Here is a 49,625-nt window from a genome sequence, read left to right on the forward strand (position 1 = left end):
GGCGAGGCCGGGTGGCGTGACCTCGGCAACCACCGGCGGGCTGCCGTTGTCGTCCTGCAGGCCCGGGGCGATGGCGAGGCCGGGTGGCGTGACCTCAGCGACTACCGGCGGGCTGCCGTCGTCCTGCTGGCCCGGGGCGGTGGCGAGGCCGGGCGGCGTGACCTCGGCAACCACCGGCGGAGTGCTGTTGTCGTCCTGCTGGCCCGGCGCGATGGCGAGGCCGGGTGGCGTGACCTCGGCGACCGCCGGCGGGCTGCTGTTGTCGTCCTGCGGGCCCGGCGCGGTGGCGAGGCCGGGCGGCGTGACCTCGGCGACCACCGGCGGGCTGCCGCTGTCGTCCTGCCGGCCTGGCGCAACGATGGGGCCGGACGCACCCGCCGCGGGCTCCGGCGGGCGGTTGTCGTCCTGCGCAGCCGGCCTGGAGCCGGGGCTTGGCGGCGCGGGGTTGGCGACCGGGGGCGCGATCTCCGCCTGGTCCTGAGGCGCCGCACCTCGATCCGCGACCTGCGTCGCACGCGGCGCCTCCGCGCGGCCTGCGTCACCCTCGCCAGCCGAGCTCTTCGGCGCCGTCTCGGTGGCGGGCGAACTCAAGCTCACCTGCCGTTCGGCAGCCTCGACGCGGGCCGGGGCCGGCGCAGCCTCGGCGGAGGCGGGCGCCGACTCGACAAGCCGGGCGGTCTGCTGCGCAGCCGCTGCGGCGTTTTCCCCCGTCGCGGGCGCCGCCGCCAGCAACTCGGAGAATCCGCCAACGGTGGCCATGGCGTTGGGCAGCGTCGCGGCAGGCTTGCTGGCGCCGGCAGGCTCGGTCACCGCGGCGACGGCGAACGGGTGCGGCGCCTTGGCGGCCTCGCCAGCAGGTGGCGTCGCGAGGGGCTGCGCATCCGCCAGCCCGGCGCTGCCCGGCGTGTAGCGAAAGGGGCCGATCACCGTGGCGCCGGTGCCTGCAGCGAAATCGGGTGCGGCCTCCGCGGGCCCCTCCGGGCTCCAGCGCCAGCCCCTGGCGGAAAGGCTGAACTCCGAGGAGAAATCGCCCACGAAGCCGGCGACCCCCGCCTGCCCGGTCTCGGCCGGGCTCCCGTCGCCCTTGCCTCCCCCTTCGCCGAATCGGGCGGCGCGTTCCGCGGCGCCGAGCCCCAGCAGCCCCGCCGCCAGCGCCCCGATCCCGGCAAGCTCGCCCGCCCTCGGCGCCAGCGGATCGGCCTGGCGGCGGGCCTGGTGCCAGCGGGCCAGGCTCTCGGCCTCCTCCGCGGGGGTGAGGGCGGGGCGGTCGGGCCTCGGCGGGGGGGCAGCCTCGAAGAAAGGTGCATCTTCCGCCGCGCCCTTGCGGCGCCGCCCATGCCGCGGCCAGATTCGCCCGATGCCCGCCATGCCAGCCTCCACCCCTCGCTGCTGCTGTCACACGCGCAACGCCGGGCGGAGCGGAACGGGCATGCGACCTCGCGGGTCGTTCCGCAGGATGCGGTGACGCCTGCGTGAACTAGACGGCGATGCGGCCGAAGATCGCCGTCAGCAGCGCGAACAGGCCGCCGCCGACCAGGAAACCCACCAGCGTGCCGTTGATGCGCACATATTGCAGGTCCTTGCCGACCCGCAGCTCGATCTTCTCCGTCACGGTGGCGGTATCCCAGCCACGCACGACGCCGGCGATGAAGTCGGAGATCTGCGCGCGGGCATTCGGCAGCAGCGCGATCAGCACCCGCTCCGCTGCCCGGTTCAGGCGCTCGCGCGCCGCCGGGTCATGCGCAAGCACGTCGCCGAGATTGCCGAGCATCCCGGCGATCACCTGCACCGTGCGGCCGGAGGGGTTGGCGGCATCGGCCTCCATCGCCGTCCGCAGCCGCGCCCAGATGTCGCCGAGCCAGGCGGCGACCGCCGGATGGGCCAGCGCCTCCCGCACGGCGCGGCCGATGGCGGCGGCGCGTTCGGGGTCCTCCTCCATCCGGGCGATCTCGGCGCGCACCCATTCCTCGAAGGCGTGGCGCAGGTCGGAATCGCCGGGCTCCACCCGGTCCAGCTCATGGTTCAGCGCGCCGAGCACGCGGCGCGCGATCGCAGCGCCGGCGATCCAGCCGACCAGCGAGCCGCCTTCCGCGCGCACCCGCGCCTCGATGGCGGTCCTGAGCTGGTCCTCCTTGGCGGTGAGCACGACCTTGAGTTGGCCGACGGCCAGCCCGAACACCTCCTGATGGCGGCCACCCTCGATCAGCGCGGTCAGCGCTTTGGCGATCACCTTCGCCGCGCCGGGGCCGCCGGCCAGGCGCGGGACGATGCGGGTCAGCAGCCGCCGGGCGCGGCCATCTTCCAGGCTGGCCAGCACCTTCGGCATGGCGCCGGCCAGCGCCACCGCGGCCGGGCGCACCGCATCGGGGTCGGCCAGAAAGTCGCGCAGGATGCGCGCCAGATCGAGCCGGCCGATGACGCGCCGCACCTCGTCTTCCGTGAAGACGTGGTTCGCCACGAAGCGGCCGAGGCCGGCGCCCAGGCGCTCCTTCTGGCGGGGGATGATGGCGGTGTGCGGGATCGGCAGGCCGAGCGGATGGCGGAACAGTGCCGTCACCGCGAACCAGTCGGCGATGCCGCCGACCACGCCCGCCTTGGCCGAGGCCTGCAGCAGCTCGGTCCAGTAGCCCGGCGGCAGCCAGTAGGAGCCCACCAGCAGCCCGCCCATGCCGGCCAGCAGCGCGGTGGCGAGGGCGCGTTGGCGGGTGAGCGCCCGTCGCAGCTCCGCCTCCGGGTCGAGAGGGGCGGGGAGGGGGAGGGGATCGGGTCTGCCCTGCATGCCGCACGCAGGTAGGCCGCGCGATGCCCTTTGCCCAGCGGGGCCGTCAACGCTATAGGGAATGCTACGTTATAAGGTAGCCATGCGAGACCTGCTTCCCTCCGATCCGCTCGCGCTGTCCGCCGGCGCCGCGCTGCGGCTGCTGCTGGCGGCCGGCGTGCTGGCGCTGCTCTGGGCGGCGGTGGCCTGGGCGCGGTTCGTCTGACCATGCGCGGCCCCGAACTCCGTATCGAGCACCTGACGGCGACGTACCGCCGGCATCCGGCGGTGCACCACCTTTCCGCGCGCTTCGCTCCGGGCAGCCTGACGGCCATCGTCGGGCCGAACGGGGCGGGCAAGACCACCCTGCTGCGTGCGGTGGCGGGGCTGCACAAGGTGGACGAAGGCCATATCGCCGTCGCCCATGCGGATGGCCGCAAGCCGCGGGTGGCGCTGCTGCCGCAGCAGTCGGGCATGGACCGCGGCTTCCCGATCCTCTGCCGCGACGTGGTGCTGCAGGGGCTGTGGTCCCGCCTCGGTGCCCTACGCGGTGCATCGCGGAAGGATCTGGAGCGCGCCGCCGCGGCGCTGGAGGCGGTGGGCCTGGGCGGCTTCGGGCCGCGGCCGGTCGGCGAGATGTCGGCCGGGCAGTTCCAGCGCCTGCTCTTCGCCCGGCTGCTGGTGCAGGACGCCGACCTGATCCTGCTGGACGAGCCGTTCAACGCCGTGGATGCACGCACCGCCGCCGACCTGCTCGCGGTGCTGAAGCGCTGGCATGGCGAGGGGCGGACGGTGGTGGCGGTGCTGCACGACCTGGAACTGGTCCGCGCCGAGTTCCCGGATTGCCTGCTGCTGGCGCGCGAGAAGATCGCCTTCGGCCCGACTGCGGAGGTGCTGACCGCCGCCAACCGCCTGAAGGCGCGGATGATGGCGGAAGCCTGGGACGAGGCGGCGCCGGTCTGCGACAGCCGGGCGGCGTAGATGCTTGCCCTCAGACGCCGGGCGCACGCCTGGCTTCCGCGCCGACGCGCTGATGCGCCCGGTTGCGGCCGAACGCTGCGCGCGGGCCGCCTTCGCGACCCCGAGGCGCGCCACCTCCTACCGCATGGCTGAGTTCCTCTTCGGCCCCTTCCTCGAATTCGGCTTCATGCGCCGCGCCCTGGTCGGCTGTCTGGCGCTGGCCTTGGCCGCGCCGCCGCTCGGCGTGTTTCTCATGCTGCGCCGCACCAGCCTGACCGCCGAGGTGCTGGCGCATGGCGTCACGCCGGGCATCGCCGCGGGCTTCCTGATCGCGGGCCTCTCCGTACCCGCCATGTCGCTAGGCGGGCTGGTGGCGGGGCTGGTGGTGGCGCTCGGCGCGGGCGCGCTCTCCCGTGCGACCGGCGGGCGGGAGGATGCGGCGCTGACCGCGCTCTACCTCATCGCGCTGGCCCTCGGGGTCGCCATGGTCTCGCTGCGCGGCGACGCGGCGGACCTGACGCATCTGCTGTTCGGCCAGGTGCTGGGCGTGGACGATCCGGCGCTGTTCCTGATGGCCGGCGTGGCGACGCTCACCCTGCCGGCGCTTGCCCTGGCCTGGCGGCCGCTGGCGCTGGAATGCTTCGACCCCGCCTTCGCCCGTGCCGAGGGCGCGCAGGGCGGGCTGTGGCACATGCTGCTGCTGGTGCTGGTGGTGCTGAACGTGCTGGCCGCCTTCCAGGCGATGGGCACGCTGATGGCGGTGGGGCTGATGATGCTGCCGGCCGTCGCCTCCCGCCACTGGTCGCGGGAGCTCTCGGGGCTGGCCTATGCGGCGGTGGGGATGGCGGTGCTGGCGGCCTATGGCGGGCTGCTCGCCTCCTATCATCTGGACGTGCCCTCCGGCCCGGCCATCGTGCTGGCGGCGGGGCTGCTCTGGGCCGTCTCTGTGCTGGCGGGGCCGGTGGACGGGCTGCTGCCGCGGCTGGTCCGGCGCCCGCACCTGGCGGGGTGAGCCTGCCGGCTACAGCTTGCCATGCTCGGTATGGGCGGTGAGCCGGTCCAGCGTGCCGAGCACCAAGGCGCCGACCAGGAAGGTGCCATGGATCGCCAGGGCCCACATCACCTTGCGGTCATCGTAGGTCGAGGTTTCCATGAAGATCTGCAGCAGGTGGATCGAGGAGATCGCGACCAGCGAGGTGGACAGCTTGATCTTCAGGTTCCCCGGATCGACCGTCGCCACCCAGGAGGGCTTGCCCTGCTTGTCCTCCTCCGACAGGCGCGAGACCAGGCTGTCATAGGAGGCGATCACCACCGTCATCACCAGCGAGGCCACCAGCGCGGCATCCAGCAGGTGCAGCAGCCCGATGAGCATCGCGGTCTCTTCCGCGCTGAGCGCGGTGGTGGTGAAGATCCACAGATTGTAGCCGAAGCGGACTGCGTAGGCCGCGAGCGCCACGCCAAGTCCGATGAAGAACACCGCCAGAATCCAGCGGCTTGCGAGGACGGCCTTGTCCAGTTTCACGTACATGTCAGTCTCCCGGCAGGACAGTGTTAGATGTGTCGCCTGACACGGAGGGAAGCATGACGATTCGTCGCATCGCCGAGGAGGAACGCCTGTCGGGCGCGGTGGTCGGGGGCGGGCTGATCTGGCTCGCCGGCCAGGTCGCCGACGATGCGAGCCTCGATGCCGAGGGCCAGACCGCCGACATCCTGCGCCAGATCGATGCCCTGCTCGCCGAGGCCGGCACCGACAAGCGCGCACTGCTCTCGATCACCGTCGTGTTGGCGGATATCCGCGACGCGCCGGCGATGAACCGTGCCTGGGATGCCTGGCTCGACCGCGGCCACAAGCCGGCGCGGATGACCATCGAGGCGCCGCTGGTGGACCCAAGCTGGAAGGTGGAGATCACCGGCGTGGCCCAGGCCCCGCAATGACACCGCCACGATGACCGCGCCCCGCCGGCACGGCCACGGTCGCCCCGGGTTGGCGGCGTGGCTGCAGCCGACCGCCCTCTCGCTGTCGCTGGCTGTGATGGTCGCCTGGGGTGTCGGCGATGCCGGATGGATGCTGCCGGCGACGGTGGTCGGCTCCGCCGGCGTCGGCCTCGGCGTCCTCTACTGGCTGTTCCCGCACGGGATGCATTTCGCCATCGGCACCTCGGCCGGGCAGGCGCTCTATGCCACGCTTTTCGTCGTGCTGGGCCGCGCGCAGTTCCCCGATGCGCCGGACTGGTCGCGGTCGCTGGCCTATCTGCTGCCGGTGGTCGCCTTCATCGGCATGGCCGCCTGGCGCCGGCGGGAAGTGGCCTCGATCGTCTCCCACCATGGCGAGCAGGACCTCGAGCAACTCCCATGGACGGGGCGATGGCTGTTCCTCGCCGCGCTGGTGGGCGTGGTCTGCTTCGTGCTGCCGGTGAACCGGCAGGAGCCGATGGTCCAGGGCGCGGCGCTGCTGGCGGCGATGGCGGTGATCGCCGGCATCGTGGCGCTGGCCGAGCGCAACGTGGTGCGGCTGCTGGTGGATGTCTCGCAGATCATGGACGAGATCTCCTCCCGATTGCGCCACCTGGTGGTGCCGGCCACCGCCTTCCTGCTGCTGTATGCGCTGGCCGTGGTGTTCTTCGCCGCGGCCTACCGGATCTCCGACGGGCTTTCGCACGTGCCGCTGTTCAACGGGCCGGGCGGGCCGATCCGCATCACCTATTCGGATGCGCTGCACTTCTCGCTCGCCACCCTCTCCACGGTCGGCTACGGCGACATCCATCCGCACGACAACGGCATCCGCGTGCTGGCCAGCCTGCAGGTGGTGGCGGGGCAGCTGTTGCTGCTGTTCGGCTTCGCCGAGATCATGCGGGCGCGGGAGAACCGGGTCGCCGCCCGGCATCTCGACCACAAGTCGCAGGACGGGCATTCTCCGCCCGGTGGCTGACGCGCCCGGGCGTCAGCCGGCCTTTCCGGCGGTGTCGCGGGCCACCATCGCGCCGGCCCGGCGACGTGGTTCCGCCGCAATCGCCGGGCATCTGTGGCGCTGCGCTGGATATTCGCGATGCACATCCTCCTGACCGGCGGCCTGGGCTTCATCGGCTCGGCCGTCATCCGCCACCTGATCCGCACCACCGACCACGTCGTGGTCAATGTGGACAAGGAGACCTACGCGGCCAGCCATGAAGCGCTGGAGGAGGCGCGCGGCCATCGCCGCCACGTGCAGCTCAAGGCCGACATCTGCGATGCCGAGGCGATGCGCGCGGCCTTCGCCGAATGGCGCCCGCAGGTGGTGATGCACCTGGCGGCCGAGAGCCATGTGGACCGCTCGATCGACGGGCCGGCCGAGTTCATTCGCACCAACGTGGTCGGCACGCAGGTGCTGCTGGAAGCCGCGCGCGGCCACTGGAACGGGCTGGAGGGCGCGGCGAAGGAGGAGTTCCGCTTCCACCATGTCTCCACCGACGAGGTGTTCGGCGCGCTCGACCACGGCGACCCGCCCTTCTGCGAGACCACGCCCTATGACCCGCGCAGCCCCTATTCGGCGTCGAAGGCGGCGTCGGACCACCTGGTGCGCGCCTGGCAGCACACCTACGGCCTGCCGGCCTTCGTCTCCAACACCACGAACAACTACGGGCCCTGGCAATTCCCGGAGAAGCTGATCCCGCTGGTGGCGCTGAACGCGCTCGAGGGGCGGAAGCTGCCGGTCTATGGCGATGGCTCCAACGTGCGCGACTGGATCCATGTGGAGGACCATGCCGAGGCGCTCTGCGCCGCCGCGCTGGGGGCCGGGAGGCCGGGCGAGACCTATTGCATCGGGCCACGGCAGGAACGCACCAACCTGCAGGTGGTGAAGGCGATCTGCACGGTGCTGGACCGGCTGCGGCCCGATCCGGCCGGCCCGCGCGAGAGGCTGATCACCTTCGTGAAGGATCGCCCCGGCCACGATTTCCGCTACGCGATGGACCCCGGCCGCGCCGAGGCGGCGCTGGGCTGGAAGGCCCGCTACGACTTCGAGGCCGGGCTGGAGCAGACCTTGCGCTGGTACCTCGCCAACGAGGCCTGGTGGGGCCCGATCCGCGCGCGGCGCTATGCGGGGCAGCGGCTGGGCCAGGCGGCGCCAGCCGCCGGCGGTTGAGGACGGATACGCAATGGCGTTCGACGGCTGGCGCGGCAAGCGCATTCTGGTGACCGGCGGGGCCGGCTTCCTCGGCAGTGGCCTGTGCCATGCGCTCGCCGCCGAGGGCGCGCGGGTGGTGGCGCTGGATGCGATGGTGCCGGATGGCGGCGCCAGCCCGCTGAACCTCGAAGGCAGCAACGTGATGCTGGTGCGCGGCGACATCCGCGATGCGGAGCTGCATTCGCTCTGCCAGGGCATCGACGTGATGTTCAACATGGCCGCGCAGACCAGCCACATGGGCGGCCAGCGCGACCCCGTCGCCGACATCGCGATCAACGCGGTGGCCCAGGTGCGGCTGATCGGCGCGATGCGGGAGGCGGCGCCGAAGGCGGTGGTGGTGCATGCCTCGACGCGGCAATTCTACGGCCGCCCGCAATACCTGCCGGTGGACGAGAAGCACACCGTCAACCCGCCGGATGCCAACGGCGTGTCGAAATGGGCGGGCGAGCAGTACTGGCTGCTGGAGAACCGCGTGCATGGGCGACCGGTGGTCTCCCTCCGGCTGACAAATTGCTACGGGCCTCGCCTGCGCATCAAGGATGCGCGGCAGACCTTCCTCGGCATCTGGATCCGCCGCGTGCTGGAAGGCGAGGCTTTCGAGGTGTGGGGCGGCGAGCAGCTGCGCGACCTCACCTATCTCGACGACGTGGTGGACGCCTTCCTGCGTGCGGCGCAGCACGCGCATGAGGCGCAGCTCGGCGGCAAGGTGTTCAACATCGGCGGCGCGCCGCCACTCTCGCTGAAGGACCTGGCGGAGAAGCTGATCGCGGCGAATGGCGGCGCCGGCCGCTACGAGATCAAGGAGTTTCCGGCCGACCGTGCGCCGATCGACATCGGCAGCTTCGCCGCCGACGACCGCGCCTTCCGCGCCGCCACCGGCTGGTGGCCGCGGGTGGACGTGGATGAGGGGCTGCGCCGCTCGCTGGGATGGTATCGCCCGCGCCTTGCCGAATACACGGCCTGAGGAGAGGCCAGATCGATGAACGCCACCACCATCACCGTCCCGCAGGCCGATCCCGGCGCGGGCTACCGCGCGCAGAAGGTGGAGATCGACGCCGCCGTCGCGCGCGCGCTCGGCTCAGGCTGGTACATCCTCGGCAAGGAGGGGGAGGCCTTCGAGGCGGAATACGCGGCCTGGCAGGGAGCAAGGCGCGCCATCGGCTGCGCCAACGGCACCGATGCGCTGACGCTGGCACTGCGCGGCCTCGGCATCGGGCCGGGGGCGACGGTGGTCACCGTCTCCCACACCGCGGTCGCGACCGTCGCGGCCATCGAGATGGTCGGCGCGACGCCGCTGCTGCTTGACATCGACCCCGACACCTACACGATGGACGCCGAGGAGCTGGTGGCGGTGCTGGACGACCCGCCGCCCGGCCTGCCGCCGATCAAGGCGGTGATCCCGGTGCATCTGTACGGCCAGGCCTGCGACCTCGCGCCGATGCTCGCGGCGGCGAAGCGCCACGGCGTGGCGGTGATCGAGGATTGCAGCCAGGCGCATGGCGCGACGCTCGGCGGGAAGAAGGTCGGCAACCATGGTGACGTGGCCTGCTACTCGCTGTACCCGACCAAGAACCTCGGCGCGCTCGGCGACGGCGGGGTGCTGACGACCGACGACGCGGCGCTGGCCGACCGCATCGGCGCGATCCGGCAATATGGCTGGAAAGAGCGCTACATCAGCGCGACGGTCGGCGTGAACTCCCGCCTCGACGAGTTGCAGGCGGCGATCCTCAGGGTGAAGCTGACGGCGCTCGATGCCGGCAATGCGCGGCGCCAGGCGATCGCCGCGGCCTATGACGCCGCGTTGGCCGGCGGCCCTATCGCGCCGCCGCTGCGCCGCGCCGATGCCGGGCATGTCTTCCACCAATACGTGCTGCGGGTCGCGGACCGCGCGGCGACGATGGCGAAGCTGCGCGCCGAGGGCATCGCCACCGCGATCCACTATCCGCAGCCGGTGCATCTGCAGCCGGCCTATCAGGGCCGCACGCCGATGGGTCCGGCCGGCTGCGCTGAGACGGCGCGCGCCGCGGGCGAGGTGATGAGCCTGCCGATGTTTCCCGAACTCACCGACGCGCAGGTAGAGCGCGTCTGCACGGCGCTGCGCGGGCTGTAGAGCGGGACCCGGCGCGCCGGCGCAACACTCCGTCATCCCCGCGCCTCTTGTCGCCCGGCCGGGCAATCCCGACGTCCGGGGCATGATCGACGCGAAGGCTCTCCTCGAACGGTTCCTTGGCGCACCGGGAACCGCTGGACAGAACCCGAACGCCGCCGGACCGCCGGCCGCGAGCCCATGGGGCGCGCAGCCACCCGCCGCGACGCGCGGCGGCGGTGCCCCGCTCGACCTCGGTGGCACCGCGCAACAGGTGCTCGGCCGCATGGGCGGCGCCGGCGGCGTGGCGGCGGCGGGCGGGCTGCTCGCGGTGCTGCTCTCCGGCAAGGCGCGCAAGCGCGGCGGCGGGCTGCTCAGCCATGGCGGCGCGGCGGTGCTCGGCGCATTGGCGCATCGCGCCTGGCAGAACTGGCAGGCCGGCCAGGCGCCGGCCAGCGCGCCGGTGGCCGGTCCGCAGGACGCGGTTGCGGTGGATGCGCGCTTCCTGCCCGGCGCCACGCCGGCCGCCGGCGCCGAGCCCTTCGAGCTCGCGCTGATCCGCGCGATGGTCGGCGCCGCGCGGGCGGATGGCCACATCGACGCGACGGAACGCGCGCGGATCTTCGAGCAGGTCGAGAAGGCCGGGCTGGATGCCGAGGCGAAGGGCTTCGTCTTCGACACCATCGATGCGCCGATCGGCGTGCGCGAGGTGGCGGCCGCGGCGCGCACGCAGGAACAGGCGGCGGAGCTCTACCTGGCCTCGCGCCTGGCGATGGATCCGGACGAGCCGGCGGAGCGCGCTTATCTCCAGGCACTGGCGCATCGGCTGCAGCTGCCGGCCGACCTCGTCGCCCATCTCGACCGACAGGCCGACGCCGCCGCGTAGCTTCCGCCTTCGCATGGACACCCCGGCGCGCTCATGATTTCGTGAGCCCGACAGAGGGGGCCATTCCATGCGTGTGTTGCTGATCGTCGCTGCCATTCTTTCCGCCGTGTTCCTGCCTGGCGGGGCGGCGGCGCAGCCGCGCGGCACGGGGAACGTGATTTTCTTCCACCCGGATGGCATGGGCGTGAACCACTGGGGCGCGGTGCGCCTGCACACGGTCGGCCCCGATGGCAGGCTCAACTGGGACCGGCTGCCGGCGATGGCGGTCTATCTCGGTCATATGCAGGATGCCGCGACATCCACCAGCGAGGGCGGCGCGAGTACCCATGCCTATGGCGTGCGCACAAACTCCAACGCCTATGGCATGCATGAGGGCGAGCGCATCCGCCCGCTCGGCGGCGGCGAGGGTTCCATCGCCCACCAGGCGATGGCGCGCGGCCGCTGGGTCGGGCTGGTCAATTCCGGCGATGCGATCGAGCCGGGCACCGGCGCCTTCATCGCCAGCGTGCAGCGCCGGAGCAACCGCGAGGAGATCGTAGCGCAGCTGGTGGAAAGCGGCGTGCGCGTGCACCTCGCCGGCGGCGAGCAATGGTACCTGCCGCGCGGCATCATGGGCCGCTTCGGCGAGGGTCGCCGCACCGATGGCCGCAACTTGGTCGAGGAGCTGCGCGCCAAGGGCTATGCGGTGGTGTTCACCGCCGACGAGCTGAAGGCGTTGCCGGCGGATGCCACCCGCGTCTGGGGCATCTTCGCGCGCGACCACAGCTTCAACGCGCGGAAGGAAGCGGATCTGGCGCCGGAGAACCTGCCGCTCTATCAGCCGGGCTCGCCGACCGTGGCCGAGATGGCCGAAGCCGCGCTGCGCGTGCTCGCGCGCGCGCCGGACGGCTTCTTCCTGGTGGTGGAGGAGGAGGGAACGGACAATTTCGCCAACTCCAACAACGCCGCCGGCCAGCTGGAGGCCGGGCGGCGCGCCGACGAGGCGATCGGCCTCTTCACCCGCTATGTCGCGGCCAATCCGCGCACGCTGATGCTCACCACCTCGGATTCCGATGCGGGCGGCATGCAGGTGGTCGGCCCCGGCGTGCTCGACCGCCGCCGCATCCGCGAGGGCCAGCCGATGGCCGAGCGCGACGGCAACGGCGCCCCCTGGGACGGTCCGACCGGCACGGCGGGCGTGCCCTTCATGAGCGCACCCGACCGCAACGGCCGCCGGCACCGCTTCGCCATCACCTGGGCGACCGACGACGACGTGGCCGGCGGCATCCTGGTGCGCGGGATCGGGCTGAATAGCAACCTGATCAGCGGGACGATGGAGAACACCGACATCTACCGGGTGATCCACCGCACGCTGTTCGGGCAGGCGCCGGATTGAGCGGTCAGAAGCCTACGCAGCCCGCGCGCGTCGTCACCATGACGCTCTCCTGTCCGAAGCGGGCGCGGTAGGCGGCGATCACCGGCGCCAGCCGCGCCGTCGCCTCCGCCGGCGTTCCGCCGGGCAGCGCCACCAGCAGCAGCTTGGTCCGCTCCCGCGCAACCTGCCCCGCGCGCCCGCGCCATTGGCCGGCGCCATCCAGCACCGTCAGGCCGTCGGGGAAGGCGGGGGTGACCACCTCGTCGAGGAAACGCGCCCAGTCGGCGTCCGAGACCACCTCGCGCCCGCCGGCATTGCGGCCGAAGAAGGTCTCCGCCACCGTCGCCGGCGAGAGGCCGGCCGGGCAGGCGGCCAGCGCTTCCCCCTCATGCGCTCCCTGGGCCGCGCAGCCGGCGAGCAGCAGCGGCAGCAGCAGCGCCGCGCACCTCGCGCGGTCCCGCCGGAGGCGGGCGATCATGCCGTCGCGGCGAGCAGCACGACCCCGGCGCAGATCAGCCCGATCGCCGCCAGTTTCTGCGCGCCCAGCGGCTCGCCGAAGGCGCCCCAGCCGATCAGTGCGATCACCACATAGCTCGCCGCCGTGCACGGCAGCGCCACGCTCATCGGGATCTTCCGCAGCGCGATGATGTAGAGCAGCGCCGCCCCGCCATAGGCGCCGAGCCCGATGATGGTCTGCCAGCGGAACAGTTGGTCGAGGAACCCCGCCTCCGCCGCGACGGAACCCGATGCCCCGGCCTTCAGCAGCACCTGGCCGATCAGCGAGGTGGTGATCGCCGCCGCCAGGGTGATCCAGGCCGCCGTCATCGCGCCGCTCACGAGACCGCGCGCATGCGTGGCGCCTCGGCGCCCGGCTGCGTGCCGACCGCCGGGCCTGCGGTCACCACCTCCCGCACCACCCCCTGCGGCTTGCCATTGGCCGAGAGGAAGGCGCGACCGACATACTCGCCGAGCACGCCGAGGATCAGGAACTGCACGCCGGCGATCAGCAGCGTGATCGTCATCATCGAGGCCCAGCCGGAGGGCGTCTCCCCCATCAGCGCCTCCGCCGTCACCAGGAGGGCGCCGAGCAGTCCGGCGATGCCCATCGCCACGCCGGCCAGGATCGCCAGCCGCAGCGGCAGCACGGAGAAGTTGGTCGCCAAGTTCAGCCACAGCAGCACCAGGCGCTTCAGCGTATAGTTGCTGCGCCCCTCGGCGCGCGGCAGATGCTTCACTTCGATGCTGTCGAGCCGCTGCGTCACCTGCATCAGCAGGCCGTCCACATAGGGGTAGGGCCCGCGGTACTTCGTCACCTCCTGCACCGCGAGCGCGCTCATGCAGCGGAAGGAGGAGAGGTAGAGCCCCTTCGGTTTGTCCAGCAGCATGTCCGCCACCTTGTTGGCGAAGCGGCTGCCGAGGTTGCGCCAGCCCTCATGCTCCTTCACTGCGTAGCGGGTGTAGACCACGTCCCAGCCGCCGAGCCGCGCATGGTCGTAGAGGCGCAGCACCTCCTCCGGCGGGTTCTGCAGGTCGTCGTCCATGGTGATGACGTAGCTGCCGCGCACATGCCGCAGCCCGGTCATCACCGCGTTGTGCTCGCCGAAGTTGCGCGCGTGCTCGATGTAGGTCAGCGGCACCTTGGCGGCCTTCTGGAGCGCACGGCAGACCTCGCCGGAATTGTCCGGGCTGCCGTCGTTGACCAGGATGATCTCCAGCCCCCCGGCCGGCCGCAGCTGCGACAGCGCCTCCACCAGCGCACCGACCGTGGCGGCGCCGCGATACACCGGCACGACGATGGAAAGGCCGATGGCGGCGTCGGGGGAGGCGGCGGGGCGCGCGGCCTGGCGTTCGGGGTCGGTCACGTCCGTCGTCTCCATCACGGCCGGGTGGCCAGGATCAGGATCGAGCCGCCGCCGGGCATCGGCACGCCGCGCAGCCCGAGCCAGCGCTCGACCTCCGAGACGGCATGCAGGCTGGCGTCGATCCAGGGCGGGAAGTCGGTCACGTCGCTCGGCGCGTCCGGGCGGCGCTGCAGCACCTTGCGCTGCAGCACCATCAGCGGCAGCAGCAGGCCGTTCCAGTAGCGGCCCTCGACCTCGGCGAAGCCGGCCGCCTGCAGCAGCCGCGTGGCGCCGCTGCGGGTGAAGCGGCGGGCATTGTGCACGCGGATATCATGCGCGCTGGTCAGCCATTCATAGGCCGGCAGGTTGAGCACCAGCGTCCCGCCGGGCCGCAGCACGCGGTGAAGCTCGGCCAGGGCGCGGGCCGGCTCCACCCCGGCATGGGAGATGACGTCGATGCTGACCGCGGCGCCGAAGCTGGCATCGGGGAAGGGCAGGCGGTTGGCATCGCCGGCGGCGACCGGGCGGCCCGATTTCGTCGCGGCGCGCCGCGCCGCCTCCGGCACGTATTCCAGCCCGACCGGCGCACTGTCCGGCAGTTCGGCGCCGAAGCGGCGCAGCATCCCGCCGGTGCCGCAGCCGGCATCGAGCAGCGGTCCGCGTGCCCCGGGGCGCCGGCGCAGCGCGTCGAGCACGCGCGCATGGGCGGCGCGGTACCACCACATGCCGTCCTCGGCAGTGTCCATCAGGGCGTATTCGGCTGGCTCCACGAGAACCTTGTGACGCCCGCCGGAGGCGAGGGCAAGGCATGCGCGCGGCGACGGCGAGGCAGCCTCGCCATGATTTCGCGCCCTTTGGGCGCCGCAATGCGGTTGCACCCTGGGCGCTGCGCCCGCAAGGATGGCCAGCGCCAGTCCCACCGCATGAGCCCGCCCCCACCCCCCTCCGCCAGACCGGCCGAGGCCACCGCAACGCAGGCGCTCGCCGCGCCGGCGATGCGCGCGCGCCTGCTCCGTGCCCTGGCGCTGGCCCCCGCGGCGGCCTTCCTGCTGATGGTGCTGGCGCCGCCCCTGAACCACGACGTCGCCGCCATCCTGAACTTCGCCGAGCGCTGGGTGGCCGGCGAGCGGCTCTATCGCGACCTGATCGACGTCAACCCGCCATTGATCTTCGTGCTGACGGCGATCCCGGCGGCGATCGCGGCCTGGACGCCGCTCGATCCGGTGCAGGCGCTGCTGCTTTCGGCACTGGCCTGCTGCCTGGCCGCCTGGCGCATGACGGTGCGGCTGCGCGCAGGCCGGGCGGAAGGCACGATGGAGCGCGCGGTGCTGGATGCGCTGGTGCCGTTGGCGGTGGTGCTGCCTGCCTATGACGTGGCGCAACGCGAGCACCTGATGGCGCTGTTCGCCATCCCCTACGCCTTCCTTGCCGCCCGCCGGATCGAGGGGCTGGCCACGCCGCGCGGGCTGGCCTGGGCGGTGACGCTGGCGGCGGCGCTTGGCTTCGCGCTGAAGCCGCATTTCCTCGCCGTGCCGGCGCTGGTGGAGGCGCTGGTGCTGCTGCGCCGCGGGCCGTCGTCGGCGCTGCGCGATCCGCTGCCCTGGGGCATGGCGGGCGTCTGGATGGCCTACCTGGCCTCGATCCCGCTGGTCTTCCCACTCTACCTCGATTTCGTCGTGCCGCTGGTGATGGGCTTCTACCTCGGCAATGGCGGCATCGGGCTTTTCGACGTGCTGCTGACCGACCAGCTCGGCCCGGCGCTGCTGCTGCTGGCGGCGCTCGGCGTGCTGGCGGCGCGGCGCAGCGCGGGGCCGGTGGCGCAGACGCTGCTGGCGGTGGGGATCGGCGGGGCGCTCTCCGCCTGGGTGCAGCACAAGGGCTGGAGCTACCACGTGGTGCCGATCGCCACCGTGAGCGCGCTGCTGGCCGGCATCCTGCTTGCGCGCTGGCTGGACCGCACGCTGCCCGCCGGCCGCGCCGCGGCGGCCGCACCCGGCATCGCGCTGGCGGTGACGCTGGCGCTCGCCCTGGTGCACATTCGCGGCGAGAGCCCCTGGCGGCAGATCTGGTATTTCCAGCTGCGCGACGGCCAGATCACCACCGCACTGCGGCGCGAGGTGGCAGGCGAGCGGCTGCTGGTGCTCTCGCCCGACATCTACCCGGTCTATCCGGCGCTCAACTACGCCCGGGCGCGCTCCACCCTGCGGACCATGAACCTCTGGCTGCTGGTCGGCGCCTATCCCGACTGCCCCGAGGGTGCGCCGCGCTATCGCGAGACCTGGGAGATGAGCCGGCCGGAATTCCTCGTCTATCGGACGGTGGCGGAGGATTTCTCCCGCGCGCCGCCGGCCGGCGTGCTGGTGGCCAAGCGGTCCGGGATTCCGCGCTGCGGGGCGGAGGATTTCGATCCGATCGCGTATTTCTCACGTCATCCCGCCTTCGCGGAGACCTGGAGGCGCTATACCCGGGTGGTGCACATGGACAGCTACCTGCTCTACCTGAGAGGGGATTGATGTCGTACCAGGAATACGTCGGCCACACCGAGACCCGCGAGGATCGCCTCGATGCGCGCCTGCTGCGCGGCATGGCCGCGACGCTCGGGGTTGCGAAGCCCGAGGTGCTGCCGCCGCTGTGGCACTGGATGCTGTTCCAGGACTGGGTGATGCCCGATCAGGTCGGCCCCGACGGCCACCCCAAGCGCGGCGGCTTCCTGCCGCCGGTCCACGACCTGCCGCGCCGCATGTGGGCGGGCGGTCGCGTGACCTTCCGCGAGGCCCCGCTCACCGAGGGCGAGGCGGTGCGGCGGACCAGCACCATCCTCTCGGTGAACGAGAAGTCGGGCGGCTCCGGCCGGCTGGTCTTCGTGACGGTGCGCCACGTGGTGGACGGCCCGGCGGGCACCGCGATCGAGGAGGAGCAGGACATCGTCTATCGCGGCGCGGAGGGCGCGGCGGTGAAGCCCGGAGAGGCGGCGCCGGACTGGCCCGATGCGCTGAAGACGGTCGTCGTCCCTGACCCAGTGATGCTGTTCCGCTACTCCGCGCTGACCGGCAACGGCCACCGCATCCATTACGACCACCCCTACGTCACCGGCGTGGAGGGCTATCCCGGCCTGGTGGTGCACGGCCCGCCCCCGGCGACGCTGATGGCGCATGTGGCGGACAGGGCGGCGCCCGGCCGCAAGCTCGCCCGCTTCGCCTTCCGCGGCCGCCGCCCCTGTTTCGACGGCCGCAAGCTGACCGTGCTGGCGCGGCGCGACGGCGATGCGCTCGCGCTCGAGACGCGTGACGAAGGCGGCGCCACCTGCATGCAGGCCGAGGCCGTGCTGGACAGACAGGGTGCCTGACACATCGGGCCGGATGCTTCCGCTCCGGCAGGATGCGCTGCTCGGCATCGCCACCATCGTCGTCGGCTATGCGACGATCTCGGCGGCCGATGCTGCGGTGAAATGGGCGCTGCCCGAGGTCGGCGTGGCCGTCGCCATGATCTGGCGCGGCGTCTTCGGCATGCTGGCGATCGCGCTGCTGGTGCGCGGGACGGGGCTGCGGCCGCGGCGCGTCTGGCTGCTCGGCGTGCGCTCGGTGCTGCACTGCGCGGTGACGGTGACCTTCTACGTCGCCTGGTTCAACCACTTCCCGCTGGCCGACAGCTACGCGGTGAACGCGGTGGCACCGCTGATCATGACGCTGCTGGCGATCCCGCTGCTTGGCGAGCGCGTCGGCTGGCGGCGCATGACCAGCACGACGGTCGGCTTCGTCGGCGTGCTGATCATGCTGCAGCCGGGCGGGGATTTGTGGCGGTGGGAGGCGGGGCTGCTGCTGGCCGGCGTCTGCGCACTCGCACTCAGCCGTATCTGGACGCGCGTGCTGGCTTCGAGCGACACGCCGCAGGCGATCGCCTTCTGGCTGCTGTTCGCGCATGTGCCGATGGGGCTGCTGCTGCTGCCGGCCTTCCCGCCAGCCGGGCCGCTGTTGCCTTCCTGGGACGTCGCCTTCGCGCTGGCCTTCCTCGGGCTGGCCAATGGCTGCGCGCATTTCCTCTTCGCGCGGGCCTTCGCCATCGCGCCGGTCTCGGTGCTGGCGCCCTATGAATACACCACCCTGCTCTGGGGTGGGCTGCTCGGCTTCTTGATCTGGGCGGAGGTGCCGTCCTGGATGACGCTGGCGGGCGCTGCGCTGGTGATCGCGGCCGGGCTCTACAACATCCACCGCGCACGCCTGCAGCGTGCGGCCGAGCGCGGCGCGGCGGGCGTGCCTTCGGTGGCGCCTGCGGGAGGCGCCTGATGGCGCTGCGCCACGAGATGCGGCGCGGCGTGCTGTTCATGCTCGGCGCCTGCGCGCTGTTCACGCTGATGAGCGTGCTGGTGAAGGCGCTCGGCGACCGCATCCCGGTGGTCGAGATCATGTTCTTCCGCGGGGCGCTGGCAGTGCCGGTGGTGCTGCTGGTGGTGGCGCGGGCGCGGCGCGGCAGGCCCGTCGTGGAATCGCTGCGCACCAAGCGCTTCCCGGGCCATCTGCTGCGCGCCTGCACCGGCACTGCGGCGCAGGCCTGCGCCTTTTACGCGCTGGTGCTGCTGCCGCTGGCCGAGCACACCGCGCTGACCAACACCACGCCGCTGTTCATCACGCTGCTCTCGATCCCCTTCCTCGGCGAGAAGGTGGGCATCCATCGCGGCGGCGCGGTGCTGCTGGGCTTCGCCGGCATCATGGTGATCGCGCTCGGCCAGGGCGCCTTCTCCGGCGCGCTGGACCAGGCGGCGCGGATCGGGATCATGGTCGCAGTGGCGCATGGCGTGTTCTCGGCCGGCACCACGCTGCTGGTGCGGCTTCTCTCGGCCACCGAGGCCTCCACCACCATCACGCTCTGGCAGTCGCTGCTGATGACAAGCTTCGCGGGCGTGGCGCTGCCCTTCTTCTGGGTCACGCCATCGTGGCACGACCTGGCGCTGCTGATCATGATCGGCCTGCTCGGCGGGGTGGCACAGGTGATGCTGACGGAATCGTGGGCCAGCGCGCAGGTCTCGGCGCTAGCGCCGTATTCCTATTCCTCGCTGCTCTGGGCGATCCTGTTCGGCTGGATCTTCTTCGCCGACGTGCCGGGCCTGCTGACACTGGCGGGCGCAGCATTGATCGTGGTGGCGAGCCTCTACATCCTGCACCGCGAACTGGTGCGACGGGGACGACGCGCATGAGCATTCCCTTCCGGCGCGAAGACGCGCTGCCGCATGGTGCGGTGGAGGACACCACGCCGCTGGTGCGGCGGATCGTCTGCAACAATCCAGGACCCTTCACCTTCCGCGGCACCAATACCTACCTGATCGGCCGCGGCCAGGTGGCGGTGCTGGACCCGGGCCCGGCCGACGAGGCACATCTCGCCGCGATCCTGCGGGCGACGTCGGGCGAGCGGATCACCCGCATCCTCGTCAGCCACACCCATCGCGACCACTCGCTGGGCACGGCCGCGCTGGTGGCGGCGACCGGCGCGGCGACCTTCGGCTTCGGCCCGCACCTGACGCCGCCGGACGCCGGCGGCGAGGGCGGCGACCACGCGTTCCGGCCGGACGAGACGCTGGCGGATGGCGCCGTGCTGGAGGGCGACGACTGGCGGCTGACCGCGCTGCACACGCCGGGCCATTGCGCCAACCATCTTTGCTTCGGGATGGAGAGCGAAGGCGCGGGCGGCGTGCTGTTCAGCGCCGACCACGTGATGAGCTGGTCCACCAGCGTCGTCAGCCCGCCGGATGGCGACATGGCGGCCTACATGGCCTCGCTGGCGAAGGTCGCCGCGCGCGACGACCGGCTGTACCTGCCAGGCCACGGCCCGCCGCTGCCCGACCCCGCACCCTTCGTCACCGCGCTGGCGGCGCATCGGCGGGAGCGCGAGGCGAAGGTGCTGGATGCACTGCGCTCTGCCCGGCGCGCCACCGCGGCGGAGCTGGTGCCGCCGGTCTATGGGCCGGAACTCGACCCTCGGCTGGTGCCCGCCGCCGCCCGCAGTCTGCTGGCGCATCTGATCAAGCTGGCGGCGGAAGGCGAGGCGGCGCGCGACGGCGACGTGTTCGAGGCGAGGTAGTCCGAGCCGTTATTCGTCGCTCATGCGGTTGTCGTTGCCGCGGAAGACGATCTTCGGCCGCCGGTGCCGTTCGGAAGGCGCCAGCGCGACATACTGCTCGAACTCCTCGAGGATGCGGCGGGTGATGTCGGCCAGCAGCGCCTCGCGCGCCGCCGACAGCGAATACCAGCCGAGCTTCTCCAGCTCGCCCGAGCCATGGATCTCGCCGCGCACCGCCTCGGCCGGGGCGACCAGGAAACGCGCGTTGAACCGCATGGCACGCATCGGCGGGGTGACGGCGCGGCAGAGGTAGTCGAGGGAGGAGAGGTCGGCCAGCAGCCGGTCGCCCTGCTTCTCGCCGAGCAGCAGGCCGGTCTCCTCGATCAGTTCGCGGATCGCCGCGACGCCGAGCGCACGCGCGAGCGAAGGCGGTGCACGATGCGCCAGCAGGGCAAGCGTTTCCGGCCGCAGCTCGGAGAGCGCCTTCACGCCATGGTCGGCGCGGTCCACACGGCCGCCGGGGAAGACCAACACGCTCGGCATGAATTTGTGCTTGGCGTGGCGCACGCCCATCAGGATCTCGGGCTCGCCGGAGCCCTTCCGCCAGACGATCAGGCTGGCGGCGTGGCGCGGCCTGACGGCACGCGTGCCGGGCGCGCGGGCCGTCGAACGCCGCAGGTCGGCGCCGCCTGGATTGTCGGCGCCGCCGTCAGGCTTCACAGCATCAGTCAAGATTGATCCCCTTCGAGGCCAGCCAGGCTCGCAGGTTCGGGCGCTCCGGCACGGAAAGCTGGCGCGCGCTGTTCTCGCTCCAGGTGCAGCCTTCCGGCGTCGGCCCGTGCACCTCGGGATAGCGCGGCTTGCCCGGCGGGCGCAGCGCGTCGTAGCCCGGCAGGGACGCGGCGAGCCCGCTGTCATCATACGTCTCGCGATGCACCACCACGGAAGGCGGCAGGCGCGGCGAGACCTCGTTGCGCGCCGCCGGAAAGCCGAGCGTCAGCCCGGCGACGGGGAACACGCCCTCCGGCAGGCCGAACAGGCGCGAGACCAGGTCGAGATGGTTGCGGACATACGAAATCGGGCAGGTGCCGAGGCCCGCGGCATCCGCCGCCATGATGCCGAAGCCCATCGCCAGCGCCGCGTCCACGCTGGCGTTGAGGAAGGTATCCACGCTGTCGTTGGCATGGGCGCGTCCGTGGATGGCGCAGACCTGCCGCCCGCGGCGGATGTCGCCGCAGAACACCAGCAGCACGGGCGCTTCCTTGATCCACGGCATGGTGCCGATCGCGTCGGCGATGGCCGCGATCTTCGCCGGGTCGCGCGTGACCAGGATGGAATACTGCTGCAGGTCGGACTTCGCCGGCGCCGACTGCGCGCCGGCCAGCACCGTGTCGAGCAGCGCATCCGGCACCGCATCCGGTCGGTAGCGGCGCGTGACGCGGCGATCGAGCAGGGCGGCGAGCGCAGGCGGTATCTCCACCGGTGCGAAGGGCAGCGCGCCGTAGCGCGCCCGGATCAGGGCTTCGGCATCCATCGTTTCAGCCTCGCATGTCAGGTCGGCACTATCCAGGCGTCCGCGACCGTGACGCCCTGCCCTTCGGCATGGATAATGAGCGGATTGATCTCCGCCTCCTTCACGGCGTCCAACGTGGCCAGGCGCGAGACGGCGACGACCGCCTTCGCCAGCGCATCGAGGTCGCCACGCGGCAGGTTGCGCCAGCCGCTGAGCGATGTCAGTGCGCGGACCTCGCCGATCATGGCACGCGCCTCCGCCTCGTCCACGGGCGCCAGTCGCAAGGCGATGTCGCGGTGCAGCTCGGAGAGCACGCCGCCGGCGCCGAGCAGCACCACCGCGCCTGCCTCGGGGTCACGGCGGAAGCCGAGGATCGCCTCGGCCAGGCCCTTCGCCATCGGCTGCACCAGGATGCCGGTGATGCGTGCATCCGGTGCCGCCGCGGCGACGCGTGCGCGCATCGCGGCCGCGGCCTCGCGCAGCGCAGCGGAGTCCAAGATGTTCAGCATCACGCCGCCGACCTCGGTCTTGTGCGCGATGTCGGGCGACAGGATCTTCGCCGCGACCGGATAGCGCAGGCCCTCGGGCGGATCCTGCTGCATGACGGCGGCATCGGAGGAGAGGCCGAGGGCTGCAAACAAGGCGCGCGCATCCGCCTCGTCGGGCGCATCCGGCAGCGTGACGGCCGGCGGGGGCAGCGCCGGCACCTCGCGCGGGGCGCGCCAGGTGCAGAAGGCGGCGATGGCGTCGGCGGCGGTTTCCGGCGTGCGGAAGGCAGCGATCCCGGCCTCGGCCAGCAGGCGCAGCGAGGCCTCGGCCTGCGGGGCGAGGAAGGCCGCGATCGGCTTGCCCGGTTGCTTTGCCGCTTCGACGATGCCGGCCACGGAATCCTGTGGCCGGAACTGCGCGGAACTGCCGATCACGGCGAGCGCGAGATCGGTGTCCTCCGCCGCGCGCAGCGCATCCAGCGCCGCCATCACGCGCTCCGGCTTGGTGCCGGCCAGCGTCATGTCGAGTAGGCGCGCATGGGTGGGCATGCCGGCAGCCGCCAGCTTCGCTGCCGCCGCGGCATCGGGCTTCTTCGCCTCGATCCCGCGCACGCCGAGCGCATCGATCGCCAGCGCGCCGCCGCCGCCGGTGGTGGTCATCACGCCGACGCCACGATGCGTGCGCGCCGGGGCGCGACGGCCGGCGACCAGCGGCGGCAGTTCCAACAGCGCCTCCAGCATGGTGACGCGAAGAGTGCCATGCGCACGGAAGAAGGCATCGGCCGCCGCATCGGTGCCGGCGAGCGCGCCGGTATGGCTCGCGGCGAGCTCCGCGCCGAAGGGGCTGCGGCCGAGCTTCAGCGCGACGATCGGCTTGCCCAGCGCATGCGCCTTGCGCGCAGCCGCGGCGAGCTGTTCCGGTGCGCGGATCGCCTCCAGGAACAGGCAGACCACGTCGACCTCGGGGCGGTCCAGCAGCAAGGAGGCGATCTCACCCGCCGTCAGGTCGGCTTCGTTGCCGGTGCCGACCAGATGCGAGAAGCCGATGCCGCGGGCCGCGCCGCGCGAGAGCAGCGCGCCCATCATTGAGCCGGATTGCGAGACCAGCGCGACGCGGCCGGAGGGCAGCGCGTCCGCTTCGAAGGCCGCGTTGGTGGTCAGCGCGGTGCGCGTGTGGGTGTTGATCACGCCCATCGAGTTGGGGCCGAGCAGGCGGATGCCGGCGGACTTCGCCGTGGCCAGGACACGCGCTTGCAGTTCGGCGCCTTCGTGGCCGGCTTCCGCGAAACCGTCGGCCAGCACGCAGGCTACGGGGATGCCGCGCGCGGCGCAGGAAGCGACCTGCGCCTCCACCTGCCCGGTGCCGAGCAGGATGTAGGCGAAATCGATCTCGCCCGGGATGTCGGTGAGCGAGGCATAGGAACGCTCGCCCAGGATCTCCGGCGCGCGCGGGTTCACCGGGAAGAGCTCGCCGGCGAAGCCGTGGCGGCGCAGGTAGCGCTGCGGGCGGGCGGTGAGCCGCCCCGCATCGCCCGAGGCGCCGACCAGCGCAATGCGTCGCGGCGCCAGCAGCGCGTCCGAGAGGCTGGTCATGCCTTCGGCGCGCGCTGCGGTAAGCTGCGCCCGAACACGCCTTCCGCGATGCGGTTCTTCATCATCTCGAGCGAGCCGCCCGCGATCATCCAGCCGCGCGTCTTGCGCACGCAGTACTCGATCAGTAGATCCTGGCTGTAGCCGGTGCCACCCATGATCTGCATGGATTCATTCGCCGCCATCCAGCCGGCCTGGTTGCAGGCATACTTCGCGATGGCGATCTGCTGCGCATCCGGCAGCCCGTCGCCGGCGCCGATCGCGGCGCGGTAGAGCAGCAGCTGCGCGGCATCCAGCGCGACCCGCATCTCCGCGAACTTCCATTGCAGGCCCTGGAACTCGGACAGGGTGCGGCCGAACTGCTTGCGCTGTTCGGCATGTGCCTTCGCCTGGCGGAAGCAGTATTCGCCGAGCGCGAGCGCGCGCGTGGTATTGCCCGCGCGCTCCACGTTGAAGCCGGCGATCTGCTTGCGGAATCCGCCCTCGCCCAGCAGCACGTTCTCAGGTGGGATGAAGACGTTGTCGAAGTAGAGCGCGCACCAGGTCTCGCCATTCATGTAGCGGCTGGGCTGACCGAGGCGGAAGCCGTCCATGCTGCGCTCGACGATGACGCTGCCGATGCCGTTCACGCCCGGCCCGAAGCGGCAATAGACGACGAAGACGCCGGCATCCTCGGTGTTGGAGGTGAACACCTTGCCGCCGTTCAGGCGATAGCCGTTGCCGTCCTTCGTCGCCGTGGTCTTGAGGTCGGTCAGCGCACTGCCCGCATCCGGCTCCGTCATGCCGACGGCCGCGATGGTCTCGCCGCGCAGCAGGGGGGCGAAGTACTTCTCCTTCTGCGCCGGCGTTGCGTATTCGGCGAAGGTGCGGAAGGCGCCGAAATTGCCGGCCTGCAGCACATCGGCGCTACGCGGGCAGACATAGGCGATCTGCTCCATCGCCAGCACCGCGTCGAACAGCGAGCCGCCCTGTCCGCCATCCTGCTCGGGCAGCATGATGCCGAACAGGCCGTTCTCGGCCATCAGCCTGGCGATGTCCCAGGGGAAGCGCTCGTCATGCGCACGTTCCAGCGCACCCTTGGCGAGATGCGTCTCGGCGAAGCGGCGCACGCTGTCTTGGAAGGCGACCTGTTCCTCGGTGAGGCGAAAATCCATCAGACGGGATCCCAGGAGAAGACGTCGCCGCTGCGGTCGAGCGGCAGGAAGGCGCTGCGCAGCGCGGGGATGGCGGTCTCGGCGATCGTCTCCGGCGTCCAGCCCTCGCCGCGATGCGTGCTGCGCACGGGCCGTGGCTGGCTGAATACGAACAGCTCGTTGTGGCGCGCCGCGAAGATCTGGCCCGTCACGTCCTTCGCCGCATCGGAGGCAAGATAGACCGCCAGCGGCGCGTTCTTGTCGGGTGTCATCTGCTGCAGCCGGGCGACGCGCGCCTTTTCCGCCTCTGTCTCCGCCGGGATCGAACTGGTCATCCGCGACCAGGCGAAGGGTGCGATGCAGTTGGAGCGAACGCCGAAACGCTGCATGTCGAGCGCGATGGACTTCGACAGCGCCGCGATGCCGAGCTTCGCCGCCGAATAGTTCGCCTGCCCGAAATTGCCGATCAGGCCGGAGGTGGAGGTCATGTGCACAAAGCTGCCGGAGCCCGACTTGCGAAAGTGCTCGGCGGCGGCGCGGGAGACGTAGAAGCTGCCGTTGAGGTGCACGTCGATCACCGCGCGCCAATCCTCCACGCTCATCTTATGGAAGATCTGGTCCCGCAGGATGCCGGCGTTGTTGACCACGATGTCGATGCGGCCGAAGCTGTCGAGGGCCGCCTGCACGATCCGCTGCGCGCTGTCCCAGGCAGCGACGCTCTCGGTGTTCACCACCGCCTGGCCACCCCGTTGGGCGATGATGGCGACCGTCTGCTCGCCGGGCGTGGTGCTGGTCGGTCCCTGGCCGGTCAGGCTCGCGCCGATATCGTTGACCACCACCTTCGCGCCGGCCAGCGCCATCGCCAGCGCGATCTCGCGCCCGATGCCGCCCCCCGCGCCAGTGACCACCGCCACCTTGCCTGCGAGCATCATGCCAACTGCCCCTTCCTTGCGCAGATCGCTTCTAGTCCCGTGGCGCAGAAGCGTGAAGCCGGGTTGCCGGGGCGGAAAGGCGCACGTAAATGTCCGGACAGGGAGCGGGAGAGAGCAGGATGGGATTCGTCGCCCTGGAGGGGGTGGGCAAGGTGTTCCACGGCCGCACCGGCGCGTGGGAGGCGGTGCGCGACTTCAACCTCTCGCTCGACGAAGGCGAGTTCTTCTGCCTGCTCGGCACCTCGGGCTGCGGTAAGACCACGGTACTCAACATGCTGGCCGGCTTCGAGGCGCCGACCAGCGGCCGCATCCTGCTCGACGGCAGGCCGGTGGAGCGGCCGGGCGCCGATCGCGGCGTGGTGTTCCAGGGCCATGACAGCCTCTACGACTGGCTGACCGCGCTGGACAATATCGGCTTCGGCCTGCGGCTGCGCGGGATCCGCCGCGGCGAGCGACGCGCGGCGGCGGAGCGCTTCCTGAACATGGTCGGGCTGCAGGGCCAGGGCGCCAAGCATCCTTCGGAGCTTTCGGGCGGCATGAAGCAGCGCATCCAGATCGCCCGCGCGCTGGCCAACGACCCGCGCATCCTGCTGATGGACGAGCCCTTCGGTGCGCTCGACGCGATGACGCGCGCAGTGCTGCAGGGCGAGCTCAGCCGCATATGGTCCGACACGCGCAAGACCGTGCTGTTCATCACCCACGACATCGAGGAGGCCTGCGCATTGGCCACCCGCGTCGGCGTGATGAAGCGCGGGCCGGGCGGCACGCTCAAGGCCGTGGTGCCGGTAGACCTTCCGTTCCCGCGGGAGCGCACCTCGGATGGCTTCATGCGGGCCTTCCGCGAGGTGCACGCGCTGATCCATGAGGAGATCCACGGTGCTCACTAGCCGCGCGGCCACCGTCGCCGGCTACGTCGCCGGCTTCGCCCTGCTGTTCCTGATCTGGCACCTGGCGGCCTTGTTCCTGGTGCGCTCCGCGCTGTTCCCCTCGCCCTTCCCGGTGTTCGAGCGCGCCTGGGTGCTGATCGAGGATCGGATCCTGCAGGAGCAGGTGGTGGCCAGCATGCGCCGCATCCTCCAGGGCTTCCTGCTCGGCAGCGCGATCGGCGTGCCGCTCGGCCTGGCGATCGGCAGCTTCCGCCCGGTGCGCATGCTGCTGGAGCCCTGGACGGAGTTCTTCCGCTTCATCCCGGCTGTGGCGATGATCACCGTTTCTGTGATCTGGTTCGGCATCGGGGAGGAGAGCAAGATCTTCCTGATCGCCTATGCCACCGTCTTCGTGGTGATCATCTCGACCGCCGCCGGCGTCGGCGCGGTGGGCAAGGACAAGATCCGCGCCGCGCAATGCCTGGGCGCGTCGAAGCTGCAGGTCTTCGCGCTCGTCGCCCTGCCGGCGACGCTCCCCTACATCCTCACCGGCATGCGCGTGGCGATGGCGAACGCCTTTGTTACCATCGTCGCCGCCGAGCTCGTCGCCTCCAATGACGGGCTGGGCAAGATGCTGTGGGATGCGCGACTGTTCATGCAGATCGAGGACATCTTCGTTGCGCTGATCGCCCTCGGCTTGCTCGGCTTCACCACCGACCGCGTCTTCCGGCTCGCCATCCGCGCCTTCGCGGGCCGTTTCAACCCGACCATGTGAACGACAGGGAGAACACGACCATGCTTCGCCGCCATCTTCTCGCCGGTTCCGCAGCCCTTGGGGCCGCCGCCGCGCTGCCGCTGCCCGCCTTCGCGCAGGGCTCGCCGATCAAGATGACCATCGCCACCGGCGTGGATCCCTCCTTCGCGCAGTTCTACGTGGCGCGCGAAAGCGGCATCTTCGAGCGCAACGGCCTCGACATCACGGTGAACACGGGCCCTTCGGGCTCCGCGATGATCGCCTTCCTGATTGGCAGCCAGATCAACGCCGCCTATGGGGCCGAACAGGCCGGCGTCTCGGCCAATCTTGTGGATTCCAACGTGGTCGTGGTGGCGGAAGGCGTGGCGCTGCTCCGCTGGCTTGGCATCGTCGCGCGCAACATCGACAACATGGACGGCCTGAAGGGCAAGCGCATCGGCGTCGCCCGCGGCACCGGCAGCGAGACCTTCTGGCTTTCGGTCGTCTCCAAGATGAACCTGAACGCGGACGACTACACGATCGTGAATGTCGAGGCACCCGAGATGGTCGCCGCGCTCGAGCGCGGGAACATCGATGCATACGCAGTCTGGGAGCCGTGGATGACGCGTGGCACGCGCGCCATATCCGGCGCGCGCATCCTGACGACGAACGAGAACATCCAGATCATCCGCAACCTGATCTACATGAACAAGGGCTGGGCGGAGCAGAACGCCGAGGCGACGCAGCGCTTCATGCGCTCCATGATGGAGGCCACGGACCTCATTGCCAGCAACCGCGACCAGGCCGTGCAGAATGTCGCCCGCTTCCTGCGCCAGGACCGCGGCCTGGTGGCGGAGTTGATGACGAAGGTGGATCACCGCCTGAACCTCACCTCGGATACCGTCGCCAACGTCCAACTCGCCATCGACCAGCTGCGGGGCATGGGCAAGCTCTCGAAGGAGGTCACGCCGCAGCAGGTGATCTGGCCGGGCGCGCTGGCCGCCGTTGCGCCGGACCGTGTTCGCATCTGATGATGGGCGGGCGCGCACGACTCGTGCGCGGAGGTCGGATTGAGGAGACCGAAACCGCATGATTCGTGCCGCCATCATCGGGCTGGGCAGCTGGGGGCAGCACCTCGTGCGCTGCGCCCAGGGCAGCCCCGCCATCCGCTTCGTCGCTGGCGCCACGCGAACGCCGGAGAAGGCGCGCGACTTCGCGGAACGGCATGGCCTACGCATGCTGCCGGACTATGCCGCGGCGCTGGCCGACCCTGAGATCGACGCAGTGGTGCTGGCGACGCCGCACACCCAGCACACCGAGCAGATCGTTGCCGCCGCCGCGGCGCGGAAGCCCGTCTTCACGGAGAAGCCGCTTGGTGTGAACGCAGCCGATGCGGCGCGCGCCGCGCAGGCCTGCGCCGATGCCGGCGTGACGCTCGGCGTCGGCTACAACTGGCGCTTCCAGCCCGCCTTGCAGGCGATCCGCCGGATGCTCGAGGACGGCACGCTTGGCCGCGTGCTGCACATGGAAGGGAATTTCTGCGGCCCCAGCGCCTATCGCTTCCCCAAGGGCCATTGGCGCCACGACCGCAACGAGGGCCCGGCCGGCGGCATGACCGGGCGCGGCGTGCACGTGGTGGACGCGATGATGTATCTCGCCGGCCCGATCGAGCAGGTGACGGCGCAGAGCTTCCGCCTGGTGCAGGATTTCGGCATGGACGACACGACTTCCATGCTGTTCCGCTTCAAGGGCGGCGCCACCGGCTATCTCGGCACCGTCATCGCGACGGCCGAGACCTGGCGGCTGCAGGTGTTCGGATCGAAGGGCTGGGCCGAGGTGGGCGATGTCGAGCACCTCACGACCTGGGAGCTGAAGCTCTGCCTGATCGATCCCGCAAACGTCACGGTGAAGCAGCGCCCGCAGGTCATCACCTTCGCGCAGACCGGCACGGAGCGGGCGGAGTTGGAGCATTTCGCGGAAGCCGTGCAGGCGGGCCGCCCCCTGACGCTGCCGGGCGGCGATGCCGTCCACAATGTGGCGGTGCTGGAAGCGATCCTGGCCTCGAGCCAGACGCAGCACCCCGTGCGCCTTTCCTAGACCACCGGACCAGAGGGGCCACCCGATGCCGCACATCCAACGACGCGCGCTGATGCTGGCGATGGCCGGCCTCGGCGCGGGCGCCGCGCAGGCGCAGACGGACTACCCGAACCGGACCATTCGCGCCGTGGTGCCCTCGCCGCCCGGCGGGCCGCCGGACCTGATCCTGCGGATCCTGGCGCCGAAGCTTTCGGCGGCGCTCGGCCAGACCGTGGTGGTGGAGAACCGGCCCGGCGCGGGCGGGGTGATCGGCACCTCCTACCTGTCCCGGCTGCCCGCCGATGGCTACACATGGCTGTTCACCACCGCCTCGCACGTCAACACGCCGCCGTTCAACCCCAACGTCAACTTCGACCCGATCCGTGACTTCACCCATGTGACGCTGGCGGTGCAGAATTTCGGCCAGGCGCTGGTGATCCACCCTTCTGTGCGGGCGACGAACCTCGCGGAGCTGATCGCGCTGGCGAAGGCCGAGCCCGGCGGCCTGACCTATGCCAATGCCGGCAACGGCACCGCCAGCCACATCCCGGCCGAGCTGATGAAGAGCATGGCGGGCGTGGACATCCTCTCGGTGCCCTATCGCGGCGTGGGCGAGGCAGTCTCCGACCTGTTGGCCGGGCGCATCAGCATGTTCTTCGTCGGAACCAATGTCGCGCTCGACCACGTGCGCGCAGGCCGCCTGCGCGCCATCGCGCTGACCGGCGCGCGGCGCTGGAAGGGCATGCCGGAGGTGCCGACCATGGCCGAGGCGGGGCTGCCCGGCTTCGACGTGGTGAACTGGTTCGGTCTCTGGATGCCGGCCGGCGCGCCGCGCCCGATCGTGGAGAAGGTGCACGCCGCGATGGTGCGCGCCGTCAACGACCCCGAGGTGATGCAGCAGTTCGACACCCAGGGCCTGCAGGGCATCGCCATGCCGCCCGACGAATTCGCCCGCTTCGTGGTGGAGAAGGCGGAGATCGCGAAGGAGATAGGGCGGCGGGTGAACGCGCGGTAGCAGGGAGGCGGGGCCGTGCGGCCCCGCCTGTCGCGCTATTTCTCCTTCGCCGCGATGATGCCGCCGGCGAGGCTCTCCGGGATCCGGTTGCGCCAAGTGCCGCCATCCACCTGCGTCACGAAGTCCAGCACGGCGCGGTTGAAGGCGTCGGGGTCTTCCAGGTTCATGGTGTGGCCGCATTTCGGCATCACCAGCAGGGCGCTGCTCATGATGGTGCGCTTGAGATAAAGGCTGGCCTCGAGCGTCGGGTCGTCCTCGTCGCCTGCAATGATCAGCGTCGGCACCGTCATCTTCGCAAAGCCGTCCTGCAGGTCGAACAGGCTCGGGCGGCGGCGCTGCACGCCGTTCATCGTCAGCGCGGAACCTTCCGTCGAGTGCTCGCAGAGCTGCTGCTGGAACTCGGCGTAGCCGCGCGGGTCCTTCTCCTGGAACACCAGCCGCGTCGGGCCGCGGCTGTAGGTCTTGCCGAACACCGCCATCGTCTCGGCGCGGATGCGGGCGATCGCGGCATCGGTTTCGGCGTGGAACTGCGCGATCTTGCCCGGCGCCGCACCATAGCCGACGCCGGCGGCCACCAGGCTGCGTGCCAGCGAGGGATGGCGCAGGCCCATGTGCAGCGTGGCGAAGCCACCCATGGACAGGCCGACCACATGGCTCGGCCCGAGGTTCAGGCCCTTGATCACCGCGGCGATGTCGTCCGTCGCGCGGTCCTGGCTGTACTTCTCCGGGTCGGTCGGCACGTCGGAGGGCGGATAGCCGCGGGCGGCGAAGGCGATGCAGCGGTAGCGGCGGGCGAAGAAGCGCAGCTGCATCTCCCAGCTGCGGTGGTCGCCGGCATACTCGTGCACGAAGACCATTGGCGTGCCGGAGCCCGCCTCCTCGTAGTGCAGGTTCACCCCATCATCAGTGCGGACCGTCGGCATCCAATCCCCCTTTCCCCGGAACAGAGGGGCACCATGGCGGCCCGGCACCCGGGCGACAAGACGCGGGCGCGAGCCTTGACTTCCGGGCCGGGCGGGCTCATCTGCCAATCCGGACCAGCAAGGTCCGGTTTCCAGGAGGAGCCGCGTGCTGCGGGTTTCGAAGCTCACGGATTATGCGGTGGTGGTGCTCAGCCGCCTCGAGGCGGAGGGCGGGGTGCAGACCGCGCCCGGGCTGGCCGCCGCGACCGGGCTTGCGGAGCCGACCGTCGCCAAGGTCCTGAAGATGCTCGCCCAGGCCGGGCTTGTCGAGGGGCTGCGCGGGGCGCGCGGCGGTTACAAGCTGGTGCGGCCGCTGGGCGCCTTGCCGCTCTCCGAGGTGATCGTGGCGATCGATGGCCCGATCGCCTTGACCGCTTGCGTCGATGGCGGCTTCGGCTTGTGCGAGGCGGAGCATGTCTGCCCCGTGCGTGGCCGCTGGGATCCGGTGAATGCCGCGATCCGCGGTGCACTCTCCGCCATCACGGTGGCCGAGATCGCCATGCCGAAGCCGGCCAATGCCATGTCGCTTCCCGTTCCCGTCCTCGTCGCCGAGTAGGACCCGAGAATGCCCGCCGTCACCGAGACGCTAGAGACCGTCCAGTCCGTCACCGACTCCGGCTACAAATACGGCTTCGAGACGGACATCGAGATGGAGTTCGCCCCCAAAGGGCTGAACGAGAACATCGTCCGCTTCATCTCGGCGAAGAAGAATGAGCCCGCCTGGCTGCTGGAATGGCGGCTGAAGGCCTTCGCCATCTGGCAGAAGATGGAGGAGCCGCGGTGGGCGGCAGTGACGTATCCGCCGATCGACTACCAGGATTCCTACTATTACGCCGCGCCGGTGCAGAAGGCGAAGCCGAAGTCGCTCGACGAGGTGGACCCCGAGCTGCTGCGCACCTACGCCAAGCTCGGCATTCCGCTGAAGGAGCAGGCGATCCTGGCCGGTGTCGAGGGCGCTGGCGACAGCCCCTCCGACAGCGGCCGCATGCCGATCGCGGTGGATGCCGTCTTCGACAGCGTCTCCGTCGCCACCTCCTACAAGGAGCGGCTGGGCAAGGAGGGCATCATCTTCTGCTCGATTAGCGAGGCGGTGCAGGACCACCCCGAGTTGGTGAAGCAGTATCTCGGTTCCGTCGTGCCGCAGGGCGACAACTATTTCGCGGCGCTGAACAGCGCGGTCTTCACGGATGGCAGCTTCGTCTACATCCCGAAGGGCGTGCGCTGCCCGATGGAGCTCTCCACCTATTTCCGCATCAATGCGAAGAGCACCGGCCAGTTCGAGCGCACGCTGATCATCGCCGATGCCGGCAGCCATGTCAGCTACCTGGAAGGCTGCACTGCGCCGATGCGCGACGAGAACCAGCTGCACGCTGCGGTGGTGGAACTGGTCGCGCTGGACGATGCGACGATCAAGTACAGCACGGTGCAGAACTGGTACCCGGGCGATGCCGAGGGCCGCGGCGGCATCTACAACTTCGTGACCAAGCGCGGCGCCTGCCGCGGCGCGCGCAGCAAGATCAGCTGGACCCAGGTGGAGACCGGCAGCGCCATCACCTGGAAGTATCCGTCCTGCATCCTGCTGGGCGACGACAGTGTCGGCGAATTCTACAGCGTGGCGATCACCAACAACCGCCAGCAGGCCGATACGGGCACCAAGATGTTCCATATCGGGAAGAACACGCGCAGCACCATCGTCTCCAAGGGCATCAGCGCCGGCAAGGGCCAGAACACCTATCGCGGCTTGGTGAAGATCAGCCCGAAGGCGCAGGGCGCGCGCAACTTCACGCAGTGCGACAGCCTGCTGATCGGCGACCAGTGCGGCGCGCATACCGTGCCGTACATCGAGAACCGCTGCATGAGCGCGAAGGTGGAGCATGAGGCGACCACCAGCCGCATCGCCGAGGACCAGCTCTTCTACTGCCGTCAGCGCGGCCTCAACGAGGAGGAGGCGGTCGGCATGATCGTCAACGGCTTCGCCCGCGAGGTGCTGAAGGAGTTGCCGATGGAGTTCGCGGTGGAAGCGCAGAAGCTGTTGGCCATCAGCCTCGAAGGCTCGGTGGGCTGAAGGACGGTTGAGGAACATGCTGAAGATCGAGAACCTGCACGCCACGGTCGATGGCAAGCGGATCCTGAATGGCCTGTCGCTGGAGATCGCAGCCGGCGAGGTGCATGCCATCATGGGCCCGAACGGCTCGGGCAAGTCCACGCTCTCCTACGTGCTCGCCGGGCGCGAGGGCTACGAGGTGACGGAAGGCTCCGTCACCTTCCACGGCCATGACCTGCTGGCCATGGAGCCGGAGGAGCGCGCCGTCGCCGGCATGTTCCTCGCCTTCCAGGCGCCGGTGGAACTGCCGGGTGTCGGCAACGCCAACTTCCTGCGCACCGCGCTCAACGCCATCCGCCGCGCCCGCGGCGAGGCGGAGATCGACGCCATGCAGTTCCTCAAGCTCGCCCGCGCCAAGATGAAGGTGCTGAACATGCCGGATGACATGTTGAAGCGTCCAGTGAATGTCGGCTTCTCCGGCGGCGAGAAGAAGCGCAACGAGATGCTGCAGCTGGCGATGCTGGCGCCGAAATTCGCGGTGCTGGACGAGACCGACAGCGGCCTCGACATCGACGCGCTGAAGCTGGTGGCGGATGCCGTGAACAGCCTGCGCGGGCCGGGCTTCTCGGCTCTGGTCATCACCCACTATCAGCGGCTGCTGAACCACATCGTGCCGGACCGCGTGCATGTGCTCTCGGCGGGCCGCATCGTGAAGAGCGGCGGCGCCGAACTCGCGCATGAGCTGGAAGCGTCCGGCTATGCCGGCGTCCAGGCGGCCGCATGACGGCGATGTCGGCAACCGGCGCCGTGGCCTTCCTCGGCCGCTACGAAGGCCTGCGCACGCGTCTGCCAGGTGCGCGCGTGGAGTGGGTGGATGCGCTGCGCGACCGTGCGGCCGCAGCCTTCCGCACGCAGGGCTTCCCGACGCGGCGGGTGGAGGCGTGGAAGTATACCGACCTCGCATCGGTCAGCGGGGCGGCCTTCGGCGAGCCGCTGACCAGCGTGGACGATGCGCCGACGCTGCCGGCCGCCCTGCACCCGCGCGCAGTGTTCGTGGATGGGCGGTTCCGTCCGGACCTCTCGTCGCTGGACGGATTGGCCTTCCCAGTCGAAAGCCTGGGACAGGCGCTGCCGCGGCTGGAAGGCTGGCTCGGCGCGCTGGCGCGGCCCGAGGCGCAGCCGCTGGTTGCGCTGAACGGCATGCTGTTCGAGGATGGGATGGTCGTGGACGTGCCCGCCGGTGTCGCCGGTGGCGTGCTGGAGCTGCTGACGTTCGCCGCCGAAAGCGAACGCGCGCCGGCCTACCATCCGCGCCACCTGGTGCGCCTTGGCGCCGGCGCGAGCCTGACCATCGTGGAGAGCGCCGTCGGCCCGACTTCCGCGCGCTATCTGCACAACCCTGTCTTCGAGATCGAGGTCGCCGAGGGTGCGCGCCTGAATCACGGCCGGCTGCAGCAGGAGGGTGCGGAGGGGGTGTTCCTCTCGACCGTCTATGCCCGCGTCGGCGCAGGCGCGACGTATGACAACTTCACCCTGAACGCCGGCGCGAAGCTGGCGCGCAACGAGATCCATGTTGCGCTCACCGGCCCGAAGGCCGAGGCGCACATGAATGGGGTGCAACTCATCGGCGATGGGCAGCACGCGGATACGACCACGGCGCTGGATCATGCTGCGCCGAACTGCAGCAGCCGCCAGACCTACAAGACGGTGCTGACAGGCCGCTCGCGCGGCGTCTTCCAGGGCAAGATCCACGTCCACCAGATCGCCCAGAAGACCGATGGCTACCAGATGAACCAGGCCCTGCTGCTCTCGCCCGAGGCGGAGATCGACAGCAAGCCGCAGCTCGAGATCTATGCCGACGACGTGAAGTGCAGCCACGGCGCGACGGTGGGCGAGCTGGATGCCGACCACCTGTTCTTCCTGCGCAGCCGCGGCATCCCCGAAGCGCAGGCGAAGGCGATCCTGGTCGAGGCGTTCCTGACCGAGGCGGTGGAAGCCGTTGCCGACGAGACGATCCGCACCGCGCTCTCGCGCGGCGTCGCCGGCTGGTGGCAGCGCCAGGGCATCGCCGGCGGGATCGAGGAGGCGTGATGGACGGCCACGTCACAACTGAATCCCGCGGGCCTGACGGCGCGACCGGCCCCCGCGCGCCTGACGGCGCGACCTTCGACCTTGCAAGGATCCGCGCAGACTTCCCGATCCTGTCGGAGAAGGTGCGCGGCAAGCCCTTCACCTTCCTCGACAGCGGTGCCTCGGCGCAGAAGCCGCGGCAGGTGATCGGCGCGATGACGCGGATGATGGAAACCGCCTACGCGAACGTCCATCGCGGCGCCTACCACATGAGCGAGCTCGCGACCGAGGCCTACGAAGCCGCGCGCGGCGCGGTTGCGCGATTCCTGAATGCGGGCAGCGAGCGCGAGATCGTCTTCACGAAGAGCAGCACCGAGGCGATCAACCTCGTCGCCCACGGCTATGGCCGCGGCGTGCTGAAGCCGGGGCAGGCCGTCGTGATCTCCGAGATGGAGCACCACGCCAACATCGTGCCCTGGCAGATGCTGCGCGACGCGCATGGCATCGAGCTGCGCGTCTGCCGCATCACCGGGTCCGGCGAGCTCGACTTGGAGGACCTCGCGGCGAAGCTGGCTGACGGCAAGGTCGGGCTGGTGGCCGTCACGCATATGTCGAACGTGCTCGGCACGGTCACGCCGGCGGAGCGCATCGCCCGCATGGCGCATGAGGCCGGCGCGAAGGTGCTGCTCGATGGCAGCCAGGCGGCGGTGCACCGACGGGTGGACGTGCGGGCGCTGGATGCCGACTTCTACGTCTTCACCGGCCACAAGCTGTACGGCCCGACCGGCATCGGCGTGCTCTATGCCAAGGCCGATCTGCTGAATGCCATGCCGCCCTTCCTCGGCGGCGGCGACATGATTTCGGAAGTGACCTTCGAACGCTCCGTCTGGGCGCCGATCCCGGCGAAGTTCGAGGCCGGCACGCCGCCGATCGTCGAGGCCGTGGGGCTGCACGCCGCGATCGACTACGTGAATGCCATCGGCATGGCCGCTATCGAGGCGCATGAACGCGCGCTGGTGGATCGCGCCATGGCGAAGCTGCCGCATGTCGAGGGCCTGACGCTGCTCGGGCGCGCGCAGGATCGCGGCGGCGTCTTCGCCTTCGCGCTCGACACCGCGCATGCGCATGACATCGCGACGCTGCTGGACCGTGCCGGCATCGCCGTCCGCTCCGGCCGGCATTGCGCCGAGCCGCTGCATGCGCGCTTCGATGTCGAAAGCACCTGCCGCGCCTCCTTCGGCCTCTACACCACGCCGGAGGAGGTGGACCTGCTGGCGGAAGCCCTGAAGCAAGCCAGGGAGTTCTTCCGGTGACAGACCTTTTCGGCGATCTGCGTGACCTCTACCAGGAGGTCATCCTCGACCACGGCCGCAAGCCGCGGAATTTCCGCCGGCTCGACGATGCGAACTTGACCTCGCGCGGCGACAACCCGATGTGCGGCGACCGGATGGAGCTGTTCCTCAAGACTGCGCCGGACGGCGCGATCGAGGACGCCGCCTTCCAGGGGCGTGGCTGCGCCATTTCCATGGCCAGTGCATCGCTGATGACGGAGACGGTGAAGGGCAAGACGCCGGCGCAGGCGAAGGCCATGGGCGAGAAGTTCCGAGAGCTCGCAATGACCGGCACCTGTCCCGACTGCGGGGCCGACATCGCCGATGACATGGAACGCCTCACGCCGCTCTCCGGCGTGCATGAATTCCCGAGCCGGGTGAAGTGCGCGACGCTCGCCTGGCATACGCTGAACGCTGCGCTGGACGGCGCGAAGGAGGCGAGCAGTGAGTGAGACGCCCACGGCGCCCGAGCAGGGCGTGCACGGCGCCTGGACCCCCGAAGGCTCGATGGATCCACCGGTGCGTGTCAGCGAGGACGGTGTGATCGCGGTGATCAAGACCGTGTTCGATCCGGAGATCCCGGTGGATATCTACGAACTCGGCCTGATCTACGCGGTGGAGATCGGCGACGACGGCAAGGTGAAGGTCGAGATGACCCTCACCACGCCGTCCTGTCCCTCGGCGCAGGAATTGCCGGCGCAGGTGGAGGAAGCGGTGCGCGCCGTGCCCGGCGTCACCGACGTGCTGGTCGAGGTCGTCTGGGATCCGCCCTGGGACCAGAGCCGGATGAGCGAGGACGCACGCCTCGCCTTGAACATGTACTGATGCCGGAGGCCAGGCGATGAGCACGACCACCGACGCCCCCGCCCGCCCCAAGCGGGCACTGCCGCCGCTGATGCAGGTCTCCGACACCGCGGCGGAGCGGCTGCGCGGCCTCTACGAGAAGGGCGAGCGGGGCAAGCTGCTACGCATCTCGGTGAAGACCAAGGGCTGTTCCGGCCTGTCCTACGACCTGTCCTGGGTGGATGCCGCCGGCCCCGGCGACGAGGTCGTCACCGACAAGGGCGTGACGGTGCTGGTGGACCGCAAGGCGACGCTGTTCCTGATCGGCACGGTGATGGATTACGAGGTGAAGCAGATGTCCGCCGGCTTCACCTTCACCAATCCGAATGAGAAGGGGCGCTGCGGCTGCGGCGAGAGCTTCCACGTGTGATGCGCGGCGGCGGCCGCCGCGTGTGCTCGCGCGTCAGCCCGCCAACCGCCGCTGCAGGCGCTTGAGGGCGAAAAGCCCGTCGCCGAGCACGCCGCCGTCACGCCGTACCGACGCCTCCGGCCAGTGGCCGGCATAGCGCGGATCGCCCAGCCCGAGGCCGAGCCGCAGCCGCATGACGTTGCCGATCTTCGGCGCGCAATCCCCCCAGACCTCATGCGCCTGGCCATCGGCGTGCGGAAAGCTGCCGAAGGCTTCCGCCTCGGCCGGGCTCGGTTCGCGGCGGAAGGCGTCGTAGGCGGCGACGCCGCCCGCACGCAGCAGCGCGACCCAGGATTCGACATCGCGGCCGCCGCTGCGGCCCAGCGCCTCCGCCAGCTCGGCGGCGAAGGCCAGAATGCCGCCCCGCAGATGGCCGAGGCCCCAGGAGAGCATGCGCAGGTCCACCGGCTCCGCCAGCTCGGCCGCGAAGCCCCCATCCGGGCGCGCGACGTAGCGGCGCACCGTGCCGTGGTCGGCGGCGCAGAAGATCTCGAACAGCACCGGGTTCATGTCGCGCAGGAGATCGGGTGAATCGACGAAGCTGCGCATCGTCTCCGGCGTGAAGCCCTCCGGCCGGTTGCGCAGCGCCAGGTAGAAGCCGGTGAGCCTCGCTGCGCCATCGGCTTCCCCGCCCAGCTCGAGCAGCCGGCACAGCGAACGTTGCAGCCGCCCGTGCCAGCCGAGATCCACGATCGCGCCGGGTTGCGCCGCCAGCACCTCCTCCTGCCGCAGGTAGCCGAGCGCCAGGCGCCGCCGCTCCGCCGCGGCCTGCAGCAGCGCAACCTCCACCTCCGGATCGCGCAGCAGCGCTAGCAGACGCGCCGCCGGCGCCGGTGCGTCGAGCGCCGCGGGTGCGCCGAGCCCGTGCCGCGCCAGCGCCGCCTCTAGCGCCGCGGGTGACAGTTCCGCGCGCGCCAGCACGCTGCGCAAGGGTTCGGTCGGCGCTTCCTTCGCCAGCCAGTCGAGCGCGGCCTCGTCCAGCCGCTGCATCGCCGGCAGGTGCCAGGCCTGGCGCGAGCCGTAGAGGTAGCGGCACTCGATGTCCCAGCCGAGCCGCGCAAGCAGCACCTCGGCGATGCGCAGCAGGATCTGCCCGTCGCGCGAGACAAAATGCAGCCGCGCGATGCCATTGTGCCGCGCCGCGGCCAGCACCCACAGCACGAAGCCGGCGAGCAGCGGCCCGGCGACATTCGCACCGACCGTCCACAGGCAGGCGGCATGCGCCGTGGCTGGATTGCTGCCGATCCTTGCAGCCCGCGCGCCGCCCGCCAGGGCGGAGCGCAGCGCCCGCGGGTACTCCGCCGTGGCGGCATGGAGCAGCGTCTCGAATCGGGAGGGCCGGCCGGCGTGGCACAGCTCGGCGTGCAATCCCGCCGCGCGCGCGGAGGCGACATCGGAGTGCGGATGGTCGCCCAGATGCTGCACGCCCGCGGCCGCCGCGCCGAACTGCTCGCAGGCCAGTCGGAACAGCCGGCCGGTCCGCTTCGTGGCCCCCATCTCCGCCGAGGCCAGCACGCGCTCCGGCGGCACCTCGATGCCGGCGCGCCGCAACAGGCGCAGCAGCGCCGGCCTGTCGAGATAGGTGTCGCTCAGCAGCAGGATTGCGTTGCCATCGCGCTGCAGCTGCGCCAGCCGTGCGGCATTGCTGGCGATCGGGCGCGCCGCTTCCTCCTCCGTCTCCAGCTCGAGCGCGATGGCGGCACCGGTTTCCGTGGCGCTCCAGCCGAGTTCGGCGCCGAGCGCGGCGTGGATCTCGGCCAGCGTCACTTCCTCGATGCCGGGGCGCGCGCGCAGCCCCGCTTCCACGGCCGCGCGGCGTTCAGCGAAATGCTCCGGTGTCGCCGACAGCAAGGACGCCTTGGCAAGCCGTTCGCCGAGGCGCAGGAACAGATCCTCCGGCCGCCACCAGCATCGGGTGATCAGGGTGTCGAAGACGTCGAAGCTGAACAGCGCTGCCGGCGGGCGTGACGCCTTCCGCGCAACGGACGGCGCGGCTGCGGCGACTCCGGGCTGCGTCGTAACCGGCCCGATTGGGAACCGGGAGAGCCGCATTTCGTTCGTCATCAGCAGAGATGGCTACATCGGGACGCTTGGCACGTATGCTCAATCCACCGTGACGCTGGCCGGTACGGCCGGCCCTTACCAATGGCCGGCAATCGGCTCCAGGCGAACATCGCATCGCACGTCGTCGTGACGCGGGTGCCCGTCTGGAGACAGGGCCGTCTGCGCCCTCCTCCTTTCGCGGGCACCCCGGAGCATCTGATGCGCATCGTAGCCCTGGATTCCCTGCGCGGTCTCGCGGCCCTCGCCGTTGCCATCTACCATTCGATCCTGGTGTTTCCGGAGCTTGATCCGTGGCTCCAGCCGGATGCGGCGACCGGCAGCGCGGCCGCGCTGCTGCTGATGGTTGCGCCGCCCAGCCTGTTGTGGGCCGGGCGCGAGGCGGTGCTGCTGTTCTTCGTGCTGAGCGGCTTCGTCCTGTCCCTGGCGTTGGAGCCACGCCCTGGCGCGGAGCGGCCCGGTTGGGCCAGCTTCGCCACCAAGCGTGCGGTGCGGCTGCTGCTGCCCTGCACCGCGGTGGCGTTGCTGCTGGCGGGCCTGGTGCCGCTCGTCGCGCCGCAGCCGCGGGCGGAGCTCAGCGCATGGTTCAACGATGCCTGGGCAGAGCCGGTGACGCCGATGCTGATCGCGGGCCACGCGATGCTCGTGCTCGACGAATACGTATTCAACAGTCCGATGTGGACGCTGCACTATGAGCTGCGGATCTCGCTGATCTTTCCGCTGCTGGTGCTGCTGGCGGCGCTGGGCAGCCATGTGCTGCTGGCGGCTGCGGCGGGAGCCGTGCTGGTCTGCCTGGTGGAGATGAAGTTCGTCGGCAGCGGCGTGCTGACCACGCTGCTCTACCTGCCGCATTTCGCGCTCGGCGCCATCCTGGCGCGGCACCGCGCCACGCTTGCCAGGCGCATCGGGGCGCTCGGCACCTGGCAGACGGCGGCGCTGTGGCTGCTCTGCTACGTGCTGCTGCAGCTCGCCGGGCTGCTGCCGGGCGGGCCGCTGGTGAACGACATGATTGCCGGCACCGGGGCGGCGCTGCTGCTGGCACTGGTCCTCGGTTCGGCGCGCGCGCAGCGCTTGCTGCTGACGCCGCCGCTGCCCTGGCTCGGCGCGATCTCCTACAGCCTCTACCTCGTGCATGTGCCGGTGCTGCTGGCGCTGGTGCACCTGGCGCCGCCGCCGGTACCGGCCTGGCTGCCCGCGGTGGCCGCCCCGCTGCTGGCCATCCCGCTCGCCTGGCTGTTGTACCGCACGGTGGAGCGCCCGGCGATGCGGTTCGGGCGCCAGCTCGGCGCATGGGTGGAGGCGCGCTCGCGGCGCCCCGGCATGGTCGGCCTGTCACGATGATGCCAGCGCCCCGGCGCGGCCGTCCGGAAGCTGTTATCACGCTGTCATGCATGACGGATACGGCGGGAAGATGGCCCGGAGGCCCGTCGCACGACCTGGGGCCGACCCCCTGATGCGAGGTGCAACTCTGATCCGGCTGCCGCCGGCGGCCCGGGCGGCGCTCAGGCGTGTGCCGGGCGCGCATTCCACCAGCTGGGTGCTGGCCGAGACGGCCGCCTCGGCAGGCTTTTCGCTGCTCTCTCTGCTGTTGATCGGGCGGGTGATCGGGCCGCACGAGGCCGGCATCGCTGCGGTCGCGATCGCTGCCTTCCTGCTGCTCGACGTGCTCGGTGCCGCGATGTTCCCCGATGCGCTGGTGCAGCGGCCGGGGCTCGGGCCGCGGCATGTGCGCAGCGCACTGACCGCCTCGGTGCTGGTGGGCCTCGCCTGCGCGGTGGTGCTGGTCGCCGCGGCGCCGCTGGCGGCGGCGGGCACCGGACAGGAGGCGCTGCTGTGGCTGATGCCGGCGCTGGCGCCGCTGCTGCCCCTCTCGGCCTTCTCCGGCACCGCCTCGGGCACGGCGATGCGCGAGCAGCGCTTCCGGCTTCTCGCGCTGCGCGTGCTGCTGATCCAACCCCTGGCCCTGGTGGCCGGGCTGGCGGCGGCGGCGGCGGGGCTCGGCGCCTGGGCGATCGTGGCGAACCAGGCGGTCGGGACGCTGCTGGTCTTCGTGCTGTTCCTGCTGTTCGGCCGCGTGCCGCTGCGCCCGGCGCTGGACCGCGCGGCGCTGCGCGAGTTGTGGCCAGTGGCGGGGCCGCAGATCGCCGCCGTGGTGCTGATGGTCGGCCGCTACCGCATCTTCCTGCTGCTGCTTGGCCTGTTGCTGGCCGAGGCGGCGCTGGCGCAGGCGCATTTCGCCTTCCGCATGCTGGAGGCTGCCTTGACCGTGGTGCGCAGCGCGCTGTCGCGCATCGCCATGCCGCGCTTCTGCGCACTTCAGCATGATCGCGCCGCCCTGGCGCACAGCTTCGGCGAGGCGACCGAACTCGCGCCGCTGCTCGGCCTGCCGATCGCGCTCGGCGTGGCATTGGTGGCCGATGACCTGGTGGCGGCGCTGCTCGGCCCGGCCTGGGTCGGGATGGGCGATGCCGCGCGGATCGTCGGGTTGGCCGCCGCCGTCGGCTTCCTGCATGGCGACCAGTTCAGCCTGTTCGTGGCGCTCGGGCGGGCGCGGTGGAACATGGTCGCGGCGGTGGCGAACCTTGCCGTGCCGCTGTTCGCGCTGCTGGTGATCCGGCCGGAGACGCCGGCCGGCGCTGCCCTCGCCTGGAGCACGCAGAGCCTGGTGGTGACACCGGTGCTGGCGGTGGTGGTGCTGCGCCAGATCGGCCGATCGCCGCTCTGGCTGCTGAAGCGCGCCGCACCCGGGCTGCTGGCCGGTGGGGCGATGGTGCCGACGGTGCTGCTGGTGCAGGCCGCGATGGCGGATGCCGCGCCATTGCCACGGCTGCTCGCCGGCATCACGGCGGGCGGGGCGGTATTCCTTACCGTGGCCTGGCTGGCGCTCGGCCGCAGGCGGCCGGCGATGCTGGTGGCCAGGCCGGTGGAGCCGGCGCAGGGCGGGCCCCCTTCGGAGGTGCGCCGCCCGACCCCGGGACTGGCGGAGGCGCATGCCGCCGAGCGGTTGAGCTGACCCGCCCTATCGCTTCTTCCGCTTTGCCGCCTTGCCGGTCGGGTGCCCCGCCAGCGCCAGCATGGTGATGCGCGCGGGCAGCGCGGCGCGGACCGCCGGCCGCGCCTCCTTCTCCTTCTTCCAGCGCTTCTTCTCGGGCTTGGTCATGCCGCAGCCGAGGCACCAGCCGGTGGCCTCGTCATAGCGGCAGACATCGATGCAGGGGCTCGCCATGCGTCCTCAACGGCCGGCGGCCGCAACGGCTGCCGGACGGGACGGCTTTACGGGCCCGACGCCGGGCGATAAGCGCGGTTGCAGGGACAGGGGGAGCAACGCCGGACCATGCCGACCGACCTGGAGATCGCGCGCGCCGCGACGTTGCGCCCCATCGCCGAGATCGCCGCCCGCGCCGGCATCCCCGACGCCGCGCTCGAGCCCTACGGCAGGTTCAAGGCGAAGATCGCCCAGGATTTCGTGGCCGAGGCCTCGGCCCGCCCGCCCGGCAGGCTGGTGCTGGTCACCGGCATCAGCCCCACGCCCGCCGGCGAGGGCAAGACCACCGCCACCGTCGGCCTCGGCGATGCGCTGAACGCGCTCGGCACGAGGACGATGATCGCGCTGCGCGAGCCCTCGCTCGGCCCCTGCTTCGGCGTGAAGGGGGGTGCGACCGGCGGCGGCTATGCGCAGGTGCTGCCGATGGAGGACATCAACCTCCATTTCACCGGCGATTTCCATGCCATCACCAGCGCCAACAACCTGCTCTCCGCGATGCTCGACAACCACCTCTACTGGGGCAACGAGCTGGGGATGGACCCGCGCCGCGTCTCCTGGCGGCGGGCGATGGACATGAACGACCGCAACCTCCGCGATTGCGTCGTGGGGCTCGGTGGCGCGACGCAGGGCGTGGTGCGGGAGGACGGGTTCGACATCACCGTCGCCTCCGAGGTGATGGCGGTGTTCTGCCTGGCGCGCGACCTCGCGGACCTGCAGGCCCGCCTCGGGCGGATGATCGTGGCGCGGCGGCGCGACGGCACGGCGGTGACGGCGAAGGATCTGAAGGCGGACGGCGCCATGGCGGCGCTGCTGCGCGATGCGCTCGCGCCCAACCTGGTGCAGACCCTCGAGGGATCGCCCGCGCTGGTGCATGGCGGGCCCTTCGCCAACATCGCGCATGGCTGCAACAGCGTGGTCGCGACCCGGCTCGGCCTGGGGCTGGCCGATGTGGTGGTGACGGAAGCCGGCTTTGGCGCCGATCTCGGCGCGGAGAAGTTCCTCGACATCAAGTGCCGGATCGCCGGGCTCGACCCCGGCGCCTGCGTCATCGTCGCCACCGTGCGCGCGCTGAAGATGCATGGCGGGGTGGCGAAGGCCGAGCTTGGGCGGGAGGATGTCGCGGCGGTGGAGCGAGGCGTGGTGAACCTCGTGCGGCATGTCGAGAACATGCACAAGTTCGGGCTGCCGGTGGTGGTGGCGCTCAACCGCTTCACCTCCGATACGCCGGCCGAGATCGCAGCCGTGCAGCAGGCGATGGCGCGATTGGACACCGAGGCGATCCTCTGCACGCACTGGGGCGACGGCGCGAAGGGCGCGATGGAGCTGGCACGGGCGGTGAAATCGCGGCTGGATCGCGGCGCCGCCCGCTTTGCGCCGCTCTACCCCGATGCGATGCCGCTGGCCGAGAAGCTGCGCACCATCGGCCGCGAGATCTACCGCGCCGCCGACGTCGCCATCCCCGCCACGGCCGCGCAGAAGCTGGCGCGGTGGGAGCAGGAAGGCTTCGGCCACCTTCCTGTCTGTGTCGCCAAGACGCAGTATTCCTTCAGCGCCGACCCCACGGCGCTGGGCGCGCCGAGCGGCCATGTCCTGCCGCTGCGCGACGTAAGGCTTTCGGCGGGCGCCGGATTCGTGGTGGCGATCTGCGGGGAGATCATGACCATGCCCGGGCTGCCACGGCGGCCGGCAGCGGAAACCATCGGGCTGGACGCGGCGGGGCAGATCGAAGGGCTGTTCTGAGCCCCGGCGCTCCTACCGCTTCTTCGGGTCCTTGCCGCGATCCTTCGCGACCTCCGAGGACGGATCAAGCAGGCGCGCAAGTTCGTCGGGCACCGGTTCGGCCAGCGTCTCGTCGTAGAGACGGCCCAGCTCTCGCTTCAGCCATCGGTCGAAGGCGATGTCGCCGGGCTCGGACGACGAACGCCGGGCAGGCTGTGCGGGGGCGACGCGCAAGGGCACCGTCGCGCCCTCAGGTCGGAGTTGCGCGCTCATATCCGCAGCAGCGCTCGGCCGGCGGCTCGGTTCCATTTTCCTGCCACGTTTAGCGTGTTTCGCCATGGCCGTTGCCGCAAAGCAGGGGTGGCGCCGGCGCTTCGCCTCGCTTTTCCGTGATTGTCATCGCGGAACCTTACCGGTCCGGCGGCGATGCAGGTAGCGGTTTCGTCAGCGGTGGTCGCGTTCAATGCCATCCAGGATGAACGCGGTCAGCACGCCGGCGATGCATGCGTGCAACTCGTCGGCCACGGCCTTGCGCCGATCACGCGGTGCGCGCTCCAGGTCCAGCCGCTCGATATCCACCCAGTGCTTCATCAGCGCCCAGCGGCTGAACAGCTGCGCGCCGCTGGCGGCGGCGGCGATCCGAAGCTGGTCGAGATACGGCTCGACATTCGCATTCGCCCGGAAGAAGCGGGAGAACTGCATGTCCATCAGCACCAGGTCGGTCAGCTCGCCGCGGGTGGCGGTGAGGCGGGCAGCGGCCTCCTGCACGGCGTCCGACATCTCCTCCGCCGGCAGCCCGCGCGCCGCCTCCACCGTGCCAAGCTGCCAGATGAGCAGGTGCGGCCGGAGGCGCGGCGCCTCCCCCGCGATGATGCGCGCGTGGTCGGCCGCGGTGGTGCCGCGGCCGCCGAACACCTCCACCCGCACCATCACCCCCTGCAACCGTGCGGCGAGCCGCGCCTGCAACTGGCGTGGCCAGGTGGCCGCCGTCGAGGAGGTGCCGCCCGAGGCAGTGGAGGCACTGCCCACCACCATGATCCGCAGCTCACCGCGCGCGACGGCGGCGAAGACGCCGGGCAGCGGCGCCGCGTCCATCGCCTCCGCCGGGGCGGCGCAGACGTCGGCGGGCTGGGCCACGGCGGGTTGGGCGCGAGACTCCGGGATGCCCGGCGGTGTCAGGCCAAGGGCGAGGGCCAGCAGCAGTGCGGCGGCGGGGTTGCGCATCGCGATCACGGCGTAGCCGTGCCCGGCCCGGCGGGCAAGCTCGGGGTGGGCTTGCGCCTGCCCTCGCCGGAATACCAGGCGGCGACCACCCCGACCGCGACCAGCGCGGCCAGGCCCGCCAGGTTCACCGCCGCCAGCATCGCCACCCCGTCCGACGCCTCGAGTGCGAGACGGCCGAGGAAGGACAGCGCGATGCTGGCGCAGAAGACCGGCAGGCTCTGCTGGCCCATCAGCACGAAGGGAGCTGCCCAGCGGCTGGTGAGGAAGCGCGCCTGTGCCGGCAGCAGATGCGCCACCAGCCAGACCGCGACCAGCACGGTGGCCAGCCGCGCCGGGTGCAGACCGGTCTTGTCCACCGTGGCGACCCAGGCCGCCAGCGGCTCCGGCGGGTACCAGCCGCGCGCCGGCCCGTGCCAGACCAGGTTGAGCGCCACCGCCACTGCGGCGAGCACGAGGATGGCCAGCACGGCCAGGCCGCGATGCCAGGGAAAGCGCTTCGCGAGCCAGGCCGGGTCGGCCCGCGCCAGCACCACGCCGATGATGAACAGCAACTGCCAGGCGAATGGGTTGAAGAACCAGGCCGAGCGCCGCCAGGCCGGCAGGGCGAGGCCGAGCCAGCGCGCCGCCAGATAGAGCGCGACGGCTACGCCGAGCAGCGCCAGCGGCCGCCGAACCAGTGGCAGCGCCACCGCGAACATCGCCAGCAGCACGATGTAGAGCGGCAGGATGTCGAGGAAATGCGGCTGGTAGCGCAGCAGCAGCGCCTCCAGCATGGCGCGGTAGGGATCATCGCCGAACGGGTCGAGGGCGAGCTCGTCCAGATACGCCGCCTGGTCCAGCGCCGCCGCCGAGAAGCCGACCTGTGCGGTGAACACGACGAACAGGAAGATGTGCGCCACATAGAGCGTGCCGCAGCGCCCGGCCACCCTTGCTGCCGTGCTCGCCCAGCCCTCGCGCTCCAGCATCCGGCCATAGGCGAGGCCGGAGGCGAAGCCGGCCAGCAGCACGAAGGCCTCGGTGGCGTCCATGAAGGCGACGTTGCGCAGCGTGAGCGAGCCGAGCAGATTGCCCGGCGTGTGATCGATGAAGATGAACCAGAGCGCGAGCCCGCGGATGAAATCCACGCGCAGGTCGCGCCCGGGCCGCACCAGGGAGGCGATAGGGCGCAGCATGTGCAGCAAGCTTCGCGGAGCAGGGGCCGATGGCGCAAGCCTCGCCTGAGGAGATGCTGCGGGAAGGGGCTGCGCGGCATGCGCGCGGCGACCTGGACGGTGCGGCGCGGCTCTATCGCCGGGTGCTGGCGCAGCGACCGCGGGACGGCAACGCGCTGAACCTGCTCGGCGTGGTGGCGCGGCGGCAGGGCGATCTGCCGCGCGCGCTGGAATTGGCGGCGCAGGCCGTCGCGGTGCGGCCCGACAGCCCGATCTTCCTGGCCAACCACGGTGCCGCGCTGGCCGAGGCCGGGCGGCTGCCCGAGGCGGCGAAGGTACTGCGCGCGGCCCTGGAGCGCCGGCCGGACGATCCGGTGGCGCTGCGCAATCTGGGGCAGGTGCTCGCCACGGCCGGCAATCCGCGTGCGGCCCTGGTGCCGCTGCGCCGCGCGGTGGCGCTGGCGCCGGCCGCGCCGGAGCCCTGGCTGGCGCTGGCCCATGCGCTGCGCGAGGCAGGCGAGGCAGCGGAGGCGGCGGCGGCGGCGCGCCGGCTGCTGGCGCTGCCTGGCGTGGCCCCGGCGCTGGCTGGGCAGGCACGCTTCCTGCTCGCTGCGCTCGGTGCCGAGGCCGCGCCCGACCGCGCCCCGGCGGACTACGTGCGCGACCTGTTCGACCAGTACGCCACGCGCTTCGACGCGGACCTCGAAGGCGGGCTCGGCTACCGCACGCCGGCCCTGCTGGCAGCGCTGATCGACTCGGCCGGCGCGGCGCCCGACGGCTCGCGCCGCGTGCTCGACCTCGGCTGCGGCACCGGCCTCTCGGGCGTGGCGCTGAAGCCCTTTGCGAAGCGCATGACCGGGCTGGACCTGGCGCCGCGCATGCTGGCCGAGGCGCGGAAGCGCGGCATCTACGATGCGCTGGAGGAGGCCGACCTGCTCGATTGGCTGCCACGCCAGCGCGTCGCGTTCGATCTGGTGGCGGCCGCCGATGTGCTGAACTATCTCGGTGACCTTGCGCCGGCGCTGGCGGCAATCCGCGGCGCGATGGCGCCCGGCGGCATCGCCGCCTTCAGCATCGAGGCAGGCGCGGATGCTCCCTTCGCGCTCGGCGAGGGCATGCGCTACCGCCACGATCCCGCGCATGTCGCGCGGCTGGCCGCCGAGGCGGGACTCGCGGAACTGGCGCGCCGCGATGCCGTGCTGCGCGAGGAGAAGGGCGTACCGGTGGCGGGCGTGCTGTTCGTCCTACGCCGCGACTGACGCAGCGGCGAGCCCGCGCGCGATCGCCGCCACATCGATTGCCGCCGCGCTGGTCGGATGGCGCGTCAGCAACGGCGTCTGTGCGCGGATCGCCTCCGGCACCTTCGCGTCCCGGCGCACGACGCCGGCGAGCGTGAGGCCGCGACCGAGGAAGCGCCGCGTCGCGGCCTCCAGCGTCGCATGCACGCGCTGGCCCGCGCCGGCGCCGGCGGCCATGTTCACCACCAGACGCGGCGCACGGGCGGGCGCATCCTGCGACAGCAGCTTCAGCACGGCATAGGCGTCGGTCAGGCTGGTCGGCTCCTCGGTGCCGAGCACCAGGGGCAGGTCGGCCTCGGCGAGCAGTCGGCGTTGCGCCGCACCCAGCCCGGCGCCGAGATCCAGCACCACCTCGTCGAACCGCGCGGCAAGCTGCCGCGGCAGCCCAAGCGCCACGTCCAGCGCCGCGCCTTCGATGCCCGCCAGCGTGCCGGAGCCGGAGCGGCCAGGCAGCAGGCAGAACCCGGCTTCATGCGCCACCAGCGCCTGTTCTGCCGTCGCGCGGCCGGCGAGCACGCTGCCAAGGTCCAGAACGGGCGCAAGGCCGAGCTGCACGTCCGCGTTCGCCAGCCCGAGGTCGGCATCCAGCAGCGCCACGCGGCGCCCGCGTGCCTTGCCCTCCTGGGCCAGCGCCTGCGCGAGGGTGATGGCGAACCACGTCTTGCCGACGCCGCCCTTGCCGGACGCCACCGCGATCACACGTCCCGTCACGCTGCCTTACCCCTTTCCGTTGCGTGCCGAAGGCTGAGAAGCTGAGGGCGCGCAGGCGATGCGGGTATGGCTGTCATGCTGGCTGCTGTTGAT

The 49,625-nt window shown here is 71.2% G+C and carries 50 protein-coding genes and 1 pseudogene; 32 read left to right on the forward strand and 19 right to left on the reverse strand.

What is annotated here, in order from left to right; all coding sequences use genetic code 11:
* Both ACESM1_RS24555 and ACESM1_RS24560 read right to left on the reverse strand, forming a co-directional pair.
* Nucleotides 1-1,368: pseudogene (locus tag ACESM1_RS24555) on the reverse strand (hypothetical protein); the annotation flags it as partial.
* A gap of 109 nt (nucleotides 1,369-1,477) precedes the next feature.
* A complete protein-coding gene (locus ACESM1_RS24560) occupies nucleotides 1,478-2,779 on the reverse strand; it encodes a DUF445 domain-containing protein (RefSeq protein WP_372623862.1) in 1,302 nt (433 codons plus the stop codon).
* Between the two features lie 82 nt (nucleotides 2,780-2,861).
* Between ACESM1_RS24560 and ACESM1_RS24565 the strand changes: the two genes are divergently transcribed.
* From ACESM1_RS24565 to ACESM1_RS24575, 3 genes are read left to right on the forward strand one after another with little or no spacing between them, the layout of a single operon-like run.
* On the forward strand, nucleotides 2,862-2,984 hold the full coding sequence (locus tag ACESM1_RS24565; protein ID WP_372623863.1) for a hypothetical protein: 123 nt from the start codon (nucleotides 2,862-2,864) through the stop codon (nucleotides 2,982-2,984).
* Between the two features lie 2 nt (nucleotides 2,985-2,986).
* Nucleotides 2,987-3,739: a metal ABC transporter ATP-binding protein gene (locus ACESM1_RS24570; protein WP_372623864.1), complete on the forward strand. Its 753-nt coding sequence runs from the start codon at nucleotides 2,987-2,989 to the stop codon at nucleotides 3,737-3,739.
* A 4-nt stretch (nucleotides 3,740-3,743) separates the two neighbouring features.
* Nucleotides 3,744-4,730: a metal ABC transporter permease gene (locus ACESM1_RS24575; protein ID WP_411278381.1), complete on the forward strand. Its 987-nt coding sequence runs from the start codon at nucleotides 3,744-3,746 to the stop codon at nucleotides 4,728-4,730.
* Nucleotides 4,731-4,739: 9 nt separating this feature from the next.
* Here ACESM1_RS24575 and ACESM1_RS24580 read toward each other — a convergent pair whose 3' ends face one another.
* The gene (locus tag ACESM1_RS24580; RefSeq protein WP_372623865.1) at nucleotides 4,740-5,246 is read right to left on the reverse strand and encodes a TIGR00645 family protein; all 507 of its coding nucleotides are present in this window, start codon (nucleotides 5,244-5,246) and stop codon (nucleotides 4,740-4,742) included.
* A 53-nt stretch (nucleotides 5,247-5,299) separates the two neighbouring features.
* Between ACESM1_RS24580 and ACESM1_RS24585 the strand changes: the two genes are divergently transcribed.
* From ACESM1_RS24585 to ACESM1_RS24615, 7 genes are all read left to right on the forward strand, one after another.
* Nucleotides 5,300-5,653, forward strand: coding sequence for a RidA family protein (locus ACESM1_RS24585; RefSeq protein ID WP_372623866.1), 354 nt, complete (start codon nucleotides 5,300-5,302; stop codon nucleotides 5,651-5,653).
* Between the two features lie 10 nt (nucleotides 5,654-5,663).
* Entirely contained in the window at nucleotides 5,664-6,647 is a 984-nt protein-coding gene (locus tag ACESM1_RS24590; RefSeq protein WP_372623867.1) for a potassium channel family protein, read from the forward strand.
* A gap of 117 nt (nucleotides 6,648-6,764) precedes the next feature.
* The gene (gene rfbB, locus ACESM1_RS24595) at nucleotides 6,765-7,838 is read left to right on the forward strand and encodes a dTDP-glucose 4,6-dehydratase (RefSeq protein WP_372623868.1); all 1,074 of its coding nucleotides are present in this window, start codon (nucleotides 6,765-6,767) and stop codon (nucleotides 7,836-7,838) included.
* Between the two features lie 13 nt (nucleotides 7,839-7,851).
* A complete protein-coding gene (locus ACESM1_RS24600) occupies nucleotides 7,852-8,844 on the forward strand; it encodes an NAD-dependent epimerase/dehydratase family protein (protein ID WP_372623869.1) in 993 nt (330 codons plus the stop codon).
* A gap of 15 nt (nucleotides 8,845-8,859) precedes the next feature.
* On the forward strand, nucleotides 8,860-9,990 hold the full coding sequence (locus ACESM1_RS24605) for a DegT/DnrJ/EryC1/StrS family aminotransferase (protein WP_372623870.1): 1,131 nt from the start codon (nucleotides 8,860-8,862) through the stop codon (nucleotides 9,988-9,990).
* Between the two features lie 82 nt (nucleotides 9,991-10,072).
* On the forward strand, nucleotides 10,073-10,852 hold the full coding sequence (locus ACESM1_RS24610; RefSeq protein ID WP_372623871.1) for a tellurite resistance TerB family protein: 780 nt from the start codon (nucleotides 10,073-10,075) through the stop codon (nucleotides 10,850-10,852).
* A 67-nt stretch (nucleotides 10,853-10,919) separates the two neighbouring features.
* Nucleotides 10,920-12,227, forward strand: a complete 1,308-nt coding sequence (locus ACESM1_RS24615; protein ID WP_372623872.1) for an alkaline phosphatase — start codon at nucleotides 10,920-10,922, stop codon at nucleotides 12,225-12,227.
* A 4-nt stretch (nucleotides 12,228-12,231) separates the two neighbouring features.
* Here the strand turns inward: ACESM1_RS24615 and ACESM1_RS24620 are convergent, their stop codons facing one another.
* Genes ACESM1_RS24620 through ACESM1_RS24635 form a run of 4 tightly spaced genes read right to left on the reverse strand, consistent with a single transcriptional unit; the run spans nucleotide 12,232 to nucleotide 14,793 of the window.
* Nucleotides 12,232-12,684, reverse strand: coding sequence for a DUF3574 domain-containing protein (locus tag ACESM1_RS24620; RefSeq protein ID WP_372623873.1), 453 nt, complete (start codon nucleotides 12,682-12,684; stop codon nucleotides 12,232-12,234).
* The gene (locus tag ACESM1_RS24625; protein WP_372623874.1) at nucleotides 12,681-13,031 is read right to left on the reverse strand and encodes a DMT family transporter; all 351 of its coding nucleotides are present in this window, start codon (nucleotides 13,029-13,031) and stop codon (nucleotides 12,681-12,683) included. Before ACESM1_RS24625 ends, ACESM1_RS24620 begins: the two co-directional genes overlap by 4 nt.
* An 8-nt stretch (nucleotides 13,032-13,039) precedes the next feature.
* On the reverse strand, nucleotides 13,040-14,068 hold the full coding sequence (locus ACESM1_RS24630; RefSeq protein WP_372623875.1) for a glycosyltransferase family 2 protein: 1,029 nt from the start codon (nucleotides 14,066-14,068) through the stop codon (nucleotides 13,040-13,042).
* Between the two features lie 14 nt (nucleotides 14,069-14,082).
* On the reverse strand, nucleotides 14,083-14,793 hold the full coding sequence (locus ACESM1_RS24635) for a class I SAM-dependent methyltransferase (protein WP_372623876.1): 711 nt from the start codon (nucleotides 14,791-14,793) through the stop codon (nucleotides 14,083-14,085).
* Nucleotides 14,794-14,970: 177 nt separating this feature from the next.
* Between ACESM1_RS24635 and ACESM1_RS24640 the strand changes: the two genes are divergently transcribed.
* The 5 genes from ACESM1_RS24640 to ACESM1_RS24660 are packed head-to-tail and all read left to right on the forward strand — an operon-like array spanning nucleotide 14,971 to nucleotide 20,119.
* The gene (locus ACESM1_RS24640) at nucleotides 14,971-16,560 is read left to right on the forward strand and encodes a hypothetical protein (RefSeq protein ID WP_372623877.1); all 1,590 of its coding nucleotides are present in this window, start codon (nucleotides 14,971-14,973) and stop codon (nucleotides 16,558-16,560) included.
* Nucleotides 16,560-17,393 carry a MaoC family dehydratase N-terminal domain-containing protein gene (locus ACESM1_RS24645; RefSeq protein WP_372623878.1) on the forward strand — a complete coding sequence of 278 codons (834 nt, stop codon included), beginning with the start codon at nucleotides 16,560-16,562 and terminating at the stop codon, nucleotides 17,391-17,393. Before ACESM1_RS24640 ends, ACESM1_RS24645 begins: the two co-directional genes overlap by 1 nt.
* Nucleotides 17,386-18,330: a DMT family transporter gene (locus ACESM1_RS24650; RefSeq protein WP_372623879.1), complete on the forward strand. Its 945-nt coding sequence runs from the start codon at nucleotides 17,386-17,388 to the stop codon at nucleotides 18,328-18,330. The genes ACESM1_RS24645 and ACESM1_RS24650 overlap by 8 nt, the downstream gene beginning before the upstream one ends.
* Complete coding sequence (locus ACESM1_RS24655; RefSeq protein ID WP_372623880.1) at nucleotides 18,330-19,238, forward strand: DMT family transporter; 909 nt, start codon at nucleotides 18,330-18,332, stop codon at nucleotides 19,236-19,238. The genes ACESM1_RS24650 and ACESM1_RS24655 overlap by 1 nt, the downstream gene beginning before the upstream one ends.
* A complete protein-coding gene (locus ACESM1_RS24660; protein WP_372623881.1) occupies nucleotides 19,235-20,119 on the forward strand; it encodes an MBL fold metallo-hydrolase in 885 nt (294 codons plus the stop codon). The genes ACESM1_RS24655 and ACESM1_RS24660 overlap by 4 nt, the downstream gene beginning before the upstream one ends.
* A gap of 9 nt (nucleotides 20,120-20,128) precedes the next feature.
* On the opposite strand, the gene ACESM1_RS24665 is transcribed toward ACESM1_RS24660, so the two are convergent.
* The 5 genes from ACESM1_RS24665 to ACESM1_RS24685 are packed head-to-tail and all read right to left on the reverse strand — an operon-like array spanning nucleotide 20,129 to nucleotide 25,754.
* A complete protein-coding gene (locus ACESM1_RS24665; protein WP_372623882.1) occupies nucleotides 20,129-20,830 on the reverse strand; it encodes an NUDIX hydrolase in 702 nt (233 codons plus the stop codon).
* Complete coding sequence (locus ACESM1_RS24670; protein ID WP_372623883.1) at nucleotides 20,823-21,632, reverse strand: nitroreductase family protein; 810 nt, start codon at nucleotides 21,630-21,632, stop codon at nucleotides 20,823-20,825. The genes ACESM1_RS24665 and ACESM1_RS24670 overlap by 8 nt, the downstream gene beginning before the upstream one ends.
* Before the next feature lie 17 nt (nucleotides 21,633-21,649).
* Nucleotides 21,650-23,692 (reverse strand): acetate--CoA ligase family protein, encoded by a 2,043-nt coding sequence (locus ACESM1_RS24675; RefSeq protein WP_372623884.1) that lies wholly within the window; start codon nucleotides 23,690-23,692, stop codon nucleotides 21,650-21,652.
* Nucleotides 23,689-24,843 carry an acyl-CoA dehydrogenase family protein gene (locus ACESM1_RS24680; protein ID WP_372623885.1) on the reverse strand — a complete coding sequence of 385 codons (1,155 nt, stop codon included), beginning with the start codon at nucleotides 24,841-24,843 and terminating at the stop codon, nucleotides 23,689-23,691. Before ACESM1_RS24680 ends, ACESM1_RS24675 begins: the two co-directional genes overlap by 4 nt.
* Entirely contained in the window at nucleotides 24,843-25,754 is a 912-nt protein-coding gene (locus ACESM1_RS24685) for an SDR family NAD(P)-dependent oxidoreductase (protein WP_372623886.1), read from the reverse strand. The genes ACESM1_RS24680 and ACESM1_RS24685 overlap by 1 nt, the downstream gene beginning before the upstream one ends.
* A 119-nt stretch (nucleotides 25,755-25,873) precedes the next feature.
* Here ACESM1_RS24685 and ACESM1_RS24690 point away from each other — a divergent pair, with 119 nt between their 5' ends.
* Genes ACESM1_RS24690 through ACESM1_RS24710 form a run of 5 tightly spaced genes read left to right on the forward strand, consistent with a single transcriptional unit; the run spans nucleotide 25,874 to nucleotide 30,444 of the window.
* Nucleotides 25,874-26,641, forward strand: a complete 768-nt coding sequence (locus ACESM1_RS24690) for an ABC transporter ATP-binding protein (RefSeq protein ID WP_372623887.1) — start codon at nucleotides 25,874-25,876, stop codon at nucleotides 26,639-26,641.
* A complete protein-coding gene (locus ACESM1_RS24695) occupies nucleotides 26,631-27,395 on the forward strand; it encodes an ABC transporter permease (protein WP_372623888.1) in 765 nt (254 codons plus the stop codon). The genes ACESM1_RS24690 and ACESM1_RS24695 overlap by 11 nt, the downstream gene beginning before the upstream one ends.
* Nucleotides 27,396-27,415: 20 nt before the next feature.
* Nucleotides 27,416-28,384 carry an ABC transporter substrate-binding protein gene (locus tag ACESM1_RS24700; protein WP_372623889.1) on the forward strand — a complete coding sequence of 323 codons (969 nt, stop codon included), beginning with the start codon at nucleotides 27,416-27,418 and terminating at the stop codon, nucleotides 28,382-28,384.
* 58 nt (nucleotides 28,385-28,442) lie between these two features.
* Nucleotides 28,443-29,450 carry a Gfo/Idh/MocA family protein gene (locus tag ACESM1_RS24705; protein ID WP_372623890.1) on the forward strand — a complete coding sequence of 336 codons (1,008 nt, stop codon included), beginning with the start codon at nucleotides 28,443-28,445 and terminating at the stop codon, nucleotides 29,448-29,450.
* A gap of 25 nt (nucleotides 29,451-29,475) precedes the next feature.
* Nucleotides 29,476-30,444 carry a tripartite tricarboxylate transporter substrate binding protein gene (locus ACESM1_RS24710; protein WP_372623891.1) on the forward strand — a complete coding sequence of 323 codons (969 nt, stop codon included), beginning with the start codon at nucleotides 29,476-29,478 and terminating at the stop codon, nucleotides 30,442-30,444.
* Between the two features lie 35 nt (nucleotides 30,445-30,479).
* Here the strand turns inward: ACESM1_RS24710 and ACESM1_RS24715 are convergent, their stop codons facing one another.
* Nucleotides 30,480-31,367 carry an alpha/beta fold hydrolase gene (locus tag ACESM1_RS24715; RefSeq protein WP_372623892.1) on the reverse strand — a complete coding sequence of 296 codons (888 nt, stop codon included), beginning with the start codon at nucleotides 31,365-31,367 and terminating at the stop codon, nucleotides 30,480-30,482.
* 145 nt (nucleotides 31,368-31,512) lie between these two features.
* On the opposite strand from ACESM1_RS24715, the gene ACESM1_RS24720 reads away from it, so the two are divergent.
* Genes ACESM1_RS24720 through ACESM1_RS24755 form a run of 8 tightly spaced genes read left to right on the forward strand, consistent with a single transcriptional unit; the run spans nucleotide 31,513 to nucleotide 38,064 of the window.
* Nucleotides 31,513-31,962: an SUF system Fe-S cluster assembly regulator gene (locus tag ACESM1_RS24720; protein ID WP_372623893.1), complete on the forward strand. Its 450-nt coding sequence runs from the start codon at nucleotides 31,513-31,515 to the stop codon at nucleotides 31,960-31,962.
* A 9-nt stretch (nucleotides 31,963-31,971) separates the two neighbouring features.
* Nucleotides 31,972-33,471: a Fe-S cluster assembly protein SufB gene (sufB, locus tag ACESM1_RS24725; protein WP_372623894.1), complete on the forward strand. Its 1,500-nt coding sequence runs from the start codon at nucleotides 31,972-31,974 to the stop codon at nucleotides 33,469-33,471.
* 16 nt (nucleotides 33,472-33,487) lie between these two features.
* Nucleotides 33,488-34,234 (forward strand): Fe-S cluster assembly ATPase SufC, encoded by a 747-nt coding sequence (sufC, locus tag ACESM1_RS24730; protein ID WP_372623895.1) that lies wholly within the window; start codon nucleotides 33,488-33,490, stop codon nucleotides 34,232-34,234.
* On the forward strand, nucleotides 34,231-35,541 hold the full coding sequence (gene sufD, locus ACESM1_RS24735; protein ID WP_372623896.1) for a Fe-S cluster assembly protein SufD: 1,311 nt from the start codon (nucleotides 34,231-34,233) through the stop codon (nucleotides 35,539-35,541). The genes sufC and sufD overlap by 4 nt, the downstream gene beginning before the upstream one ends.
* Nucleotides 35,541-36,833 carry an aminotransferase class V-fold PLP-dependent enzyme gene (locus tag ACESM1_RS24740; protein WP_372623897.1) on the forward strand — a complete coding sequence of 431 codons (1,293 nt, stop codon included), beginning with the start codon at nucleotides 35,541-35,543 and terminating at the stop codon, nucleotides 36,831-36,833. The genes sufD and ACESM1_RS24740 overlap by 1 nt, the downstream gene beginning before the upstream one ends.
* Entirely contained in the window at nucleotides 36,830-37,303 is a 474-nt protein-coding gene (gene sufU, locus ACESM1_RS24745; RefSeq protein WP_372623898.1) for a Fe-S cluster assembly sulfur transfer protein SufU, read from the forward strand. The genes ACESM1_RS24740 and sufU overlap by 4 nt, the downstream gene beginning before the upstream one ends.
* A 55-nt stretch (nucleotides 37,304-37,358) precedes the next feature.
* Entirely contained in the window at nucleotides 37,359-37,676 is a 318-nt protein-coding gene (locus tag ACESM1_RS24750; RefSeq protein WP_372623911.1) for an SUF system Fe-S cluster assembly protein, read from the forward strand.
* A 16-nt stretch (nucleotides 37,677-37,692) separates the two neighbouring features.
* Nucleotides 37,693-38,064 carry a HesB/IscA family protein gene (locus ACESM1_RS24755; protein WP_372623899.1) on the forward strand — a complete coding sequence of 124 codons (372 nt, stop codon included), beginning with the start codon at nucleotides 37,693-37,695 and terminating at the stop codon, nucleotides 38,062-38,064.
* Between the two features lie 33 nt (nucleotides 38,065-38,097).
* On the opposite strand, the gene ACESM1_RS24760 is transcribed toward ACESM1_RS24755, so the two are convergent.
* The gene (locus ACESM1_RS24760; protein WP_372623900.1) at nucleotides 38,098-40,167 is read right to left on the reverse strand and encodes a hypothetical protein; all 2,070 of its coding nucleotides are present in this window, start codon (nucleotides 40,165-40,167) and stop codon (nucleotides 38,098-38,100) included.
* Between the two features lie 198 nt (nucleotides 40,168-40,365).
* Here ACESM1_RS24760 and ACESM1_RS24765 point away from each other — a divergent pair, with 198 nt between their 5' ends.
* Nucleotides 40,366-41,505 (forward strand): acyltransferase family protein, encoded by a 1,140-nt coding sequence (locus tag ACESM1_RS24765; protein WP_372623901.1) that lies wholly within the window; start codon nucleotides 40,366-40,368, stop codon nucleotides 41,503-41,505.
* 112 nt (nucleotides 41,506-41,617) lie between these two features.
* Nucleotides 41,618-43,177, forward strand: coding sequence for an oligosaccharide flippase family protein (locus ACESM1_RS24770; protein WP_372623902.1), 1,560 nt, complete (start codon nucleotides 41,618-41,620; stop codon nucleotides 43,175-43,177).
* 6 nt (nucleotides 43,178-43,183) lie between these two features.
* Here the strand turns inward: ACESM1_RS24770 and ACESM1_RS24775 are convergent, their stop codons facing one another.
* Nucleotides 43,184-43,390, reverse strand: coding sequence for a DUF1289 domain-containing protein (locus ACESM1_RS24775; protein ID WP_372623903.1), 207 nt, complete (start codon nucleotides 43,388-43,390; stop codon nucleotides 43,184-43,186).
* Between the two features lie 108 nt (nucleotides 43,391-43,498).
* Here ACESM1_RS24775 and ACESM1_RS24780 point away from each other — a divergent pair, with 108 nt between their 5' ends.
* Nucleotides 43,499-45,169, forward strand: a complete 1,671-nt coding sequence (locus tag ACESM1_RS24780) for a formate--tetrahydrofolate ligase (protein WP_372623904.1) — start codon at nucleotides 43,499-43,501, stop codon at nucleotides 45,167-45,169.
* 12 nt (nucleotides 45,170-45,181) lie between these two features.
* Here ACESM1_RS24780 and ACESM1_RS24785 read toward each other — a convergent pair whose 3' ends face one another.
* From ACESM1_RS24785 to ACESM1_RS24795, 3 genes are all read right to left on the reverse strand, one after another.
* Nucleotides 45,182-45,388, reverse strand: coding sequence for a hypothetical protein (locus tag ACESM1_RS24785; protein WP_372623905.1), 207 nt, complete (start codon nucleotides 45,386-45,388; stop codon nucleotides 45,182-45,184).
* Between the two features lie 204 nt (nucleotides 45,389-45,592).
* Nucleotides 45,593-46,381 carry an SGNH/GDSL hydrolase family protein gene (locus ACESM1_RS24790; RefSeq protein WP_372623906.1) on the reverse strand — a complete coding sequence of 263 codons (789 nt, stop codon included), beginning with the start codon at nucleotides 46,379-46,381 and terminating at the stop codon, nucleotides 45,593-45,595.
* On the reverse strand, nucleotides 46,378-47,544 hold the full coding sequence (locus ACESM1_RS24795) for an OpgC family protein (RefSeq protein ID WP_372623907.1): 1,167 nt from the start codon (nucleotides 47,542-47,544) through the stop codon (nucleotides 46,378-46,380). The genes ACESM1_RS24790 and ACESM1_RS24795 overlap by 4 nt, the downstream gene beginning before the upstream one ends.
* 29 nt (nucleotides 47,545-47,573) lie before the next feature.
* On the opposite strand from ACESM1_RS24795, the gene ACESM1_RS24800 reads away from it, so the two are divergent.
* A complete protein-coding gene (locus ACESM1_RS24800; protein ID WP_372623908.1) occupies nucleotides 47,574-48,782 on the forward strand; it encodes a methyltransferase in 1,209 nt (402 codons plus the stop codon).
* Here ACESM1_RS24800 and ACESM1_RS24805 read toward each other — a convergent pair.
* Nucleotides 48,768-49,532 (reverse strand): P-loop NTPase, encoded by a 765-nt coding sequence (locus tag ACESM1_RS24805; RefSeq protein WP_372623909.1) that lies wholly within the window; start codon nucleotides 49,530-49,532, stop codon nucleotides 48,768-48,770. The genes ACESM1_RS24800 and ACESM1_RS24805 overlap by 15 nt on opposite strands.
* Nucleotides 49,533-49,625 lie beyond the last annotated feature (93 nt).

The sequence above is a fragment of the Falsiroseomonas sp. genome, from assembly GCF_041690465.1.
GTDB lineage: Bacteria > Pseudomonadota > Alphaproteobacteria > Acetobacterales > Acetobacteraceae > Falsiroseomonas.

Coding starts and splice junctions, on each gene's coding strand:
- ACESM1_RS24640 (WP_372623877.1), top strand. CDS start 14,971: ATGAGCCCGCCCCCACCCCCCTCCGCCAGACCGGCCGAGGCCACCGCA.
- sufB (WP_372623894.1), top strand. CDS start 31,972: ATGCCCGCCGTCACCGAGACGCTAGAGACCGTCCAGTCCGTCACCGAC.
- ACESM1_RS24605 (WP_372623870.1), top strand. CDS start 8,860: ATGAACGCCACCACCATCACCGTCCCGCAGGCCGATCCCGGCGCGGGC.
- ACESM1_RS24600 (WP_372623869.1), top strand. CDS start 7,852: ATGGCGTTCGACGGCTGGCGCGGCAAGCGCATTCTGGTGACCGGCGGG.
- ACESM1_RS24580 (WP_372623865.1), bottom strand. CDS start 5,246: ATGTACGTGAAACTGGACAAGGCCGTCCTCGCAAGCCGCTGGATTCTG.
- ACESM1_RS24615 (WP_372623872.1), top strand. CDS start 10,920: ATGCGTGTGTTGCTGATCGTCGCTGCCATTCTTTCCGCCGTGTTCCTG.
- ACESM1_RS24795 (WP_372623907.1), bottom strand. CDS start 47,544: ATGCTGCGCCCTATCGCCTCCCTGGTGCGGCCCGGGCGCGACCTGCGC.
- ACESM1_RS24710 (WP_372623891.1), top strand. CDS start 29,476: ATGCCGCACATCCAACGACGCGCGCTGATGCTGGCGATGGCCGGCCTC.
- ACESM1_RS24670 (WP_372623883.1), bottom strand. CDS start 21,632: ATGGATGCCGAAGCCCTGATCCGGGCGCGCTACGGCGCGCTGCCCTTC.
- ACESM1_RS24620 (WP_372623873.1), bottom strand. CDS start 12,684: ATGATCGCCCGCCTCCGGCGGGACCGCGCGAGGTGCGCGGCGCTGCTG.
- ACESM1_RS24740 (WP_372623897.1), top strand. CDS start 35,541: ATGGACGGCCACGTCACAACTGAATCCCGCGGGCCTGACGGCGCGACC.
- ACESM1_RS24560 (WP_372623862.1), bottom strand. CDS start 2,779: ATGCAGGGCAGACCCGATCCCCTCCCCCTCCCCGCCCCTCTCGACCCG.
- ACESM1_RS24700 (WP_372623889.1), top strand. CDS start 27,416: ATGCTTCGCCGCCATCTTCTCGCCGGTTCCGCAGCCCTTGGGGCCGCC.
- ACESM1_RS24755 (WP_372623899.1), top strand. CDS start 37,693: ATGAGCACGACCACCGACGCCCCCGCCCGCCCCAAGCGGGCACTGCCG.
- ACESM1_RS24565 (WP_372623863.1), top strand. CDS start 2,862: ATGCGAGACCTGCTTCCCTCCGATCCGCTCGCGCTGTCCGCCGGCGCC.
- ACESM1_RS24685 (WP_372623886.1), bottom strand. CDS start 25,754: ATGATGCTCGCAGGCAAGGTGGCGGTGGTCACTGGCGCGGGGGGCGGC.
- ACESM1_RS24750 (WP_372623911.1), top strand. CDS start 37,359: ATGGATCCACCGGTGCGTGTCAGCGAGGACGGTGTGATCGCGGTGATC.
- ACESM1_RS24760 (WP_372623900.1), bottom strand. CDS start 40,167: ATGACGAACGAAATGCGGCTCTCCCGGTTCCCAATCGGGCCGGTTACG.
- ACESM1_RS24675 (WP_372623884.1), bottom strand. CDS start 23,692: ATGACCAGCCTCTCGGACGCGCTGCTGGCGCCGCGACGCATTGCGCTG.
- ACESM1_RS24800 (WP_372623908.1), top strand. CDS start 47,574: ATGGCGCAAGCCTCGCCTGAGGAGATGCTGCGGGAAGGGGCTGCGCGG.
- ACESM1_RS24715 (WP_372623892.1), bottom strand. CDS start 31,367: ATGCCGACGGTCCGCACTGATGATGGGGTGAACCTGCACTACGAGGAG.
- ACESM1_RS24655 (WP_372623880.1), top strand. CDS start 18,330: ATGGCGCTGCGCCACGAGATGCGGCGCGGCGTGCTGTTCATGCTCGGC.
- rfbB (WP_372623868.1), top strand. CDS start 6,765: ATGCACATCCTCCTGACCGGCGGCCTGGGCTTCATCGGCTCGGCCGTC.
- ACESM1_RS24765 (WP_372623901.1), top strand. CDS start 40,366: ATGCGCATCGTAGCCCTGGATTCCCTGCGCGGTCTCGCGGCCCTCGCC.
- ACESM1_RS24570 (WP_372623864.1), top strand. CDS start 2,987: ATGCGCGGCCCCGAACTCCGTATCGAGCACCTGACGGCGACGTACCGC.
- ACESM1_RS24610 (WP_372623871.1), top strand. CDS start 10,073: ATGATCGACGCGAAGGCTCTCCTCGAACGGTTCCTTGGCGCACCGGGA.
- ACESM1_RS24625 (WP_372623874.1), bottom strand. CDS start 13,031: ATGACGGCGGCCTGGATCACCCTGGCGGCGGCGATCACCACCTCGCTG.
- ACESM1_RS24680 (WP_372623885.1), bottom strand. CDS start 24,843: ATGGATTTTCGCCTCACCGAGGAACAGGTCGCCTTCCAAGACAGCGTG.
- ACESM1_RS24585 (WP_372623866.1), top strand. CDS start 5,300: ATGACGATTCGTCGCATCGCCGAGGAGGAACGCCTGTCGGGCGCGGTG.
- ACESM1_RS24775 (WP_372623903.1), bottom strand. CDS start 43,390: ATGGCGAGCCCCTGCATCGATGTCTGCCGCTATGACGAGGCCACCGGC.
- ACESM1_RS24780 (WP_372623904.1), top strand. CDS start 43,499: ATGCCGACCGACCTGGAGATCGCGCGCGCCGCGACGTTGCGCCCCATC.
- ACESM1_RS24705 (WP_372623890.1), top strand. CDS start 28,443: ATGATTCGTGCCGCCATCATCGGGCTGGGCAGCTGGGGGCAGCACCTC.
- ACESM1_RS24770 (WP_372623902.1), top strand. CDS start 41,618: ATGCGAGGTGCAACTCTGATCCGGCTGCCGCCGGCGGCCCGGGCGGCG.
- ACESM1_RS24645 (WP_372623878.1), top strand. CDS start 16,560: ATGTCGTACCAGGAATACGTCGGCCACACCGAGACCCGCGAGGATCGC.
- sufD (WP_372623896.1), top strand. CDS start 34,231: ATGACGGCGATGTCGGCAACCGGCGCCGTGGCCTTCCTCGGCCGCTAC.
- ACESM1_RS24690 (WP_372623887.1), top strand. CDS start 25,874: ATGGGATTCGTCGCCCTGGAGGGGGTGGGCAAGGTGTTCCACGGCCGC.
- ACESM1_RS24660 (WP_372623881.1), top strand. CDS start 19,235: ATGAGCATTCCCTTCCGGCGCGAAGACGCGCTGCCGCATGGTGCGGTG.
- ACESM1_RS24590 (WP_372623867.1), top strand. CDS start 5,664: ATGACCGCGCCCCGCCGGCACGGCCACGGTCGCCCCGGGTTGGCGGCG.
- ACESM1_RS24635 (WP_372623876.1), bottom strand. CDS start 14,793: ATGGACACTGCCGAGGACGGCATGTGGTGGTACCGCGCCGCCCATGCG.
- sufC (WP_372623895.1), top strand. CDS start 33,488: ATGCTGAAGATCGAGAACCTGCACGCCACGGTCGATGGCAAGCGGATC.